Below are 57,671 nucleotides of genomic sequence, written 5' to 3'. Positions count from 1 at the left end.
TGGCCTGCCGCATAGAAATGCACACCCCACTCCCTGGCAGAATGCACTGTCTGCTCTGATACCTCACCGGTAATAAATGCATCGACACCGGCAGCGATCGCCTGCTCGATATAGGATTGGCCACCACCAGTACACCAGCCAACACGCTTGATCGGTCGTGGAGCAGAGATATGTAACGGCTTGCGACCAAGCTTCGTCTCTATGCTGGCGGCCAGTTCTTCGCCAGTACAAACCTGTGCCAGAGAACCCTGCAATGCAATTGCTGGGCTGCCCGTACCAGCCACCCCCCCCTCAACAGCCAAACCCAATAACTGCGCCAGTTGTGCGTTATTGCCCAATACCGGGTGAGAATCCAGGGGCAAATGATAACCAAGTAGGCTGATATCATTGGCCAATAACACCTTTAAGCGATTTTTCTTCAATCCTGTGATGCAGGGGTTTTCACCCTTCCAGAAATACCCATGATGGACCACGATAGCTTGAGCACCGAGTTCGACAGCACGATTAATCAGCGCCTGACTGGCGGTCACACCAAACACAATCCGATTAATGCTATTGGCACCCTCAACCTGCAAACCGTTAGGGGCATAATCACTAAACTGTTGCGGCTGTAGCACCTCGTCGCAAAATGCCAACAACTCACTCAACTCAATAGCCATACTTTTCTCACTCTTTTTAGACTGCCCCAATGGTAAATTAAAAGCGGACTATTTCAACCGCCAACGAAGACAGCAGATACTGAAAACTATATGATAATCAGTATATTTTGCCCTTTAAGCCCCAGAGAAGCACATGAAATCTGTCCTCAAACTATTCGGCTGGCCAACAATCTGCGGCTTTTTACTGGCCGCCGTCATCATTCTGGCGTTCCCTCGGTACTTCTCTTCCTCGACCCAGCCTCAAGTTGATAGCAGCCGGCAGGACCAGCAACCACTCTCATACGCCGACGCTGTTTCTATCGCCGCTCCTTCCGTCGTCAGCATCTACACCGCCAAACAGAGCCCTCAGCAACAACACCCTCTGATGCAAGACCCTTTTTTCAAACACTATTTTGATAACAGCGACACACCTAGACAGCAACGTATTGAGCGCAGCCTCGGCTCGGGTGTCATTATTGACGCCAAGGGCTACATTCTGACCAATCACCACGTCGTCGACAGTGCCGATCAAATATTAGTGTCGCTGCTGGATGGACGCGAGTCCCTGGCCGTTGTCGTTGGCAGCGACCCAGAAACCGATCTTGCGGTACTCAAAATAGAACTCCCTGAACTCACACCCATTGTGTTTGGACAGCCTGAGCAAGCCCGTGTAGGCGATGTTGTATTGGCCCTCGGCAACCCCTTTGGTTTTGGACACACTGTGACCCAGGGTATTATCAGCGCTACTGGACGCTATGGCCTGGCACTCAACACCTATGAGAATTACATCCAAACTGATGCCGACATCAACCCAGGCAACTCAGGCGGCGCATTAATCGACGTCTATGGTCGACTGATTGGCATTAACTCGGCCATTTGGTCTAAAACCGGAGGCTCCCAGGGCATTGGCCTGGCTATTCCAGCGGATATTGCCAGCAATATTCTCAATCAAATCATTCAACATGGCCAAGTCGTCAGAGGCTGGCTAGGCATCGAAGTACAGGAAATTAGCAGCGCCAGCAACCGCAACCCCAGCGGGCTGGTCATCAGCGCGATTTACCGTAACAGCCCGGCGGCAAGAGCCGGCTTGATGGCCAATGACAATATACTCAAAATTGATAATAAACCGTTGATCAACGGCAGAATGGGAATGACGCAAGTTGCCTCGTTACAACCAGGCCAAGTTATTGAAATCGAAGTTTCAAGAGATAACCAGCCGCTTCAGCTTCGACTCACCGTGGGTAAACGGCCAGCCGAAGAGCAATAGCTACTGCAGCTTTATACGGTATTCAGCTGAGCGGGCATGAGCCGTCAGTGATTCGCCGCGGGCCAATACCGAAGCGGTCTTACCCAGCTCAGACGCGCCCTGCGCAGAGCACATAATCAACGAACTCCGCTTCTGAAAATCATATACACCCAGTGGCGATGAGAAGCGCGCGGTACCCGAGGTTGGCAGAACGTGGTTGGGGCCTGCACAGTAATCACCAAGCGCCTCGGCAGTATAGCGCCCCATAAAAATTGCACCGGCATGGCGTATCTCTGCCAGCATCGCCTCAGGGTCTTCCACCGATAACTCGAGGTGCTCTGGCGCAATAATATTGGTGATCTCAGTCGCCGCCTGCATCGATGGCACCAAAATCAGTGCGCTGCGGTCCTCGATTGCCGCTCGAATAATGTCACTGCGCTCCATAGTCGGGAGTAATTTATCCATACTCTGCTGGACCGCATCGAGGAACTCCACACTATCACTGAGCAATATTGCCTGGGCATCTTCATCATGCTCAGCCTGAGAGAACAGGTCCATTGCAATCCAATCTGGATCCGTTTTACCGTCGCAGACAACCAGAATCTCAGAGGGTCCAGCAATCATATCGAGTCCGACCTGACCAAACACTTGACGCTTAGCAGTCGCCACATAAATATTGCCAGGCCCTACAATCTTATCCACCTTGGGCACGGTTTCGGTACCATAAGCCAACGCTGCGATGGCCTGTGCACCACCGATGGTAAATACCGTATCGACACCTGCAATCGCCGCCGCAGCTAATACCATATCGTTTAGCTCACCGTCTGGCGAGGGCACGACCATGATAATTTCTTGCACGCCGGCGACCTTCGCCGGTATGGCATTCATCAACACTGACGAGGGGTAAGAAGCCTTGCCCCCAGGCACATAGAGACCAACACGATCCAGAGGCGATATTTTTTGGCCCAATACGGTGCCATCGGCCTCGGTATACTGCCAGGAATCCTGCTGTTGATGCTGGTGATAACTGCGCACTCGCTCTGCGGCCTTTTCTAATGCCTGACGCTTATCGGCATCGATATTCGCCAATGCCTGAGCGATACGTTCGGCAGAAACCGCCAGTTCGGAAAAGCTATCGACCGAGTAGCGATCGAAGGTCGCAGTAAGCTCAACCAACGCCTGATCACCTTGGCGGCGAACCCGTTCGATAATATCGACAACAGCGCCATGGACAGCATGGTCTGAGACCGACTCCCAAGCCAGCAACTGCTCTAGCTGCTGAGAGAAGTCTGTATCACTACTGTTTAAACGTTTTATATCGAGGTTATTCATTTTCATTACCAACAAGGGTGCCGACACTGGACAGTGCCGGCAACTAACAGATTCAAGCCATCGTTATGCTGTTATCGCTTTGCTACAACAGCGGCAGAGATTTTTTCAACCACTTGCTCAATGCGATGATGCTTCATTTTCAACGCAGCCTTGTTGACGACCAGGCGGCTGCTGACATCGGCAATAAGATCGAGCGGTTCCATACCGTTGGCGCGCAAAGTATTGCCAGTATCGACAATATCCACAATCAAATCGGCCAACCCCATGATAGGTGCCAGTTCCATTGCGCCATAAAGCTTAATAACTTCAGCCTGCAAGCCCTGTTCGGCGCAATACTGCTTGGCGATATTGGTAAATTTAGAGGCCACCTTAATGCGGCCCTTGGGTAATTCTGCACCGGTAATACCGGCCGTCATTAGCTGGCACTTAGAAATTTCCAAATCGAGCATCTCGTAGAGACCGGCACCACCGACCTCCAATAACATGTCCTTGCCCGACACCCCCATATCCGCAACACCATGTTTCACATAGGTCGGCACATCCGAACCGCGGATGACCAGTAACTGCACGGATGGGTCGGTGGTTTCAAAAATAAGCTTACGGCTTTTCGAGATATCTTCGATCGGCTCAATGCCTGCCGCGGCCAATAATGGCAGGGTCTCTTTCAGGATACGCCCTTTGGTTAAGGCGATAATTAAAGGCTGAGTCATACTTAATCCACCAAACGCTTTATCGTTGCACCGAGCAACTGAAGCTTTTCTTCAATACATTCATAACCACGATCGATGTGATAGATTCGATCGACAACCGTATCACCCTCGGCAATCAGGCCTGCAATCACTAAGCTGGCAGAGGCTCGCAAGTCAGAGGCCATGACCGGCGCCCCTTGTAAGCCTTCCACACCATGAATAATCGCAGTATTGCCTTCGAGATGTATGTTGGCGCCCATACGATTGAGCTCGTGGGCATGGATCAGACGGTTTTCAAAGACAGTTTCACTCACCGTTGCAGTGCCTTGGGCAATACTGTTCAGCACCGTGAACTGCGCCTGCATATCGGTAGGAAAACCTGGATATGGGACCGTTTTTAAGTTGACGGCCTTCGGTCGACGCCCTTCCATATCAAGCTCAAGATAGCCATCGCCGACAGTAACCTTGGCGCCAGCTTCTTCCAGTTTGGCCAACACCACTTCCATGGTATCGCTTCTCGCTTCCATCAACTTTACTCGACCACCCGTGGCGGCGGCGGCCACCAGGTAGGTGCCCGTCTCGATACGGTCGGCCATCACGCGATATTCACAGTGCTTGAGCTTCTCAACACCGTTTATCGTTATGGTGTTGGTACCGTGACCACTGATATCAGCACCCATGGCAATCAAAAAATCTGCCAGGTCGACAATTTCTGGTTCTTGCGCTGCATTTTCCAGAATGGTAGTACCATCAGCTAAGGCCGCGGCCATCAGCAGGTTTTCCGTGCCGCCGACAGTGACCACATCCATAAAGATATGGGCACCCTTCAAACGGCCATCTGAGACAGCATGAATATAGCCGCCCTCGACATTAATCTTCGCCCCCATTGCCTCAAGACCGCGCAGGTGAATATCCACCGGACGACTACCGATAGCGCAACCACCGGGGAACGAGACCTTGGCTTCACCATAATGAGCCAGCAGCGGCCCCAAGACCAAGATCGAGGCACGCATTGTTTTCACTAACTCGTAGGGCGCGGTGACACTGCTCAAGGTTGAGGTATTGACTTCAACACTGAGCTTTTCATCAATGGTCAACTCCACCCCTAGGCAGCGAAGTAATTCGTTCATCGTGGTGATGTCATGCAGGTGAGGTAGGTTGTGAATCACCACCGACTCATCACACAATAGTGTTGCCGCCAAAATAGGAAGCGCAGCGTTTTTTGCGCCAGAAATGCGGATCTGCCCATCTAAACGGGTGCCGCCAGTAATCATTAACTTATCCATTGAGCCTCTAACGTATTTTTGAGTTCAGGAATTGATATAAAGGTACAGCAATTAAGCTTTTGCAGCCCACTGCTCCGGCGTGAACGCCTTGATAAAGTCAACCGCATGAATAGCGCCTGAGGCAATATGCTCATTGATCGCGCCATAAACAAGCTGCTGCTTCTTAACGCGGCTGACACCTTCGAAAATATCACCAACAATTGTAATATCGATATGGCTGCCGTTGACATTGACTGTTGCCTGAGTGCCTGCGAGCTGCTGCTCTAATAGTTGCTGTATCTCTTGAGCCTGCATGGATATACCTAAAAAAGATTTAATACGGAATAATTGTGCCGCATTCTAGACAATTTACCCCCACATTGCGAGCTGAGGAAGCTGAAATCCTGCGCCACCAGTCAAACTTAAGCCCCCTGCACAACCAAGACCTACATGCTATGAGCCATCGACCTGCTGCGGCGTCACAGACCAATTATCAATGACGGCATCAATATCGCCATTGTAGGTTCTTACTGCGCTGGCAAACTGCTGTTGATAGACACTGCCTAGGTTAATAGATTCGATGACCACATTGCGTAATTTCCAATCGCCTTTCTTGCTCGGCCGCATCTTATACTGAACGCGGTAAGGCGTCGGTGTATCATTGTGGATAAGCTGAACTACATCGACAGACTGCCTATCCAGCACCTGTTGATGCTGTTCGGAAGTCAATGCTAAGACCTCTATTTTATTACCACCAAACCCCAGCAAACCCTTGGCATAGGTATGAATTAAGCCATCTTTAAACTTATGGTTAAAGCGTCTGACTCGGTCGACAAATTGCTTTTTCTCTGCTTTGGTAGCCAAACTTCGGTAGGCCGCTGAGCTGCCATACTTACCCATTACATTGCGAGAGAAACTGGTGAAATCGACCACAGGGTCCAATATTCTTTCGATTGAATTATAGAAACGCTCGGGGTCCTGCTCGAAATACTGCTGGGCCAGCGTAATCTCACCAATCACCTCTTCACTTACCTGCGCGATCACTTTTTCAGGCCCCGGCGTCTCAGCCCCTTGGGCAGCAACCGTCACAGAGCCCATAACCAGTAAAACAGCCAGCCAGCGATACAGGTTTAACAACATCGAACACCTTCCAACACAGTAATTTTATTCACCTCAGTATACCCCCTCTTTAAACAACCCACACCCCCCGTATTAACGGTTGATAAAGAACATGTTTAACCACAAAAAATAACCACTAAAAACTTGTTCTGTACTCAGCTATCGGCTTTGATTAACATGCTCAAACTATTCGCCCTACTCTAAGGTCTAACCTATGACGACCCAGCCTCTTTTTATTCAGTCTGCGCTACGCACTATCGACCTCGAGCAACAGGCGATCAACGACCTTAAAAGCAGCCTCGATGAAAATTTCGACAAAGCCTGCCACTTCATGCTGCAGGCCAAAGGCCGTATTGTAGTGACCGGCATGGGTAAATCGGGGCATATTGGCAATAAGATTGCAGCCACCCTAGCCAGCACAGGCAGCCCGGCCTTTTTCGTCCACCCAGGAGAGGCCAGCCATGGCGACTTGGGTATGATTACCAAGGATGACGTGGTACTAGCGCTGTCCAACTCCGGTAATACCGCCGAAATTGTCACCATCGTACCGCTGATCAAGCGTATGGGCGCACCACTGATTACCATTACCGGCAACCCGCAGTCACCGCTGTCGCAGGCCAGCGATGCCAACCTCAACGTCAGTATCGACAAAGAGGCCTGTCCACTGAATTTAGCTCCAACATCAAGCACTACCGCGGCACTGGTCATGGGAGACGCACTGGCTATTGCACTGCTCGAGGAGAAAGGCTTTACCGCCGACGACTTCGCTTTCTCTCACCCCGGTGGCACTCTGGGTAGACGCCTGCTGCTGAAAGTGTCTGACGCCATGGTCTATGGTGATGAAATCCCCCGCGTTTCAACCAATACCACGCTGAGTAAGGCGCTGGTTGAGATCAGCGAGAAACGCCTCGGCATGACCACTGTTGTCGACGAACAACAAAAAGTCGTTGGGGTCTTCACGGATGGTGATTTACGACGCAGCCTCGACAGCGAAATCGACATTCACCGAGCCACTATTGGCGAATTGATGAACCCAGGTTGCCAGACTGTCAGCCCCGACATGTTGGCGGCCAGTGCCTTGAAAATCATGGAGGACAACCAAATCACCTCTGTTGTTGTTGTCGACCAAGACGATAACCTAGCCGGTGTCGTCCATCTGCATGCACTATTACGAGCCGGTCTGGTATAATTTTGACACTATTAACACGTTACGGATGCTAGCCGGTGAGCAAACGATCGAGACAGGTACAACAATGGCTGGCCGCAGCCGCCACCGTCATTGGTGTCACTGCTGTTGCCTACTTCACCTCGCCGGATAACAATACCGGCGACCTGCTAGTGGCCGCCGTGATTAAAGCACCAGCATGGTATATCACCGAAGCCGATCACCGCAGTTTCGATGTCGACGGCAAGCTGGATACCCACTCGATTGCTGACAAAGCGATTCACTTCGATCACAGCGACACCTCTTTTGTGACTAACCCGGTCATCAAGAGTTACGAGGCCAGTGTGACAAAACAGATAGCCTCGGCAAAAAATGCTACGGTAAACCCTGATAAAACCGTACTATTAACCAACAATGTAGTGATTACCACCGGTAATACCGCTGCCGACAGTACCGTGCTGAACACTGAAATATTATTAATTAACACCGTACTCAATACCGCCGATACCAAAGAAGCGGTGACGATTACCCAGGCATCAGGCGTCACCAAGGCGACGGGGATGCACGCTGACTTCAACAAAGAATTTATTTCTCTACTCTCTGGAGTTCACTCTGTTTATGAGCCATAGCCCCCTAACAGCGATTGCGATTCTCTGCTCCTTGCTGACGGTCCAGCTGGCCCAGGCGCTGCCTACTGACCGCGAACAACCTATTCATATTCGCTCTGATCGCGCCGAGCGTGACGATAAGAATGCGATTACCACCTATATCGGTAATGTCGAACTCGACCAAGGCACGCTTCATATTGAAGCCGACAAAATTATCATCAACCAGGTCAACGGCGAATTATCCAAAATTCAGGCGCTGGGCAAACCGGCAAAATTGCAACAGCGCCCCGAAGAAAACAAGGCGATAGTCTATGCCCGCGGCGAAATCATCGACTATTATGCCGCCAAAGAGCTACTCGTTCTGACCCGCCAGGCCAGTATCGAACAGGATGGCACCCAGGTCGATAGCGAACAGATTGAATACCTCATGGCGGAAGAAATCGTCAAAGCCAAGGGCAACAAAGACCAACAAGAGGGCGATGGCCGCGTTCACGTAGTCCTCCCCCCCAGTAAAAAGAAGGCACCCGCCGCAGAGGTCACCCCGCCATCAGATAGAATACCGGACGAGGCCATACCCACCAGCGAGCCCGCGCCAGAGGCGCCAACTGACACTGACAGCACCGATAAAAGTGAGCAACCTTAGATGGCGACCCTGAAAGCCAACAATTTAGCCAAGGCCTATAAAAAACGTAAAATCATTCAAGATGTTTCATTGTCGATAGACAGCGGGCAAGTTGTCGGCCTACTCGGCCCCAACGGCGCCGGTAAGACCACTTGCTTTTACATGGTCGTCGGGATTGTGCCCCAGGATGCCGGCCAGGTGTGGATCAACGACACCAATATTTCCGCAGAACCTATGCACGGCCGGGCCAAACACGGGATTGGCTACCTGCCACAGGAAGCGTCAATTTTTCGCAAATTATCGGTGGAAAACAACCTGCTTGCGATACTCGAAACACGCCAGGATTTAAACAAGAAACAGCGTCATGCAAAAATGGAAGAGCTGCTACAAGAATTCCATATCACCCATATTCGTAAAAGCCTCGGCATGTCTCTCTCGGGAGGTGAAAGGCGCCGGGTAGAAATAGCGAGAGCGCTGGCCACAGAGCCTGAATTTATCCTGCTCGATGAGCCCTTTGCTGGCGTCGACCCCATCTCGGTTAACGAGATCAAAGGGATTGTTAATCACCTGAAGTCCAAAGGCATCGGGGTACTCATTACCGATCACAATGTCAGAGAGACCCTCGACATCTGTGACAAGGCCTATATCGTCAGCGAAGGCTATATTATTGCCGAGGGCACCGCAGAGACTATTTTGAGTAATCATCAGGTCCGCAAAGTCTATCTGGGTGAGCAATTCAAGCTCTAAACACAAAGGCTATTTTAAAGCTGGTCTAATGTTTGCTTGTCGTCGCGACTACCGATAAACTGACGCTGTATAAATTTGATAATAACTACTGCTTTTACAGAGTTACTGATGATTATAATGCCGGCCTTACTAGATTGCCGGCGGATATCCGGCTATTCAGAGAGCTCTTATTATTGCTATAACCGAAAATAGCAAACAGAGACTGATACGCGGTTCGCTTGGGAGAATCTGTCGCTGTGAAACAATCGCTGCAACTGAAAATGGGTCAGCAATTAACGATGACCCCGCAACTGCAACAGGCTATTCGCCTACTCCAGTTGTCAACGCTCGATTTACAACAAGAGATCCAGCAGGCTCTCGATTCCAACCCCATGCTCGAAGTCACCGAAGAGGAACATAACGCCTCACCGGAAAATAATTTAGAAGCCCTCAACCATACGACTGAGGGACCCGCCCAAATAGAAACAGCCAGCCCCGAAACGCCCGCCGATGCCGCTCAGTCTGATATCGATTGGTCAAACCCTGACAACATCCCCAAAGAGCTTCCCGTTGATACACAGTGGGATGATGTTTACCAGAACACCGGTGGTAGCGCAGGACCTGGCGGCGAAGACTTTGATATCGACAGCCGGAACAGTCAGGCCGAGGGCCTGCACGAGCATCTGTTATGGCAACTAAACCTCACTCCCATGTCCGACACCGATAGGGTGATTGGTCTCGCGGTTATCGATGCCATAGAGCCCTCTGGTTTTATGTCACTGAGTGCCGAGGAAATCCATCAAGGTTTTGAGGATGATCATCAGCTAGACATTGAACTCGACGAGGTAATGGCCGTACTGCATCGTATTCAGCAGTTTGACCCACCCGGTGTTGGCAGCCAAGATTTAAGAGAATGCCTGCTAATTCAGCTCAACCAATTACCCGAGTCCACCCCTTGGCTCAGTGACACCAAAAAAGTTGTCGAGCACTATTTACCGCTACTGGGCAACAAAGATTTTAATCAGCTAATGCGTAGAGCTCGCATCAAAGAGGCGCCACTGAAGGCCGTTATCAGCCTGATTCAAAGCCTTAACCCCCGTCCTGGTGATGACTTAGAGGCCAACAGCGCCGAATATATTGTCCCCGACGTCTACGTCCGCAAGGTCGATGAACACTGGCGAGTGGAGCTAAACCCCGATATCGCCCCCCGCATACGCATTAACAACGATTACGCCTCGCTAATCAAGCGGGCCGACAATAGCTCTGACAATACCTTTTTAAAAGACAATTTGCAGGAAGCACGCTGGTTCCTGAAAAGCTTGCAGAGTCGGAATGAAACACTGATGAAAGTTGCCAGCAAAATTGTCGAAATGCAGCAGGGTTTTCTCGACTACGGTGATGAGGCGATGAAGCCAATGGTCCTGCTCGACATCGCCGACGCCGTTGAAATGCATGAGTCTACGATCTCCAGGGTGACAACGCAGAAATACATGCACACCCCCCGGGGCATCTTCGAGCTGAAATACTTTTTTTCCAGCCACGTCAGCACCGAAAGTGGCGGCGAATGCTCATCGACGGCAATCCGCGCCATTATCAAAAAATTGGTGGCCGCCGAAAATCCTCGCAAGCCGCTCAGCGACAATGCAATGACCAAGCTGCTGGCAGAGCAAGGGATTAAGGTCGCCCGGCGGACAATCGCTAAGTACAGAGAATCCATGATGATTCCTCCCTCAAACGAACGCAAACAACTGGTCTAGACTATAGATAAGCCCGTCAAATATTGGGCGACAACCAAGATGCGGTATTCACACAGACAACAGGGCAATTACAGCCTGTAGCGACAGAGGATAAACATATGCAAATCCATATCAGCGGTCACCACGTCGATGTTACTGAAGCTTTACACGAATATGTCACCAATAAGTTTGGCCGTCTCAGTAGACACTCTGATAGTATTACCAACTCACATGTTACACTGACTGTTGAAAAAACCAGACACCGGGCCGATGCCACGATACACGTGACCGGCGCCGACATTGCCGCATCCTCGGAAGCGGCTGATATGTATGCCGCAATCGACTTGCTAACTGACAAGCTAGACCGTCAATTGCTGAAATACAAAGAAAAGCAAACCGCCAGTAATCATGGCTCCAGATAGCAAGACTTATTAAATTATCATGCAACTGCAAAATATTCTCACACTAGAACGCACCGTCTCAGGTGCGTCAGCCTCCTCCAAAAAACGCGTGCTAGAAATCATTGCAGAACATATCTGCAAGGATGTCAGCGCCTTTGATAACGAGGAGCTGTTTCAGCGTTTTAATGCAAGAGAAAAGCTCGGCAGCACCGGCATTGGCAAAGGCATTGCCATCCCCCACTGCAGAGTGCCCAACTGCCTGGGGATTACCGGCGCCTTATTCACCCTCGACAAACCCGTTGCGTTTGATGCCATCGATGATCAGCCTGTTGATATCTTGTTCGTGCTGATGGTTCCTGAGGAAGCCTGCGATGATCACCTTCAGGCCCTGTCAATGATGGCGGAATTGTTTAGCGCTGAAGATTATTGCCAAAGTCTGAGGGCAACCAACAGCAACCAAGAACTTTTTGATGCCGCCTTGCAGCCCATTGCAACAGGCTAACTGGATTACAAGATAGGGAAGCTATGAAACTAGTCGTCATCAGCGGACGCTCCGGCTCCGGCAAGAGTACAGCGCTTAATGTGTTAGAAGATGTCGGCTTTTACTGTATCGACAACCTACCCGCCTATCTATTGCCCGCCTTGATCAGTGAGGCGAGAGCCAACTCGTCCCCCGAACAAGAGATGCTTGCCGTCTGCATCGATGCCCGCAATAGCTCTCGTACGCTCTCTGAGTTTCCCACCCTTATTTCATCACTGCCGGAAGAAGTCGAGACCTCGGTTATCTATCTCGACGCCGACAACAACTCTCTAATTAAGCGTTTCAGTGAAACTCGTCGTAAGCACCCGTTGAGCAATCGCCACACCGCATTGCAGGAGGCAATTGAAGACGAGCGTGTGATTCTCGAGCCGATTGCTAATATCGCCGATTTAACCATCGACACCACCAAACTTAGCTATCACGAGTTACGTGATTTTATTCGCATTGAGGTCGCCGACCAAAACAGCGGCCAGATGACGCTGCAATTCCAGTCATTCGGCTTTAAAAAGGGCAGCCCCAACCATGCTGATATGGTGTTCGACCTGCGCTGCCTACCCAATCCACACTGGGTGCCATCACTTCGCAGCCAAACCGGCCTTGACGATGGGGTAAAGAACTTTTTATCAGAACAGGATGAGGTGAAAGAGATGTTTGACGATATCAAACAATACCTTGAACGCTGGGTGCCTCGATTCTCCGCCAATAATCGCTCTTATACTACTGTCGCCGTTGGCTGCACCGGCGGACAGCACCGCAGCGTCTTTATGGCGGAAAAACTTTATCAACATTTCAGCGCCCTTTATGACAATGTACAGGTACGCCACCGAGAACTCGATAATAAATAAAGCGACAGCATACTCATGGTTGAGCAACAGATAGAAATCATCAATAAACTCGGCGTCCATGCCAGGGCCGCAGCCAAGCTAGTAACAGTTGCCAGCGCCTTTGCCAGCCAAATCGCCATTATTCGCGATGAGAAAAGCGTCGACAGCAAAAGCATCATGTCGGTAATGATGCTGGCCGCCTCGAAGGGTAGCTGGATAACCATCCGCTGTGAGGGCAGCGATGAAACCGCCGCCATGGAAGCTGTCTGCCAACTGATCAATAACCGCTTTGACGAAGATGAATAGATGCAAATAAGTAACATTACACCACGTTGAATAATACCGATAATGCGTTGTTGTCTTATACTTTTTCTAGCATAATCGCCCCCATTCACCCCACACCATTATCAGAAGGTCACGCCTAGCGCTCAACCACTATCTTCAACAGAGTAATTTTTATGCCCCAAGCTACCGACCAAGCCCAAACTCAGCACCATCTTCGCGCTCTCAATGACGCCGTCGATAGCGGAGCCCTCCAAAGCATAAGGCATATGTTGAAGAGTCTGACCGATGCAGACATCGCTCACCTGATAGAGTCATCCCCACCTAAACAGCGCTCCGTGCTGTGGCGCTTACTCGACAACCGCCGAGAGGGCAGCGTATTACAAGAGCTGGGCGAGGAGCTTCAGGCCAATTTTTTAAAGAACAAAGACACCGATGAACTCATTGCCCTGACCGACGGGCTCGAACCCGATGATGCCGCTGACATATTGCAGCAATTGCCCGATCGCGTCATCCGTGAAGTGTTGCTGGCGATGGATGCCCAAGATCGTCAACGGGTAGAGAAGATTCTGCCCTACCACGAGGATACTGCGGGCGGCTTGATGAATACCGATAACATCACCACGCGGCCAGACCTCAGTCTGGATGTGGTGCTGCGCTATCTGCGTCGTCACGACGAATTACCCGATATTATCGACACTATTTTTGTCGTCAATCGCAAGGATAAATTTCTCGGTTTGCTACCTATCAGCAAACTACTGTCCAGCGATCCCAGTATGACCGTGCGGGAAGTCATGACCACTGACATCGAACCTATTCTGGCACACACCTCCGATACCGATGTTGCCAGCCTCTTCGAACGAAACGATTGGGTGTCATCGCCGGTGGTCAATGATGAAGGCCAGCTACTTGGCCGTATTACTATCGATGATGTGGTCGATGTCATCCGTGAGGATGCCGATCACTCACTACTGAGCATGGCCGGCCTCGATGAGGAAGCTGACACCTTCGCCACCGTCAGGGCCACGGCCCCTAGGCGAGCACTTTGGCTCGGGGTTAACCTCTTAGCCGCATTATTCTCGGCCAATGTCATCGGCCTGTTTGAAGCCACTATTGAAAAAGTTGTTGCCCTGGCAGTGCTTATGCCGATCGTCGCTAGCATGGGTGGCGTTGCCGGCAACCAGACCCTCACTATTATTATTCGCGGTATGGCTCTTGGCCAAATAGGTAATAGCAATACCTCATGGCTATTCACCCGAGAACTTGGCGTCGCGGTGATCAATGGTTTAATTTGGGCCTGCTGTGCGGCAATCATCGCTGTTTTATGGTTTAACGATACGACTATCGGTATGATAATCGCCGGAGCCATGGTGATTAACTTAATGATTGCCGCCGCTGCCGGTGTATTAATCCCGGTTGCCTTGAAAGCCATGAAGATAGATCCTGCACTCGCTGGCAGCATGGCGCTGACAACAATTACCGATGCCGTTGGCTTTTTTACCTTCCTCGGCCTGGCCACATTATTTTTATAGAAGCTATCACGGCGAATTAGCTGACTAAACTGCATTAACAATACTGTCGGTTATTAATCAGCCGGCGGCGAAAGTGAGAGACATCATGAGCAACGAACAAGAGTTTGAATACGACGGCCCGTCAAAAAGCCAAGTGAAGCGTGAAATGCACGAACTGCAGCAGATTGGCAAGACTTTGGTAGAGCTGTCCAAGGCCGATCGCGATCGTATTCCTCTCGGCGAAAAATTGATTGATGCTATTGATATTGCCCACCGCATCAAAAGTCGCGAGGCGCTTAGACGCCAGATTCAATATATCGGCAAGGTGATGCGTACCATCGATATGGAACCCATTGTGGATGCCCTAGCAAAAATCGAACGCGGCAACCTAGAGCTCAGCCACCGTTTCCATAAGCTCGAGGCGCTTCGCGATAGAATCGTCGCCGAAGGCAACCCTGTCATCGAAGAGGTGGTGAGCACCTACCCGACGGCAGACCGTCAGCAGCTGCGCCAACTGACACGTCAGATCAACAAAGAAAAAGAAAATAACAAGCCATCGGGCGCGTCAAAAAAGCTGTTTCAATATCTGCGCGAACTAGAAAGCGAGCGCTAGCCGATGGTTTGATTCATCGACAATGACGGCTGAGGGCTGCGCGGTTTACCGACAACCTTCGCCGGCACGCCGGCCACGGTGGTGTGTTCTGGCACATTCTCAAGAACCACACTGCCGGCGGCAATTTTCGCCCCGTTACCCACCTCAATACCGCCTAAGACCTTGGCCCCGGCACTGATCAACACCCCATCGCCAATCTTCGGGTGCCGACTACCGCCCGAGCAACCAGAGCCTCCCAGCGTCACAGAGTGCAGCATCGATACATCTTTACCAACAACCGCTGTCTCCCCGATGACCAAGCCCGTGGCATGATCGAGCATCAACCCGCCCCCTATCTTTGCGCCCGGGTGTATATCAACATCGAAGACAGTGGCAATGCAATTTTGGAAGTACAGCGCCAGAGACACCCGCCGCTGACGCCACAGCCAGTTAGCCACACGGTAGGCCTGTACCGCTTGGAAACCCTTAAAATACAACAGCGGCATCGAATACTCGGTACAGGCTGCATCACGCTCAGGGTATGAGGTTAAATCTGCGCTGACCGCCGCCATGATCTCGGGGTCTTCCCTGAAAGCCTGCAAACAGACATCGCGAATCAACATCGCCGATACCGTTTCGCTCTCGAGCCGAATCGCCAACTGATAGGATAGAGCGCAGGTTAAATCCCGATGATTTAACACCGCAGCGTGATAAAAACTGGCTAAAACAGGCTCATTTTTACTGTGAACCTCCACCTCATCAAATATTGTTTGCCAAAGATTATTCACTGTTGAACCAGCCCTGCTGTTGCTAATCGTTGCTGTAATTGTGCCATTGTTTGCACCACCTCACTAGCCTTAACACTCAACTCTCCAGTACCAACCTCATCGTAGCCAATGACCTGCATACCCGCTGCCAAAGCCGCTTCGACACCGGGAAGCGAGTCCTCGACAACCAGACAGCGCTCGGCATCAACCTGCATCTGTGCCGCCGCAAAAAGAAATAAATCTGGCGCAGGCTTGCCATTCGCAACCTGCTCAGCACTGTATACTCGCTGATCAAAATATCCTGCCAACGATGTTTTTTCCAGCGTCACCGCCAACTTGTCAAAGTAGCCACTGGAGGCGACGCAGCAGGGGATACGCAGTGATTGCAGTAATGCCTCCACGCCTGTAATTGCCGTTAACTCTTCACTAAAACAGGCAAAGGTTTGCCGCTGCAAATCAGAGAAAAAAGTATCGGGCAGTGTGATCGACAACTGTTTCTCAATCAACACCCCACAACGAGCCAAGCTCAACCCCTTAAAGGCTTGCTGGCATTGCAGCAACGTCATCGGCCAGCCCAGGGCCGTTACATGCTCGGCCATAACCCTGGCGGCTATTCCCTCGCTGTCGACAAGAACACCATCGCAGTCAAAAATGATTAATGCTACTCGATTAAAATCTACCATGGCGTGTTCAGTCTCTTGCTATCACAGTGAGATATAACGCTGATATAAAGCCTCAATATCACTCAGGCATAGCGCGGATAACGCGATATCATGTTTGCTCAAAAGCTCTGTCAACAACACCGGCGTCAACCGCTGCTGGCAAATCTCAGCCACTGGCCTATAGCTCAAGTGCCAGGGCTCTGGGGCAACCCCACCACGATCAATATCATAGGGACGATAAAAGTCGGTAAACTTACCCTCACGCCACTGTTTATCAAGCCAAACAGTCAATGCACTAAACACACCGGTTGACTGGTATTCCTCTGGCACCAGCTGCAGCTGATAGTCGTCATCGACCGCGGCAGCATCATAGACATCGAAGTCACTGCCCCAGTGGTGACGGGATGCACCGGGCAGGGCCGACCAGCGCATAATAACAGCCAACAACTCACGACTGCTCATCGCCTCAAAGGGAATAACATCACCCTCTATATTGCGCAGAACAGACTTGCCAGTCGCCTTATTATTCCAGATTTTCTGCTGGCGAAAGAAATCTCTATGACCGCTGGCAATCGTCAAAGCAATACCATCCGCCGCCGCCGCCTGGCGAAGGCGATAAAACGCAGCCAAGGTTTTACCTTCTAACCGCTGCAAAGAGTCATTGCCATCGACGGCCAGCACGTGAGCGTCATCGACACCTAAGATTTGAGCATTACTTAACACTTTGAATTCTCTTCGTTAATATATTTAAATATTATACTGCGAGACCACTATTAACACCTTATTTTCTCAGCAGGATAGACTATGCTATAGACATCACTAGCGATAGCTCAATGCGCTAACGCATAATCGAACGCGATCACCACCAGATACGGATATCTGGAATGAGCAGCCACAGGGATGAACATGGACAACAACCAGCCACTAGAAGACATGAAGAACCTCGGTAATACCACCATTAACTGGCTCAACGCTATTGGCATTCGAGATAGACAACAGCTTGAATCTATCGGCGCAGAACCCGCCTATATCAAAATCAAAGAGCGGGGCTTTGCCGTATCGAAGGTTGTCCTTTATGCCCTTTATGGTGCACTTAATGACATCAACTGGAAGCAGCTCGACAGCCAAACGAAAACAGATTTAATCGCCCGAGTGGAAGCGCTCATCACCGAACCGGTTAATTGACTACAGACTGACGAATAAGGATCATTGGCAATGGACAATAAAACTAATAAAAATCACTCATTGACTCAGCAAATCACCCAGCTGAGCCAGACGATAAGTGAAAAGCTAACCCCTATAACTCAGGCTGATAAACACAAACTCGGCGAGGGCAACACCTTGTCGCTCATCAGCAAGGGGCGAGTAGAGCAACTGACCGCCGACGGTAAAACCCGTGTTTACAGCACCGGCATGCTTATCCCCTCACGGACGCTCGCCTTGGGCAACAGTGATAGTTTTTATGCCGTCAATGCCGAATTCAGCCACTATTCATCTGAGCAATTGAGTGAAAACGTCGAGCTGAGTCAGCTGTGGACATCACTGCTTTTTCTCTACACCTATATGGCGGGTAACAACCCCAACAGTGGGAACAGGCCAGAGTTAGACTTTATCCACTTCGCCGCCGGGGACGTGATTATTCAGCAGGGGGACAGGGCGAAACATGTTTATTCATTGATTACCGGTCATGCTGAGGTTTGTCAAAACGACAAGAAGATTGGCGATGTTCATGAGGATGAAATTTTTGGTGCCATGGCCGCGTTTAACAACAGTATTCGCAACGCCACGGTGACAGCAAAAACCGCCTGTACCGTGGTCGCTACTCGGCAGGATCAGTTTATATCGCTGATGCAATCACACCCAAAGATTTGTCAAAACCTGATCGACACCATGAGTCGTCAAATCAACGACCTCAATCAACAGCTGTCGAGTGGGTCTGAAGACGCTTAAGGGCGTCGATACCATATTTCACCACGTGTTTGAGCGCTGCCTCGCTTTGCTTTCTACCGTTCATACCACAGTCCGAGGCTGTTTGTGACCAACTATTTTGCTTCAACACCTTACTAACTAATAATGTCATCTGCCTGTCATCGAGTGGTATTGCGTTAGTAAACAAAGCAACCGCAAACCGTTTAAAATCCTGCACAAAAAAATCGTAACTCAGCCCGCCATTGAGGTAGAGTGATAGACGATCGAGACACTGCGCGTCTATCACCAATGGAGTCTGTTCTCTAAAGGCCAGAGACACCAAATCCCCCGCCAATGTTCGCAACTGCTCCACCAACCAAACCGGCAATGCGTGAATAAATTGTTGTCGGCAACTGTTGGCCAGAGCATCGCCCTCTGCCGTTAAGGGCTTGATGACGATAGCCGCATGCTCACCACTGGCGGCATCACGGCTGAAGCCAAACTTGATCGGTTGATAACCCTGCCCTTGCCAAAATCTTAACAGTAGTGCATCGGCACCAAAGCTGGACGATAAATAATCTACCCCTGTCGCACGATAGCGCTGTTCAATTTGAGATAATAAATGACCGCCAATCCCTCGGCCTTGAGCATTGTGGTGTACCGCTATTCTCATCACTCTGCGCCCGTGTAACAGCCCTGCCTCTCGACGCCCATAGGTGGTAATTAATTGCTGAGCAACCAGCTGCCCCTTCGGCCGGCGAGTACCCACTGCGATCAAGTCGACCAGCGGCTGAGGGATGCCCCCCTCTCTGACAATAATGGCAGCGGCAAGCAAGACATCATCTTTTGCCAATGCAACACACTCAATAGCAGTACTATCCAGCAGCATTCTTAAGTCATCGGGCGTAGTCTGATAGTGAGCGCTTACAAGCAAGCCAAAAAACTGGCCGAGTAATGCCTCATCAGAGGCTAAATCGGCAGCCGAAGGAGTGACCAGTTTCAGGCTGAGAACATCAAGCTCATCCGGCTTCACAATATCCGCAGGCTCAGCATCGAGCAACAATAAGCGATTCGTCAACGCCTCCAGCGGGTCGCCATCAAGCCAGCGCACCGGCAGGGTTAGCTGCAAATGCCGCCACTGCTTGAATGACGCAGCCAGTAGTTTGAAAAAACGAATACCAAAACCTCGGCCACTGCCCTCATAACCATGGACTGTTGAGGCCAAAATGACCCGTTTGAATTTCTTTACTAACACCATGAGCTGAGGCACAGGTATCGCTGCCGCCTCGTCGACCAACAAGATATCGACACCCTCCGGCACCTCATCACTGATCAACTTATCAACAGGCAAAAATCGAACATTGGGTAAAAACTCATCTAACAGCACCCTATACACTTCAACAAGAGACGACTTTGATGCAGCACAGAGTACCGCTTGGGCACCTGGCTTGGCGCTTAAATAACAATTCAGTGACTCACCCAGGCAATGACTCTTACCCCGCCCTCGATCTGCGGTTAAGACTAATGGCCGATGGGCACGACCATTGAGTTGAGACACCATCGCATCAATAACCGCTCGCTGATCCTCACGATAGTCATCTCTGGCCAACAATGGTTCATCACTATTTTGACTGGCAGCTAGCTGCGCCAAAACTCGACGATCGAAAAGGCTTTGATACTGCCCCTCTTCTGTATGTATGGCGAAACGCTGTTGCTCTCCCAATGAATTCGGTTTGGATAGTTCGTTGGCAAGTATAATAAGAAAGATACCGGACTGGTTTATCAAGCCGCTGGCAATACCAAAGGCCGAAGCCGAGAAGCCTTGCACGCGGGTGTCAAAGATAACACTGTCAAAATCTCGGCCGAGTAAAGAAGTTATCTTGCTATAGCCACAGCACTGAGACGTAGCCATGTCGTGCTCATCATGGCATATCAGCACGTAAGGGGCGGGAAGCTCTGCCACAATAGCGTCACCATGACGCAACCACTGCTCTTCGGTGACAAGAAATAACTGCCGCCGACCTGTGGTTCGAGCGACTCTAACAGCGTCCGCTAGAGTCGCTAACAACAATTGGGGGTCCCGCTGAACACTGCTCATTGAATTGCCTCTAGGTATCAGGCATAAAAAAGCCCACTAAGTAGCAGGCATTTATAACAAAAAAACGACGCTTTATAAATCGGCCAACGCCTGTTTAGCCTCCTGTTTGCCTGTAAAATCCTGTTCCTCTACCGCAAGTGCAGACTGTAGAAGCTGCTTGGCCTCCTCATTCATGCCAGAGGCCTTGTATGCCATACCTAAATGATAGTCGAACTCCGCACCCTCGCCGCCACGCTTAATAGCAAGCTTTAGAAAGGATACTGCCTGAGTATAGTTACCCAAACGATATTGTAACCAACCGAATGTGTCCAAAAAAGCAGGGACATTACTGTCCTCAAAGCCGACCAGCAGTTCACGGGCCTCTCTTAAGTCCTCATCTGCGCCAAAGTAATCCAACAGTAGAACGGCATAGTTATTTTTGGCAACGGCACTGTTGGGAGCACTCTGCAATAAAGACTTATACATGATGCGCGATTCATCATAGCGCTGCTGAAAACGGAAGAGCTCAGCCAGCGCCAACTCACCTTTTTCAGGCTCATTTGTCTCAGAGATGACATCTCGGTAAATTTCCTCAGCTTGCTGGTAGTTTTTGTTAGACATATAAAGTGCAGCGAGCTTGATATATGAGGATGACGCAACAGAGTTAAGCTCAATCGACTTTTGATAATCAGCAATAGCGCCCTCCCGGTCACCTTGAACTTGTTTAACAAACCCAAGTGATTCATATCCGTGAAAGGCTGTCGGGTTATCCTTGATAAACATCATCACAAATTGTTTAGCATCTTCACTCCTTTCCTGAGAGACAAGTAACTGGACATAGGTGGTCAGAGGTTCAATGATATTTGGATTGGCTGTAATGGAGTCGACCAAAAGAGGCTCGGCCTCAGCCAACTTATTCTCACGAAGCAGTATCCTGGCCTTAACGTAACGGGTGAAGGCACGCAGCTGCTCCTGTCCTTCGAGGGGTTCTAACAGCTCTTTGGCCTCATCCCAGCGCTGTTGTGCGGAGTAGATATCTGCTAAAGATCTAATGGTATTAACGTTACCCGGTTGCAGCTCCAGCGCTCGTTTGAACTGCTGTTCAGCCAGTTCTTGCTCTCCTGATGCAGCCAGGGAAACACCCAGTTTATTCAGTGCGTCGATGTTATTAGGCTGCAATGATAACACCTTTCTAAAGCTATCAATTGACAACAAACTATCTCCACGAACCTCGTATATATTACCGATAAGGAGAAGCGCAGAGACAGAGTCAGGCTTGCTATTTAACAAAATTCGAAGTGCCGATATAGCGCCATCATAGTCTTGCTTACCCACGAGAATCTTAGCCCTAAGGTATAAGGCATCAACGTGGTTTGGATCAATATCGAGCGTTTCATCAAGGTACTTATCAGTTGAGACAATATCTCCCTTGCCGTAATAAATGCCTGCTATTTGAACTCGAGCAGATAGTGCCGAGGCACCGACGGGGTTGTAATCAATAGCCTCATTTAAACTGCTCATACCCAAGTCATATTGGTCACTGCCAAAATATAGCTTGGCCAAACTACCCCGGTACAAAAAACTCTCTGGAGAAGCTGCAATCAACTCTTTGAGATATTGTATAGCCGGTTCAACCCCCTGACTAATCGATATCGCATCAGTTTTCCAAACCTTGAACTTCTCATTATCTGGGTTGGCAGCAATACCAGAATCAAGAATTTCAATCACCTTTTGATAATCTTTATCATCGACAGAAAGGTAGGTTTTAAACAGCTGCTCATAGTATGAAACATTCTGTGGTGCTAAGGCTATTAGCTTACTATAACCCGACCTAACACCTTCAACATCTCCGGCCTCGGAGTGAAGCGCAATAAGCAAACGGTACAAGATCTGGTTATCCGGAGAGGCATCGAGCCCCTGTCTTACGATGGCTAAACCCTTTTCAGTATCACCCTTATGATATTGGACAAAAATATTAACGCCGAATATATCAGAAGGATCCCGCTTTAAAGCCTTCTCAGCCAACGCTTTGGCCGCATCGATATCACCTTCGAACATCTTAATCATGCCTAAAGATGAGTATGACGCTGCTCTATCAGGGTCGTTAAGTATCATTTTGTCGACATAGAGCTGGGCATCTTCCACATTTTTCATCGACAAATATATCTGTGCAAGCTTCTCATTCGCAGCGTAATTATTGGGCTCTTTTTCAATAATAAACAACAGTGTCGAGAATACCGTCCTCCATTCTTTTTCATTCTCAGCAACTTCAACCAACAATAAACGGCCTTCAATATTATTCGCATTAATTTGTAGTACATTTTTAATATCTACTTCAGCCTTTTGATAGTTTCCGGCCTCGATATGCTCTCTAGCCTTTTCTAGGTAAGACTCTTCTCGATTTTCACTGCCACACCCAGAGAGAAGAAAAACACTGGCCATGCATATTGCAAAGGCAGCCTCTTTCAATATATTTTTATTATTCATTACTCGGACACCTTTTAATAAACATAAGAAAACGTCGCCAGAAAAAACAATCCTAGCGGCACAAAATATGGAAGAAATCGCTTATTGAAATCAACTCTCGCTACCAGGAACTCACTGGCATAAAAGAGCACAACAATTCTCAGGGTAAAATGACCTAATGTAGTCGAATCGATTGAATCAAATGGGAACTGAGGTATGACAATAACAGCAAGAAAAACAAGCAGATCCTGATTATCTAATCGAAAAAACTCTTTACGCGTCATCCTAATCGCCAGAGCCAAAACAACAACCAATAACAACAAGAAACTGTCGAAGAATACCACCAAGGCAGTCGAATCGATGACCGACAACAATAGCGTGGCGACAACACCGCCACTATAGAAGATCAACCGTAGAACGACTGGATTCTGCCCTGTAGATAACAAATGCACCAAAAACAAAACAACACTGACAACGATCATATATTCAGCAAGCTCAGCAGATATATCACCATAAGAAAAAACAAATACAAATGTGTAAAAAATCAACAAAAGGCATTGAATAACCGAGGTGGAATGTAGATAAAACCACTCAAACCTTCTAATCAAGCTATTTCTTTTGTCATTGTTTATCCGCTCCGACAAACCTACATCAGCGCCTTTCGATATATAAACATTGGAAGACAATAGATAGAGCATCAGAAGCAAAATACTACAAAAGAACAGGTAGAATACTGCAATGATAAGGTCACTTTCATAACGCAGAAAATACGATGAGGCTAAAAGCGAAAACTGCATGATATAAATGGCGGCTACAGCTTGGTAATGGTGAAAACCAAGACCCATCAATCGATGATGCAAATGATTTTTGTCAGGTGAAAATGGTGATCGACCAGCTCTTAAGCGGATAACCATAACCATCAAAGTGTCGAAAATTGGCAAGCCTAACATCAAAACAGGAAGCATAGGGCTGAGCGGAGAATTGTCAACCTGAGTCACAATCAGGGCCAAGGAGCACAGAACAAGGCCGGTTAACTGACTGCCTGTATCGCCTAAAAATACGCGTGCAGGGTAGGTATTGAACCGAAGAAAGCCAAGCAATCCACCTATAACAATAATTGCAACCATAGCTGCACCGAAATCTTCTGCAATTGAAGCATACACAATCACCAAGCCAAGAGACAGTAAGCTAACACCAGCAGCGAGACCATCAAGTCCATCAGAAAGATTGACCGCATTAATACAGCCTAACAAAAAGAAAAACGAAACCAGTAAGCATAACGGTTGATAGTACGTCGTTGTTGGCGAGAAGAATGGTAGTATTGATATTTCTATGCCAAAGAAAATCAAACATATGACGGCCAGTATCTGCCCAATAAATTTCCACTTATAATCAAGCTCTTTAACATCATCGACAACGCCGAAAGTAACAATAATGGAACTGGCTATAATTAATCCTAGCAATTCATCATTAAGCGGCAACCACAGATATAGGGGCAAGACAGAAGCAAGCGCAATAGCCAATCCACCACAACGCGGAATAACCGCAGTATGTATTTTTCGTTCATCGCCAGGCTCATCGGTCAAACCAAAGTTGGCGGCATAACGAATCATTGGAGGCATCAATACAATGGTACCAAACAACGATAAGGCAAAGCTTAAGACCAGATCCAAAGAAAAACCTCTCTTATTATTTTTATAGGTCTAACCAATTATTTTACGAGCTTGGAATGTGGGATTCTAATTTGGGATAAAAATCAAGCAAAAACTCACCCAATCTTTCATCAGCAGTACTGATTTCCTCATTTTCACCAAGCATTGTTATAACTCGCACCAACGCTCCATCGGTACGATTTATACGAATAGCATCGATCATCAGGTAGATTTTTAGCGAGTATTCATTGGTAAGTTTTCTCCCTCTCTGTTCGAACCAATAATATACCAACTGCTTTTTCCCACCCTGTGAAATAACACTACGGTTAACCATCATTCCATTCATGGATGGAACACCCACAACCTCGTGTTGACCAAACTCCTGCATAACCCAGCCGCCTCCAGGCAAACATGACTTCGGAGAATGTATAGACGCCCCCTTTCTCTGTGAATTGTAATAGGCAACATACAAGGCTACAGGCGACTCGTTACTAACACCGCGGCTATAAGTTGCGGTAATATAATCCGTCAATTTCAAAACATCTAACACATCGTCCTGTAATGACGTTGTTCGCCCATACCAATCACCTTTAAACACAGGGAAAGAAACAAACGATTCACGCTGGGGCTGGATATCCTCGCGCCCAGTAACGACATTCTCTGCAGACAAAGAAGCCAATAATAGTACGGTAACAATTACCAATGGAGCCTGATTTTTAAAGGAAAAGAAGGTATCTCTAAACTTGATATTCGGCCAATCGGGAAGATCTAAATCAAAGCGATCAATAACAGGGCTCTTATAGCCAGATATAACCCCAAGGATTATAATTTCGATAAACAAAATAAACAAACAAGCTATAAAAATAACCCAGCCTTCGAAGTCATGGAGAAAACCCTCGGCCATCTCTATCCCCCAATACTCCACTGTGACACCAATTATGCCAATCCTAAAACTGTTCATAATTACGGTGATAGGTATAGTCGTTAGGAAAATTATAAACTTATGCCACAGCGGCCCCCTATATATTGCTGCAATAAGAAAGCCAAAGCTCATCAGAGGGAATAAATAACGCAACCCACTACAGGCCTCAACCACTTGTAATTTATAGACACCTAAATCAATAACATTCCCTTCCAAGAAAACACTGATATTGAAAATTCTTATAAAAAAAACACCGATTTCAGATGAAATTAACTGCAGAGATTGACTGAGACTGTTATATAAAAAATTCGGAAGGGGGATCATAAAGACAAGATAGGCAATAGGTATAATTAACACCCACATACCACGCCAACCAAAAATAGTAATCACCAGCCCAGCTATAGAGAGTAAAAAAGCATACTGAGTTATGATATAAAGAGAGCTAAGTTCCCCCATAGCCCAGAAAACCACACCAAAAAGTGTAACAACAACTCCTAACCAACTTCCCTTTCTTGATCTTTTCGACAGTGTAGGCAGTGTCTGCAACGCTAAGAAAATTGCGATCATAGGGATCATATAGCCATGACTATACTCGTCGCGCTCCCAGTACTGAACCATGAGGAATAGTGAATCGCGGCATATATAGATAATCGAAAATAAAGATAATGCTGAAAGAGCTGAAAACAACCAAAAATCAGAAGATGGTTTCTCTAATACTCTATCTGTTATCTCAACATCTATATCAGCCATGTAGCAATCTCATCAAGTTTATAATTATATTTGATTCAATAGCACCATACTCATTCACACTGCTCAAGCAATGTCGGAAATTATTACATTGGCGACATATTAAAATTAGGCCTCAACATAACCTTCACATCGAATTAACTCAGCTAACATCACTGCTATGTTATCTGCTAATACGAGCCTATCAAAATCACGCTCTACACAGACGCGGCCATTATTAGAGCATTCACGATATAAATTATGATCATCGGCCAACCGTATGATTGCTTGAGCCAAAGCAGAAGCATCCTCAGGGGGGATGGAGATACCGCTTCCAGCACTGTCGATAATCTTTTCAACCTCTCCTTCCACACCGAGAATAATCGGCTTCTCCATTGCCATAGATTCAAATATTTTAGAGGGTATAACAGACTTAAAAAGGTCCAGTCTTCGTAGCACAACAAGACTGACATCAGATACAGACCAAATTTTAGGCATCATCTCCTTGGGTTGCTGTCCTAGCATGACAATATTACTAATTCTCTCGTTTTTAATCTTATCATCAAGCCTGGAGCGTTCTGAGCCATCACCGACCATTAGAATAGCAATATCTTTACGTTCAGACAGCAGTTTAGCGGCATCAAGAATGGTATCAAGCCCGTGCGCCATCCCATGTGTCCCTACATAGGAAACGACGAATTTATCGAGCAGGCCATATTTTTTAGAAAACGCTTCATTCTTGGGTATCGGAGTAAACATATTTAAGTCAACACCATTGCGTATGACATGAATACCATCATCGCGGCCTGAGACATTCTTAATATGACTGACAAAAGAATCTGTCACTGAGATAATTCGGTCTGATTTTTTATAAACAAAGCGTTCTATCCACTCGAGTACGGCTATAACAAAATTGTTTTTTACTGCTCCAACTGCAACAATCGATTCAGGCCAAAGATCCCTTATTTCTAACACCCAAGGTGCTCTTTTTATTCGTGAGACGAAATAACCAGCCAAACCATTAAAGAATTGTGGTGTCGTAGAAACAACAACATCAGCCTTACCTGTAAAAAGGCTGCATATAATCGCAGCAAGCATATAGAGAACATAGTTCAAGGTTCTTTTAAGAAACCCTTCATTAGCAGTAATATATGTTTTAACCCTTATTACTTTTATCCCTGCGATTGATTCCTTATAGAAAAGCTTATTGCTATACCCTTGGTAGGCCTTTCCCATTGGGTGGTGTGGCACACAGCTAACAACAGTTACATCGTGACCAAGCTCGACCCAACGCCGGCAGTGCTCAAAGGTGCGAGTAGCAGGTGCATTAACTTCGGGGGTGAAGTAATGTGATAGAAATAAAATCTTCATTTTAAAACCACCTCTATTGAGTAGCTAAAAGATTGAGGAAAATAACCAGACGAGGACAGAACTAAACACTTATTAGCTTCCCTAACACCAAAGTCAGGGTAGTATTCCGTATCCATTATACTGACACCATCAAAACCCTTAAAATTTAATTTGGCAATCAAATCTCCCTCCAAATAGAGATATACATTTGTGTCTTCATCGTTTAAAACAGGAATAATAGAGGGATGTAAATGGATTCGATTGACACAATTATCTGAGCCAGAAGCTGTGATGATGTCATTAATTTCTAAACATGAGATAGCATCGTTTTCAACAGTTACATCTACAGCTCTGGTATGCGACACGAGTCCCGCCGGTCTTGCAAAAAAGCCTTTGTAAGCCCCTGTAATTCTATGACTGTTATTAGAGCTATTAAGGTCACACTCCACCGAACTTACCCGTCTAGCAACGCGAAAATCGCCCCATACCTCAGTCTGCTCATAGCCAGCAACCTGAACAGTATTATGAGCCTGAGTTGAGCGGCAATGCGCTCTACATTCACCGGGCTGATACTCATAAACACCGGTATCAACAATAACCTTACTACCAGCCAACATAAGTTCGTAACTCAATATATCGCAATGTGTATGACCGGGCTGATAATCAGGGCCAACCGGCCCAGTTTTCATCACAAACATGTCATTCGTTAGCTTAATACCCGCATAACCAGAAGATTTGTAATTATATGCTTCAGCGATATGACCTTGAGAAAAGATGTTAACTGATTCTGCATACCTCATGTTCCACTCAGTCAAGCAAGGTACTGAAGAAGCATCATTAAAGTTAGGTAAATCTCCATTAGGAAAAACGATTTGCTGTGAGAAATCCAGCGCACGACATATATATTGCTCGAGAAAATCTAACGGTATAAGCCCATTAAGTTCTGGATTTTCGACTGACTCAGTAAACGAGAATAGTTCTAACAATCCTTTGGTGATCACTTGATGATAAAGCGAGCTTCTTTCATAGTGGCCTCCATCAGGTAAGAACTGCTCAACTATCTGTTCATTTAGTTTTATAGCATAACCAGAAGCCCATCGATCAGCCCTACGCGATTTAAAAAACAATCCAGCCAAGTATATGGCCTTTATATTTTCAAAATAGTGATTAGCGAGTATGTGCAATTCGAGATTGCTCTCCAACCATATACACTGCTGGTAGAGCGACTTCAAAGCCTCTGCCGGGACATCCATATCACGGCATGAAAAATATTTTATCCAACTTACAATTCGCAGGCTAACGCAGTATGGCTCCCACCCTGTGCCGGTATCAACAGGATTTTTATCGATCCACTGCTGGATCAAACTTATTTTTTCAATGTCACTTCTCGAACCATCTGAAAGAAACTCAAAATAATGCAAATTATATCGCCAAAGCCTACTAACAGTACACAATTCCCAATCAACAGTTTCATTTTCAAAACAATGAGAAACATTCAAAAATTTGAAATTAAATGGCTTAAATGAATTGAATGACTCGCTATTATCGAAAAAAGAAACCAATGATCTATCTCTGATACAAAAATCATTGTCAGATAAAAAATTATATTTAATTTTTATTACTCTTCTAATAAAATAATAATAAACCTGAGACAACTTTAAGTATCTTACAGTTCTACCCAACTTGAGAAAATATTGTATTCTGATATTCATTTACCTAGCCATAGATAAATCTAAACAAATACGAGAAACTTCGAGTATCTCATCAACAGGAGGCAGCATAGAGTTATCTAACGTCTTTATTGCAGAGACAAAAGCTTGAGCACATTGTCGCTGCCCCTTATCTTGGCGTAATGTACGCATCTTTTTGAAACCGGGCCAGTTATAACCGGTAAGCATCCTAAAGTTGTTCAATAGTAGAACACTGCCGGCACAAAATACTTCCAACTTCTCTTTTGGGTACGACTTACCACCTACAGAAATGTAGTTAATGAGACCAATCGAGCCATCCTCAAAAGACAGGCTGACTGAAAATGAATCAGAGCACTCTGCCTTCATATTATTAATTGAGTAACTGACCACCTTATGACCACACAAAAATCTCACAAGGTCGATAAAATGGCAGCACTCACCAACTAAGCGCCCACCTCCTACAGCTTCATTCTGAACCCAATGGTCAGAAGGAATATGACCAGCATTAATAGTGTATATAAATGTCTTAGGAGTATTTACTGACTGCAGCAAGGATTTCATCTTGATAGCATGCGGAGAATACCGTCGATTAAACCCAACAGTAAATATAGTGTTTTTCGTTGATAAAGCCTGCTCAATTAAATCAATATCTACATGGTTTAGTGCCAGTGGCTTCTCGAGGAATACATGCTTTTTATGCTCAATAGAGCTAAGTGCGATTGCAGCATGGCTGTTATGCTGTGTTGAAATAACAACCGCTCCTACATCAGAGGCTAAGATTTTCTCATAGTCAGATGTAGCAAGTGATACATTAAATTTCTTGGCCAAACTAACTGCTGTGATCCCGCTATTGCTTGAAATAGCGCTTAGCTTCGCTTCCGTCTTTGAGAAGCAAGGCAACAAAACAGCTCTGGCATAGTTTCCTGCCCCAATAAACCCCAGACTGCTGCTGGTTGCGCAAACATCAGAGGCCTTATCACATTCAATAGCAATCTCTGTGACGGCATGCTCTTCAGCGTCAGAATTATATTGTAAAAGTATACCTAGCTGATTTCCTTGGGATACAAGTTCATAGGCTTGCTCGACCTCGTCAAGCTTAAATTGGTGAGTAACGAGTTTTTCAGTAGAGATATGTCCTGAAGCTAATAGATCAAGTATAGCTTCAAAATTTCTTTTTTCCGTCCAGCGAACATAACCAATAGGATAGTCATTGCCAAACTTTTCATAACTCTCGTCGTAACGACCAGGACCATATGAGCAAGATACTTGAAAACTTAACTCTTTCTCGTAGAAATCATCCCTGGACACCTCCAAGCCAACTACCCCGACAAGAACAATCCGACCTCGTTTTCGTGAAATTCTTGCTGCCTGGGATAAAGGTTCATTGCTTTTAGTAGACGCAGTGATCAAAACCCCATCTACACCATTTTGACGGGAGAAAATCATCGCTGCGTTTAGCAATGATTCTCCTTTTGATAAGTTGACTATTTCGGCACCAAAACTCTTTGCTAAATCGAGCTTATTTTGATCAAAATCTACTGCTAGAACCCTGCAACCCTGTGCCTTGAGTAGCTGAACAGCTAGAAGACCAACAAGCCCTAAACCTGTGACAACGATACATTCACCCAGCGTTGGGTTGAGCAGACGTATACCCTGTAAAGCAATAGCTCCGATGACAGTAAAAGAAGCCGATTCATTCGATACATTGTCAGGGATTTTTGCGGTCAGGTTTTCTGTTGTTGTGACAAACTCAGCATGATTGCCATTGGAGACTACACGATCCCCCACCTTAAACCCATGAGCCTTTTCCCCCATCTCGACAATAGTTCCGACATTGCAATAGCCTAACGGTATAGGTGTGTCTAACTTGCTTCGAACAGCATCAACAGTACTAACGAGACCATCAGTAGAAACCTTTTCGAGAACCTGCTTCACTTTATCAGGCTGCTGTAATGCCTTCTGTAGTATATTCCCGCGACCAAAATCAAGAAGCATTTTTTCTGTTCCGACAGAGACCAATGTATTACTAGTTTGCACCAGGATAGACAAACTGGAAACCTTTGGGCAGGGGCTTAATTCTAAGTATGTTCTTCCGCCTGATAAATCTTGCATGACCTGTTTCATAGTACCCACCTATTATTATACTTTTCGCAATAAGCCAAACTTAATACAAAATCTATCCACCATTGGCGACTTTATACCGTCAGAGCGCAGTGGTCTGTGCCAGCGCAACAATTTAGGCTCTGAAACAGGTTGACTGACCGGCTTAGCGTCAACAGACTCAAACAAGGTTATGACATTGTCTACCGTGTTATTGATCGTATAGCATTGCAAATACTTATCACGAGCCAAATGCTTCATAGAATCCAGAGTTTTTGTTCGTGAAAAATGTGTCAGACAGCTATGGAATTGATCTGACCACTGTTTCAAATTCAAAACATAGCCTTCTCTGCCATGCTGGACCATCACGTCCATCGCTCCAACGCCATCACTTGTAATACAGGCATTGGCCATACTCATGGCCTCAATTAAAGCCATGGGACAGCCCTCACTACGAGAAGGAAGTAAGAATATATCTGAATTTTGAAGAGCCAGCTGCAGCCTATCTCTCGCCACACGCCCAAACATTGTCACATGCGGTAAGCCTTCAAGTTTATTTATATAGGCTTTAGATAAATCGCCGTACCAATGTAACTGATATTCGCTCCAGACCGAACCACCTGACAATACAGATTGCAAGACTAAATCACTTCCTTTTCGCTCAATACTGCCGCCACAATATATTATTGTTTTTTTAACGGAGGAACGAGAAGAGAAATTTTCTGGCTGGATATACGTATCATAGATTCCATTATAAACAATCGGCACTTTGCTTGTATCAATTTTTTTTGTATTAACAATAATCGACTGCATTTCAGAACAAATAGAAATTATATAATCGCAATATTGGTGGTTATAGCAAGCCAGTGACAAAATATTTGTTCTAGACAAATGAGCGACAGAGATAAAAACAGCATCTAATTTGCTAGCAACACTCTGCAGTATTGGATTATCATTATTAAGAATATATTCAATATTATTATCTGCGACAAAGTTAATAAGATTTATTGATCTTTCAGAAACATCAACAAACTGTGATGTTTCTATAAAACCATCGCAATACTGTTCGAGCCATGTAGCATCAACAGGTTTCGGCGAAGTATAAAAAACACTGAAGCCTCTGCGAAAAAACTCTTCAACCATTTCTTTGCAATAAGTCGTAATACCAGAGCCAGTATCTGGCGCGCTGGACGAGCCAATAAGAATAATCATGAAATCACCTCATTTTTACGTTGCTGAACAAGACTATAGTCATGTGAATCAGACTTCAATCTGGGAAGAACCGCCAACAGGCCGCCAACCCAAATCCACATATGTTCATGTAAGGGCATATTCAGCGACAGACTTGTTACAAAAGCAACCAGTGCACCAATGTATACCATGCCATACAGAGGGTTGATATTTAATCGTCGTAACACCAAATTTCTATGTTTGAAAAGTGGTACTACTACCAGTAAAAACCAAGCAACAAGCCCTATAAGTCCAGCCTCTAGATAAAATGCAGTAGGATTAAAATGCGGAACCTCGCCAAAGTGATTAGCCATAAAATGTTCGTTTCCACGGGGCAGCCACCACATAGGGTTTACTACTCGATCAAATAAATACGAAGCTGAATCAACACGTCCATAAAACGTATGGAAATCATCATTAACAAACCTATCTACGAATTTTTGTGAAAATGTTGTAATAGCGTCAAACTTATAAACCACCAGGGACAAGATAGAAATCGCTGACACTGCAAGGCTTAATATTATTTTTTTAGGATTCTCTTTAAGATAATACCAATAACTGATAATTAATGCTGCCAGCATAATCATAAAACCGCTACGAGTTTGCAGCGATACCATTGCATAAAGAGAGAGTATTATAGTGATAATAAAAACACATTTTATCCACAGACTGTTTCTAATCATTAATACAAAGGATGCAAAGAAAAGGTAAAATATTTGAAAATTTTGGTCTGTTGTAACTTCTGTCCTTACCACTATTACACCATCTTTGAAACCGATAGTATCTATAACAGGAAAATAATTACTATTGAATCCTGATAATGCAACGAAGCAAACAACAGAATATAAAAATGCAATATATAAAAGCATATTGAAAAAAGCACGGAAATCATTATTCGATCTTATTGCATTATATCCAATATAAAATGCTGAGACTGCTGTTATAAGCTTATTAAAACGTCGAAACTCTAAGTCGTCGCATATTACAATACCAACAGCGAATGATAAAAACATTATCGCAAGCAATAAAAACTTATTCGTTCTAACAATTGACTTAGAAAAGCCAAATCGAAAAGATAAAATCGTAACAATTATGGGTAGAGTCGCGTTAACTGGTATACCAAATCGCATACCGACGAAATATGTTAGCATTGAATCGAGCGTAACCAAACCAAAGGCAAGACGCCAATAGCGTGACTCTGATGACTCTTTAGTCTGCATTTATACCTCCCGATACCGAATCAATCTTGCCGGATTTCCACCCACAACTGCATTCCCTGATACATCTTTGGTAACAACAGATCCGGCAGCAACAACAGCCCCGCTTGAGATATAAACACCAGCCATAATGATTGCGCCATGACCTACCCAGACATTGTCTTCAATGGTAATAGTTTTAAACTCTCCCCGACCTGACGCCCTAATCGGCCCAGTTATACCATCAATTTTGTGATCCCCTCCGACAAGAGACACTCTAGAGGCAAAAAGGACATCTGAGCCTATAACAGCGTCTGACGCCAAGTGACAAGCTATACCCATGTAGAAATCTGAGCCTATAACAATGCTATTTTTAGGGCTCACAAAACAGCCAGTCCCACAGTAAAAATTATTCAAATCAATAATAAAATTTGGGGATCTGAATTTTAGTCTTAAATATCTCACCCTGGCGATTATTTTTCTTATTATTATTTTAATCATTTATTTATCTACCGACTCCAAACACTCAACAATAGAATCTATATAAGTATTCACATTATACTTATTTTCAATTACATTTTTTGCCTCGGAGGACATCAATCTCATCCTATCAGGTGATTGAAATAACTCGTCTAACACCTCAAACAACTTATCCGAAGTTATGTCATTAATTATTATTCCAGCACCTGTAGATAGTAAATCCTGCTCACAGCCATCACCTATGGACGCAATCACAGGCACGCCATGAACCAAAGAATCAGATACAACCAACCCCCCTAATCCTGGAAGAACAACAATATCTGATGACAGGAAATACTTACTTACTCCCTCGACGATATTGCCTCTGAAGGCAATATTTTCACAACAACTTCTGACCGCAATCTCTTTAAGACGGATGGCATCGTCGCCATTACCAACCACTACTAAGCTGACATCATGGCCATACTTAATCTCTAGCTTTTGGTACGCATTAATCAACAATTCAACGTTTTTCTGCCTCGTTAAAGCACCTACGAATAGGACGTTAAATTTTGACTTAGCATGTGATTTTTTATATACCTTTTCTATATTAAATTTTGATATTTCTTTCAATTTATCATCAGTATCAATCACATTAACGGCTACAAATATTTTGTCGCTGCTCACTCCTATATTTTTGTAATAGTCGGCACCAACATTGCTATACGCTAAACAGGCGTCTGATTTCCTTTCCGTGTACTCAATAATAAAATCCAAAGACTTTCTAATTCGTGACTTTTTCCTCCCGCTTATTTCACCCAGCCCCCACTGAATCATTTTCTTGTTAAAGAGCTTTACATACAATAGAACGAATAGGTTGTTAATAAAATTTGATGCCCCCTCACAAAGCACTACATCAGGCCTATATAAAATGAGTTCGAACAACAACGTTGGACTAAAAGGTGCCAGTGCATTCCCGTTAGAAGTCTTTAACCTAATGGGAATTGACGGTAATTTTTTTGAAAGAAAGGTATGCGACCTCTTTGAACTGACAACCTTAGTACCTTTGAAATCACAACCATAAAATAGCTTAAGGTCAATATTATTTTTATCTGACAAGCGCTCAAACATCGGTAGACGCCAACCTTGGAGTACTCTATATGTGACGGCAACTTTCATTATATTACGTTTTCACCTTTCTAATAAGAAAAATTGGGGAAATACCAGTGCGAACAACAACAAAGTAACTCATCATAAGAACCCAGCACATCGACGCAGCAAGGTTCACATATACCGCCCCTTCAATACCAAATTCAGGAATTAACAGAGAAGAAAAACTAATACTTACCAGCGACGCAACAACAAGTACTTTAATAGCATCCTTGTGGTTTCCGGTCATCGTCATGATATAGCCAGATATGCCTCCTATTGCATTGATTAATCGTGCAGATATAACAATAACGAGGTCACTATTATTAATGCTATATTCACCACCAAACAATTGAAATATTTCTTCAGAGAAGAAAATAATCGCAAGAGCAATTAGCACACACAAGGCAAAGGCTGGAGCAACAATTGTTGAAATTAATTGCTCAAGTTTTTTCCTCTCACCCTTATCCCATGCCAGGGCAATCTTTGGTGCTAAGACAAGTCCTGCAGCCACTGTTGGGAACTGAACAAAAGTCGACACTCGTAACATTACATTGTATTTTGCCACATCAATTGCACTGCCGGATATACCGAGATACAACAAGTCAAATTGATTAACTATAAGATTAAGAAATACAACAAGAGACAATGATGCAGATGTTTTCAACCATGTCGAAAAATCCACCCTCTTATCAACATTCAGCAAACTACCCGCACCTTGTGGCAGGTTTTTATAAATGATGACCGACGCAATGATTATACATACTCCAGATGAGATGCCATACATTGTCATTACTGATGAAATATCACTGTCGCTATATATATTTACTGAAATTAAAACCATCCCTAGAAATATAATTGGCCTACACACATTAAGGATTGATTGAGAATATATTGATAATCCAATCGCCTGAATTACAGCGCAAAAATATTGACTCACAGAGAAGAGTATAATTATCAGAAAAAACACCAGAAAGCTTATCTCTACAAGGCTACTTGAACCAATATACTGGAGAAGAGCATACAACAATGATATTAACAGGGACATAAGGGCAACAAGAATTACTGCCCTCAGATTAAAGTGATTAAAAAGCTTTAAATTATCCGACTCAATAATACTTGGCAAATATCTGTTTGCAGACAAATCAGACCCAAACTTCGCAACCACAACAGAAAATCCTGTTAAGCTTACATAAAATGCATAGGTCCCGTAGACATCGATTGGCAACGAATTAGTAAGAAACAGCTGTAAGAGGAAGCCAACGGCTACGCCGGCCAAATTGACTAACATTACAGAGGCTGAGCGCCTTAAGGTTACAGTTATCAACTTATATCCCCACGGCAAAACTCAACAAGCGCCTTTCGATATAACCCAAACCTATACAGCTTATTGCTAAGCAAGGTCACCTTTGCTATATCACCTACTTTACAGCCTTTATTGATATGATGCCTGATCAGCTTGTAATCCTGCAGACCACGCTTGAATGCTTTCATTCTAACGCTGTCAAGAATACCACTGTCAGATCCATAAGATAAATTCCAGTCAGCTTTATAACCGTCATAATCTAACCATTCAGACTTGCCACCAATTGCACTATACGACCACACCCCAACCCCTTTCGCCCCAAACAGTCCTGCTTTAATACCTAGCTGTTGATACTCAATTGGACTTGAGCTTTTAGCAGGATAACGAGGCACCCCATAAGTCCAGAGGTCATAATCATTTCTTTTTGATAGCGTACTGAAAACTGAAGCGTATTTATCAAGCGGCTGTATAATGTCAAATACATCTTCGTATAATTCAACATATTTTATTTGCTGATAACTATTTAATCGGGAAAAATCTGGATTTGTATATAATTGAATATCTGGATCAACCTGCTTAAATAGCCGTGCAACATCATAGTTAAACTTTATCCGCTCAAGATTATTTGGTTCATCATGGATATAGACTACTACATTACTAATATTGGTTATTTCTTTTAAGTCATCGATCCAATCTTTAACTATCCTAATTTGTTCATGTTTATCTTTTCTTATAAGCGGGTTTCTATTTGGGAGCCAGGCTAAAAATAGATAATATCTATCCCCCTCAACATTGTTATACTTCTCAATAGTGGATTTTATATTGCTGCTTCTCCCATCAAATTTTGGAATATCGCTGGGATGTATTAAAAAGTTATTCACGCCTATGCCACGTAAATAATCAATAGCTTCCTGTGGTTTAGACCACAATACACCATCTTGCGGATAACCCCATAGCATGACTTCTGCAGGTATAGTCTCCGTTATATATTGCTGCGACTTAATCACAACCTGATAATTTTTTTCCTCCATCGATACACTCACCAGGTACTCATCACACAGCAGACGATCTAATCCTTTGACAGTCAGCATGTATTTTCCGGACTTAAGCCCTATGCGCTGATCCATTTTCAGCGGCATAACTACGTCATAGACGTATTGCCCATCATTTGCCTGCACCACCTGTAATTCACTAAGGCTATGGCCAATATTATTACCGCTGCAATCATTAACAAATACAGAATACCTTTGTTCGTCGAGGGTATTCAATTCTAAGCCAATATTTACATCACTGTTATCAACGCCATAATGAAGTATCTTTAAGGTCTTGTTAGCCTCAACCTCTATACTTTCACCACTGACTAAATCCACCACCGGATCAAATACTCTTAATCTAGCATTCGTAGTGTTTTCTTTTTTTTCGAAGCGTGAATAACTATCCGAAACAACATCATCTACATAGTCAGCATGATTTGGTTGGTCACTATTGCCATTATATCTTTCTGCACTTACTTTAATCTCATCAAGAAACAAAAGCTTACCATCGACATGCATTACTATCTTATATTTTTTCGCATAACCTACAACCTCAATATCAACCCATGCTCCACCATCGACTGACATACCTGGGGATAACACTTTATCCGCTAAGAACCGGTAGCCTCCATGATGCTCCTCATACAGAGATAGCTTCTGGAGCCCATACACTGAGGATTTTTTCTTAATTTGAACATGAACTGACAGGCCAGTTAATTTCATATCTTCGCCAACATCTATGCTAACGACTACTGGGTTAACGTAGCTATAACGAATTGTTCCCAAAGAGTTAACTTGTAATGTCGACGACACAGCCCCATCAAGCAACTGGCTATAACCATCCTGTCTGTTATATACAGGCTCTATTGACAGAATATCAATTGCATTCGTATTGATAGAAATCACAATACTCAGCAGTGATAACAGGCGCATAAGTTTCATCAAATTACTTAAAAACCCCTCTAGTATCTATCACAATTTTTTCATGAAGCTCATTACTCTTAAGCTTTTTGAAGGGTTTGTGGTCGACTAAAATCAATACAACATCTGAATTATTCAACGCTTCATCTAGGGTGACTAATTCAAACTCATCACTTTTATTTATGTTTGGTTCACATACGACAATTTTACCAATATTTTTTTCGATTAACTTCCTTGTTATATCAACGGCAGGACTCTCCCTCATATCGTCTACATCAGCCTTAAACGCCAGACCTAAGCATGCTATTACTGGGCTTTTCAGCTTTCCTGCACAGCGCTCCACGCGATCAATAACCCAGCTCGGCTTTGAGTCATTTACTTCTCTCGCTGTCCTTATCAAATGTGAATATTTAGGTGAACGGTCAACAATAAACCATGGATCGACGGCGATACAGTGTCCTCCAACGCCTGGTCCGGGGCTCAATATATCAACCCTGGGATGCCTATTCGCCAGTTCGATAACTTCCCAAGTATTTATCGATTCACTTTCTGCTATCATCGAAAGCTCATTAGCAAATGCTATATTGACATCCCTATAAGAGTTTTCAGTCAACTTAATCAATTCAGCCGTCTTAGCGTTTGTAGTTAGTACCTCACCCCTGACAAATGTTTCGTAAAATTCTGCTGCAACCCTTGTAGACTCATCATCTACGCCGCCAACAACCCTATCATTCTCCACTAACTCTATTAATATTCTTCCTGGCAATACTCGCTCAGGACAATGCGCAACAAATACATCGCTGCCGATATTATGTCCATTCTCAGCCAGTGTTGCAGATACAACTTCATCAGTCGTCCCAACTGGTGATGTCGACTCCAGTATCACTAGGTTTCCTGGCTTTATAAAGTCGGATATCGCATCAGTCGCTGATTTCACATATGACAAATCAGGCTTTTTCCCGTTACCTTCCTCCATAAACGGCGTTGGCACTGCGATTACAAATATATCCGCTTCACAAGGCTCCATTGATGCACTTAGATTACCGGAGTGTACTGCCGACTTTACTAAAATATCTAAGTCGGGCTCTACAATGTGAATTTTCCCATCATTAATCGTATCAACAACCGGCTCACTTACATCTACACCAACGACTTTATAGCCCTTTGTTGCAAGTAATGAGGCTGTAGGTAGACCTATATATCCAAGACCAATCACACAAATATTTTTTTTCATTATATACTCCCAGTTGAATTAAACGACCATCTCTTCATCGGCGCTTTGATAATCATCAACCAATTCATTTTGCAAGATTTCCAGTATTCTTTTGCACGCCTTACCATCACCATATGGGTTTGATGCTTCACTCATTTTTTTGTAGTAATCTGCATCTGTTAATAGAGTTGATATTTCGCTGATTATTTTATATTTATTTGTTCCAACAAGCTTCACCGTTCCCTGCTCTACCGCCTCTGGTCGCTCAGTAACATCTCTCATCACAAGTACAGGCTTACCCAATGATGGCGCCTCCTCTTGAATACCACCCGAGTCAGTCAAAACTATACTCGATCTATCCATTAGCCATACAAAACATGGATAACTCAATGGCGAAACTAAGTGTACATTTTCCCTTTCGCTCAGCAATTCATTTACAGGAGATTGTACATTCGGGTTCAAGTGTACGGGGTAAATAAAATCAACATCTGGGAATTTAATTGAAAGACTCTTAATTGCCTCACAAATATTGATGAAACCATCACCAAAATTCTCTCTACGATGACCGGTTATTAGAACTTTTCTTGAATCACCTATGATTCGAGAAAGTACATCTTTTTCAAAGTATTTACACCAGTAATCTTCGTCATAGTTATTCACTTTGTTCCTCACCCAAAACAAGGAGTCTATAACTGTGTTACCCGTAACATGTATTGCTTTCGAAGAATAACCTTCGGACAAAAGATTACTTCTCGACGACAGCGTTGGAGAGAAATGAAAATCTGTTATATTAGCAACCAGCTTTCGATTAGCCTCTTCAGGAAACGGGGCTGTTAGATCGCCAGTTCTTAGTCCAGCCTCAACGTGAGCCACTTTAATCCCTGCATAGAATGCTGATATTGAAGCCGCCATACAGGTAGTCGTATCACCATGAACCATGACCAGATCTGGTTTTGACTGTTCAAATACTGGCTTCAAACCTGCTATAACATCCGCTGTTACCGAAAACAAATCCTGGCCTGGCTTCATTATATTAAGATCATAATCTGCTTTTATCTCAAAAAGCGTAGTGACTTGATCCAGCATTTCCCGATGCTGTCCAGTCACACAAACCTGACACTCAAATGCACTATTTTCTTGAAGGGCCAATACCAATGGCGCCATTTTAATTGCTTCTGGTCTAGTGCCAAATATGACTAATATTTTTTTATATTTATTTTTCATAGTCTCAATTTCCCTTTCTAACTTACTTGTTCACTAATACTCACACCAGTTGTTAACTCTACAAAATCATGCACTTTATTCAAGCCACCATCTTCCAAAGAGGCATGATTCAATCCTCCTATTTTTCTTCCTTTTGCAATGGCAATGACTGTATCCACATCGATTTCCTGCGACTCTGCCGAATACGCATATACTAAGGCGTAATCAGCCAGTGTATTGATCAATCGCGGGACACCACGTGAAAGATAGTGGATAGCGTACAGCGCTGAATCTTCAAAAACAGATGGGTCCCCACCGACAACATTCATCCTGTGCCTTATATAATCTACAGTTTCACTTACATCCAGCGCCTCAAGGTGATACTCCACCGACACTCTTTGCGCCAACTGAATCAGGCCCGGCTTGCGCAACCTATCTAACAACTCTGGCTGCCCTATCAATATTATTTTCAGCAAATCATCAGAGTTCGAGTTAATATTATTAAGTAGTCGCAACTCTTCTAACGAACTATCTGATAAGTTTTGCGCCTCATCAACAACTACTACAGTTGTTTTACCATTTGAATAATTATCAATGACAAATCTTTGAAATTTTTGCAACAACGCTACTTTATTTTCTTCACCGAAATCAATATTAAAGGCCATCAAAACCCACTGCATTAAATGACCATAGCCTTCGAACATATTATTAACTATGCCCATGCATAGATTTTTATCCTGATTATTATCAGTTAAATAACGAAGTAACGTCGTTTTTCCGGCACCTATATCACCGGTAATCACAGTAATTCCGCTTTGCTCCATCAGCCCATACTCTAACATCGAGTAAGCCACACGATGCTTGGGCGAAAAATATAAAAACTCTGGGTTCGGCGTAAGCGAGAACGGTTTTTTAGTTAATCCAAAGAAATCTCTATACATATCATGCCTTATATGTGGGCCTTATTTAGAATCGTTCCTATCAAGCTTGTTTTATCCAGAAGCAATAACGAACGTTCTAAATTTTCAGGTGTTGTTCTTCCTTCCTCTATGACTAGCAATGTACTACCAACTCTTTCAGCAATAACCAATGCATCATCATCATTTAATAATGGGGGCAAATCATAGATAACAATGCGCTCTGGATAGCGCTGCTCTATTTCTTGCATTAACGAACGCATCCTGGGGGAAGACAATATTTCCGAAGTATTACCCTCAACTTTCTTAGCCGGAAGAATGACTAATCTCTCCAGGCCTGGGTTGATCAGCACCTTATCCACTGACACCTCATTATTCAGCAAGTCTGAGATACCATATTCAATTTCCAGACCTAGTGTTGAAGCCACACTTGGCGACTGCAAATCTAGATCTACCAGTAATACTGTTTGATTCACTTCTTTTGATAGCGCTATTGCCAAATTGATTGCCGTCAGGGTCTTTCCCGCACTATTATCAGCTGAAACTATCGCTAAATTATTTACTTTTCTTTCCCGAAATTCCTTAAGTAGAATTGTTCTTAGCTGCCTATAAGGTTCAGCTCTAACATCATTGCTGAATGCAGTAACGACTCTATTTTTCTCCAGATGAAGAAGGCTAAGATTATGCACTGGTGTTTTTGTATACTTTATTTCTGTCAGGTCAGATATAGCATCAGCCTTGTTCTTTGCCTCAGCCGACCCATCAATCTCATGCCTCTTTTTTCTTGCCTTTGCTATCGCTTCTTGCACGTATTCCATTTTATTCCCCTTATTAAATACCCAGCTTTCGCAAAGCTACAAACCACAAAACATCTACTGGCTTGTAAAGAAAATTAATCATCGTTAGCCCAACAATGATCATCATTACAGACGAAATAATCACAACAATCCTTCTTCTATTAGGTTCGCTGGCTTTAATCTCATCAGGCGTTTGTATATATCCAACCGTCACCAGCGGCATTGCTCCTGCGATCTTCAGTACGCGCTCATTGCCGCGTATACTTTTATCCAGCATGTCTAATACCAATGCGACAGCCACACCCGCTCCGATTGACAGTACTAAACCAACGATTAGGATTGCTATTCTATTTGGGCTGACAGGCATCTGAGGCCTTGCAGGAGGTTCAATTAAAGTAAATCTTTCTGCACGCAGGTTTGACTCCAGCTCTACAGCGATATCTGCCTCACGCTGCTTCGTACTTATTTCGCCATACTTCATTGAAGTTAGCTGGTAGTTTCTGATTAACTCCTGGTATCTTGTTTCAATCTCTGGTGACTTTGCAATATACCGTCTTAGTTTTTCGGCTCTTTCATTCAATAGTCTAATTTTTACAGTAGTGTTCGCCTCTGATAATTCGACTGCCGATATTTCCGATTGCAGCTGAACATACAAAGGATTATCTGCATCTAAAACATAGTCTTCTGTACTTTTATAATTGGCTGCCGTATTTCTTATCTCTTCAAGCTGCTCTCTTTTACTTATTACCTCTGGATGCTGACTGGTATACTTTTTTTCCAAAGAAATTAACTGCGAACTTATCTGTTTAATTCTCTTTGCTAACTCAGGTTTGGTAAGTTTGCTACCTGTCTCATCTTCTAATCTTTTTATTTCATTTTTTATTCTAATAACATCTGGATGATTCTCAGTATATCTAGATACCATTTGGCCATATTGAGAACGCAAGGCTTTCAAGCGGTCTGTATCACTTAATGCCGCATTCCCATCTGCCAATATTGCTGGCGCATAAGCTGACGTATTCTTCAACTGCCCTTTTAGCTTTAGTAATTGACGCTGATACTGAGTTTTTTGCTCATCAAGGTCTAACACCTCACGCTCTGTTCTCTCCAAAGACTGCATATTGTAATTAAACAGTTCTGGCATCGACCATTTATGCTCTTGCTTAAAATCTGCAATCCTTTCTTCGTATTCACTCATTTCCTTATCAAGCGAATCGGCATTCTCTCCTAAAAACTCACTCGCATTTCTTGCCTGAGCCTCACGCTGTTTGATATTTTCACGCAGGTATATGCTGACGAGATCGTTGGCAACCTTCTGTGCTTTTACTGGATTTTTATGCTCAAAAGATAACGTAAATGCTATTGTCGCCTCTGTTGGCCTCCCTGAACGAGGATCAACAACTTTTGCTGATATCACCTCTAACTTCGAATCCTCTCTGAAATCCTCAGCAATCTCAGAACGAGGTATTCTATCCAATTCCTTTTTACTATATAGCTCATACTTTTTCACTAAATCCATTATATTGTTAAGCGTCATTGCACGCTGTTTTATCTCTTGGATTTGTTTATTCGCATATGTTGTTACTGTCGACCGAACCATATCTGAGGGTATATCCTGGTCTTCTATCAATATCGTTGCTGTCGAGCGATATGTCGGCGGCCAGAACAATGCGGACAAAACACATATGGTAAATATTATTGCTGACGCCATCATTGATTTTTTCTTGTGGCGTCTTATTGCTTTTACATAGTCTGATAATGTTTTTTCTTCTTCAAATTCTATATAACTACTCATTTATTATTTCCGCTTCTTTATAGTAGAAATTCGCTGGGGGTATATACCAATCCCAACCCCCAAAGCTGACCAGACGCCCTGCTTGATCGACCTAAATTATATTTTTCGTTACCTCTATAAGTGTAAGTAACAGATGTTTTCCAATCCTTGCTAAAGCGGTAGTAGTAGCTTATCGACCCTATCCAATATTGATAATCATCCTTAACAAGCTCTTTCGATGGATCGTTACTTTCCCCCCAGTTAGCAGCCATAGTTAGATCGTGTCTCTGCGCCAGCTTTCCCTTGTATTTGATATCGATTGAATCTACCTGTCTTAATTCACCCTCTGAACTAGGCTGATATTGTCGAGTGGCATTAACTATGAACTCTGAACGCTCACTTAGTTGGTATGTGCTACTAAAGTTGAAAACACTCGATTCATTTTCATACTCATCAACTGACACCTTTTTTTCTGGTGCCGTTACGTTGCATGAATAAGGTTGATAGAAGATTGATTCGATACATTTTTTATCTAAATAGGAAAGTTGCTGACGGCTCAATCCTGCATAGGCAGAGAACGCTAGCTTCTCTGAATATTGATAGGATATTTGCAATGGCAAAGAAGCTGTTTGTGAGCTGTCGATAACATTACCGAAGCCAGTTGATGCATAAATATAGTTTGCCCAACCTATTAACTGGCTTGGGTTGTATGCTTGGGTATCAAAATCCACGTAACTGTATGACGGAATTAATGCGAATGAGAATTTCTCGCTCCACTGATATCGCCACATCGCCGAAAGCTCTGCGGTGTATCGGCTGGTATAGTACTCATTACTATATTTTACGCTGGCGCTACTAACCGATACTGATAACATTTGCTTCTGTGTCAGCAAATGCTGCATGCTACCAACCCAATTATAAGTCTCTACATCACCGGATCTAATTGAACCGCTATCCGAGACCTCTTCAATTCTTGTTGGGGACCGATCAAAGCTCATGGAAGTTGAAACACTGCTTTTATCGCTAAGCCTATAAAGCAGGTCTAAGGAAATATCAACATTATTGGCATTGAAATCGTCATTATCAAAGCGCTCAAACTCAACATCGGCCATAACACCGAATTTAGCTCGCTCTGTATTAGCGCTATAATTTATCCGTGGCGAGAGGCTGTAGCCTTGCAGCTTAATCACCTTATCTTCATCAGAAACCATTCTGGCATTTGAATCATTATCTGTAGCCAGCTCGATTTCAGACTCTAATCGCTGCTCTATCGCAGCCACATAATGGCTAGCAGAAGCCAGCGATAAACATAAAGTTATTAAGCAAAACTTTCCCACAGCACGCCGCTTGTAGCTCGCGTACATTTTATCATTCACTTTTATATTTATTATTTATGGAACAACAACAACATCACCCGACCTTAGAATGACATTACTACTGAGGTCTTTTCCTTTGCGTATAGCCTTATAATTAAAATCAATTGAAGTTTGCACACCGGTTTTATCACGCCTAAGAACTTTAATATCGTTCTCATCGGCAAAAGTATTCAAACCACCCGCCAACGCCAAAGCCTGGGACACATCGGTCTCTGCAAACATATTAAACACACCAGGCTTGTTTACCTTTCCGATCACGTAAATATTATTACCCGACATTTGCGTCATCGATACTGTCACTTGGGCACCGCTCTTCATATAAGTAGCTAATGCGCGCTCCAATGAAGCTGTTACTTGCGTTATTGTCTGTCCTCCCACTTCGATCTCCCCTGCAAGCGGGTAACTGACAAAACCATCGGGTCTAACCACCACCTCTTTCGAGAGCCCCTCTTCACCCCAAATAAATACTGATAGAATATCGCCAGGATTTACCTCGTAGTCACCATAGATGCCAGAACTCTCATCTTGCGCGTAAGCACTGAGAACAATTGCAAGACTGCCAATGAATACCGCGAGTAGCTTTGTCATTTTATTATTTTCCTTAAAAGCTTTTGCCATATTTAGCAATTACGTTAGAGCCTCTCACACTCATTATTGGCTTTACAAACTCTGTTGAAAATCTTTACAGAACAACGATAAATAACCTTTTGGCCAGCATCCTTTAAACATATTTTTTCCAATTAAAATAGAGGGTTGCGCTCAGTTACCTTGTGTTGACACTTTACCGACACGCGCCTCTGAGTCGGATTTTTATACAACTGACAGACAATGCATATGTGGCCACTTTTGCCCTATATATAACCTTAAGCTTCCAGCCTTTTGTCGCTAGCCACGCCGCCGGCAAAATGCGATAATTGAACGAATTTGACTCCTATTTCGGATATGCAACATGCAAACTTTCTCGGCTTCATTAAGAGACGCTGGTATTTCAGCTGAACTCGCCAACACCCTGAACGCCCTGGCAATCGCAGGTAAAGACATTAACTTCAGGCTGCAACAGGGCTCTATAGGTGGTGTTTTAGGCAGTGCCGGTAATGAAAATGTGCAGGGTGAGACTCAGAAAAAGCTGGATGTCATCTCTAATGATCTACTGAAAGAGATTCTATTAGGCTGCGGATCAGTTCGTGCCATCGCCTCTGAAGAAGAGGACAGCTATGTTGCCGGGCCTGACAGCGGACAGTATCTCGTCAATTTTGACCCCCTCGATGGCTCCTCGAATATTGACATCAACGCCATGGTCGGCACCATTTTCTCTATCTATCCGTTTAACGGCGGTGAGTTATCAGAGCAGTCATTCTTACAAAAGGGTCGTGACCAGGTGGCGGCGGGCTACATTTTATATGGCCCATCTACTATGTTGGTGCTCAGCACAGGCAATGGCGTTCAGATGTACACACTCGACCCTGCCATTGGTGAATTTGTACTTACCGTTGAGCAGGTCTCTATCGATGCTGATACCAAAGAGTTTGCCATCAACATGTCCAACCAGCGTTTTTGGGCTGAGCCAATGCAGCAGTACATCACTGATCTTCTGCAGGGTAGCGAAGGTCCTCGCGGCAAGAACTTTAATATGCGCTGGGTAGCCGCCATGGTTGGCGATGTGCATCGCGTGCTTTGCCGTGGTGGTCTGTTCACCTACCCATGGGACAATCGTGAACCGGGTAAAGCAGGCAAACTTCGCCTGATGTATGAGGCCAACCCGATGTCACTATTGATTGAGCAGGCTGGTGGTGAAAGCTGGACGGACAAAGAACGTATACTCGACATTCAACCTACTGCCATCCACCAGCGTGTGCCCGTCATTCTGGGTTCGGCAAGCGAAGTAAAAAACTGCCTGAAATATCACGGCATTGATGGCTAACCAGCAACACGCTGCAGCCTGGGTAGTGCCGACAGTATGTTGGCGTCACTCTGCGCTGCAATTGCTGTGGCCGACGTCCCTCTGATTTCCGCAACCACTGCAGCAATCAAGGGCAGCAAAGTTGGCATATTGGGGCTGTCATGGTGGACAAATGCGGGCCTCATATCTGGGCTATCTGTTTCCAAGGCAATACAGTCCGGAGCCAATGCGGCTACCGTCTGTCTCAATTTTCTTGCCCGCGGGTGTGTGACTGCACCACCAATACCCAATTTAAAGCCCAGCTCTGCCAACTTAACCCCCTGCTGCAAACTACCGGTAAATGCGTGAACAATCCCGCCCTGGTTAAAATGACTCCTTCTTATTGTCGCTGCCACTTGATCGAAACAACCACGGGCATGAATAATCACAGGAAGATTATGACGCTTGGCCAGGACTAACTGCTGCTCAAAATAGTACTGCTGTTCGCTGGCAAAACCCGCCATTAATGTCGCGTCCAGCCCAATCTCCCCGACGGCCACAATATTCTCGTGCTCGCCTAACAACTGATCCAACCGCTGTAAGTCTTGCTCTCGATGATCTGCGATAAAATATGGATGCAAGCCAAGCGCTGAGGAGCATTGCTTAAAATCATTAACCACGCAAAGCAGATCCTCCCATGCTGCTGCGGCCACACCTGGAACAACACAATGATCAACGCCCGCTCGGACCATCGCCTCAATCAGTAATGGTCGACTAGTATCAAAGATGTCAAAATCTAGATGACAATGGCTATCAATCATTATTTACTCGCAATATTACCGGTTAACCTAGGAGATTCACCGCCTTGACCAATCTCCACTGCCCCCTTTGTCAAAGCCCTGCCAACTCGCCATACTTCGAAGATCAACGCAGGCGTTTTAGGCAATGTCACGATTGCGACCTGGTTTTCGTCGAGCCCCGCTTCTACCTCAGCGCAGTAAACGAAAAACTAGAGTACGACAAACACCAAAACAGCCCTGACGACATGGCATATCGAGGGTTTCTCAACCGCCTTGTTGAGCCACTACAACAACGCTTAAAACCAGCCAGCGTCGGACTCGACTTTGGCTGCGGCCCTGGCCCCACCTTATCACAGATGCTTCAGGAACTCGGTCACCAGGTACAATTGTACGATGTCTATTATCAACCCAATAGCAGCTTACTGAACCAGCACTATGATTTCATCACCGCAACAGAGGTTGTTGAGCACCTTAGCGCACCCAACCAGGTGCTTAATCAGCTGTGGTCAATACTGAGGCCAGGGGGAATACTGGGTATTATGACGAAACAAGTCATCGATCGGTCGCATTTTGCCCGCTGGCACTACAAGAACGACTTAACCCACATCATCTTCTTCAGCCCTTACTCCTTCACACACTTTTTTCGCGATAAGAACGCCTCTATTGAGGCCATCAACAGCGACACGCTAATCATTACAAAAAATTAATAATAAGCAGTGTTACCCTCTGAATCCCACTACACTGCGGACCTGTAAAAAAAGCTGTCACTTATATTCTCAATATGCCCAGTTTGCGTATTTTTTACTGCGAAAATGTAAGCGATTTCCCCTATACACACTGTCAAAAAATTGGCATATTGGCCTCAGTCGATTAGATAAGTAGATCTAACCAGCACTCAGGAAGAGCACTGGCCTTGCTATCTCTCGCTGAGATAGTGAAAAACTACTGTCATAATCGCCCATTAAAATAACAACAATATTAAACATTATGGACTATGTTTGGAGGCTTTATCATGACATCAGTACCGCGCTGTAATTCATTGCCATCACGCGAAGCAATTCGTAACCAAATCGCCAACGAGGTTGCCGAGTTTTTATCGAAAGGGGGAACAATCGATAAAATTCAACGCCCTAATGATCCTGCTCAACCAGTAACCCGCAGTCGTCCGTGGATGGGTGACATCCTCTAACATAGATTAATCCTACCGAGATAAGGCTGGGGTTAGCTAACACCGGCCTATACTTCCTCAACACTTCTTTGCCTATACCTGCAGTGCTATATTAACGGCTCACCCTCTGCCGCTGATAATGCCATGTCTTTTTTCGATCCACGCTCAAGCTCTATTCCACCCGCTACCCTCTTGCAGACACCCAGCTTTTAACATGACGGTGACAGCGCAGCAGGCATGCTTAAGCCTCAGTAAAATCAAGCAACTTCGCGTCATCGATCGTCAATTATTCGTCAACATGGTCGATGCCGACAACCACCATCAGTTATTCTGCCTCACAGCTGAAGAACAGCTTATAACTGTCGCCGATCACCTCAACAACCGCTCTATACTCAACGGTTATGGAGGTGGTTGCTTTGAGGGTAATCAAACTCAACTTTGGCTTACCACAGCAGGCCAACTGCATCTAAAAATGGATAATCACTGGCACTCACATTCGGTTGTTGCCGGTGACCTCACCTTTGACAAGGCACATCAGCGCTGCCTTGCCGTTATTGATGATACCGAGAGAGATAGGCAATTCGTCGCCGACTGCCGCGAGCCGACTCAACCACTGCTCCAGCAGAGCGACTTTTTTAACAGCCCTATGACTTCACCTAATGGCCAGTACATCGCCTATGTCTGTCGCAAATTTCCAAACATGCCCTGGGACAATACCGAACTGCGCATCGCCCCCGTGGCAAGCAACGGCGCTATTAATGAGTCAACCAGCCAGGCCGTTGTTGAATCAAAGACTAATGATTTAGTACACGGTGAGGCTGTCTGCCAGCTCAGCTGGCTTGATAATCAACAACTGCTTTACCTCTCTGACCGCCAGGGTTTCTGGGGGCTTTACTGCTACAACACTGCCACCCAAACCAGTCGCGCTATTTATACACCGAACGCTGATATCTGTGCCGCCCCCTGGGAGGCCGGCCACTGCAACTATATTGCCCTGCAAGTTGACGATATAATCTGCACACAAATTCACCGAGGCCGATGGCAGCTGATTCGACACTGTAATCAGCATACTGAAATACTTGAGCTGCCGGACGATATTTGCTTTATCCACCAACTCTGCCATATCGACCAGAAAATTTATTTCGCCGCCGCCGGTGTTAACAGCCATCAGCATATCTATAGCTACCATTTAAGCAGCAGGCAAACCCACTGTTTCACCGCCAACGACAAGGTTGAAACCACCTTATTCCCCCCCCCTGTATCAATCGACGTTGGCGCCAAAGAGGCAAGCCAAGGCTTTTTCTATGCAGCGAAGAACACCAGCGAACCGGCCCCTCTGATTATTCGTTTTCATGGTGGACCGACGTCTTATACCCATCCTGGCCTGGATCTCACCACCCGGTATTTCACCGATCACGGTTTCTCCGTTTTAGATCTAAATTACCGCGGCAGTGCCGGTTTTGGCCGCAGTTCTCGCCACCAGATTTATGGCCATTGGGGCAGGTCAGAGGTCGAAGATTGTCGGACAGCAATAGCACATCTCACTGAAAGAAAACTAGTCAACCCCGACGCCATCTTTGCTCGAGGCAACAGCTCTGGCGGCTACGCAGCCCTTTGTATCGCCACATTTAGCTCACTGCTTAACGGCGCCATGGTCAGCTCTGGTATCTCGGACCTGAACCTGTTATTCAAACACACCCATCGATTCGAGCGATGCTATATTCAGCAACTGCTGAAACAGGAATACTCAGAACAAGGGCACAGCCGCTGGTTTCAACACAGCCCGATTCATTTCGCCAAGCAACTCACCACTCCGATACTATTTATCCAAGGTGGCCGAGACACCATCTGCCCGCCTGAGCAAACACAACAATTTATCGAACGCTTAGAGTCCAATAATATTTTTCATCAGTTGCTGTTTTTTCCCGACGAGGGGCATGGCGTGAAACAGACAAAAAATCAACAGCTGGCACTCAAGAAAGAGCTCGATTTCTATCAAATGATTGTAGCGAAATTATAACGGGGCGTTTCAAAAAGTCACTCTGTAGGCACTATTGCATATAGGATTAGGTCTAACTGCGAATAAACTCAAACCAATATTCCCACTATAATAGCGGCACCAAAAACTTCTCTAGGAGCCTACCATGGTTACCGCTACAGTCACCGCTATTGCTATTACTCTTGTGTCGATTATTATCGCGCAAAAGTGTTAAAAAAAAGCCTCGTTTAACGAGGCTTTTTTTTAACTTAACATTTAGAACACCCGCGAGAAGACATCATCGAAGGTTGCCGCATAGGTGACCGACACCCCCTCTCTTAAAAATGACGGCAGCTCATCAAAGTCTCTTTGATTAGCCTTCGGCAGAATCAGCTGATTTATCCCTATTCGTCTTGCCGCAATAACCTTCTCTCGAATACCACCAACAGCAAGCACCTTCCCAGTCAGCGTTAATTCTCCAGTCATCGCAATCTTCGCCGCAATTGCCTTATCACGAGCAAGGGAAACCAACGAGGTAGCCATTGTCACGCCGGCACTTGGGCCATCTTTAGGCGTCGCGCCTTCCGGCACATGCAAGTGAATCGCCGCCTTATCAAAATAATCGGCTGCAATGCCAAAGCGACTGGCATTTGCCATAACGTAGCTATAGGCAATATCCACCGACTCCTTCATCACATCACCCAGCTGCCCCGTTGGCTTCAGCGAGCGAGCCAAGTTATGTATCTTATTAGACTCTACAGGCAGCGTTGCCCCACCCATAGATGTCCATGCCAAGCCAGTGACAACGCCGACACCTTTTTGAATACTTTCAGTTTCGAAGACCGGCTGACCCAGCCATTGCAGCACTTCCTTTTTGCCGATACGAATACTCTTTGTCTTACCCTCCAGCAACACAACAACCGACTTACGAACGAGTTTTTGCAATAGCTTTTCTAGGCTTCGCACACCTGATTCTCGGGCATAACCCTCAATCAAGTTTTTCAATGCCGCATCGCTAATCTTCAGTGTCGACTTTTTAATTCTTGCCTGTGTCAGCAGTTTTGGCCATAGGTGCTGTTTGGCAATGGCCAACTTTTCTTCGGCAATGTAACCGGCTAAACGAATAACCTCCATCCGATCATAAAGTGGCGCAGGGATGGAATCGATTTGGTTGGCGGTACAGATAAAGAGCACCTTGGATAAATCGACTCTTAAATCCAAGTAATGATCTAAGAATTCGCTGTTTTGCTCGCTATCCAGCGCCTCTAGCAACGCCGACGCGGGGTCACCATGATAACTGGCACCGATTTTGTCTATTTCATCTAGCATAATCACTGGGTTTTCGACATCGACTTCACTCAACGCCTGTACAAACTTGCCCGGCATAGCACCGATATAGGTGCGACGATGCCCTTTGATCTCCGCCTCATCACGCATACCACCAACACTGAAGCGATAGAACTTTCTCCCCAGTGCGTCGGCCACCGAGCGACCGATAGAGGTCTTACCGACACCTGGCGGGCCGACCAGCAAAATAATTGAACCAGAGATTTCACCGCGGTAGGCGCCGAGGGCAATAAACTCTAAGATACGATCCTTAACATCACCCAAACCATTGTGATGCTTCTCCAGCACCTCTCTGGCGACAGAGAGTTCAAGCTGATCGGTTGAATGGACCCCCCAAGGTAATGCTGTTAAGCAATCGAGATAATTACGGGTGACACCATACTCAGGCGATCCCATCTCTAAGATCGATAATTTCTGCATCTCGTCATCGATACGACTTTGCACATGCTCGGGCAGCTGTTTGTCTTTCAACCGAGCCTGAAACATTTCGGCATCGGCCGTCTTATCGTCCTTGGTAATGCCCAATTCTTTTTGGATTAGCTTCAACTGCTCTCGCAGGAAGAATTCACGCTGCTGCTCGCTGATCTTATCATTAACCTGATCAGACAATTCGCTCTGTAACTTTGCTACCTCAAGCTCTTTACGCAGAAGCAACAACACGCGATCCATCCGCTTTGTTAAATCAACGGTATCGAGTATATTTTGCAGCTCCGTATTGCTGGCAGTGGTGATCGAGGCTGAAAAATCAGACAACGGTGATGGGTCGTTAGGACCAAAACGATTCAGATACTGACGTAACTCCTCCGAATACAACGGATTCAACGGCAGCAACTCTTTTATTACCGCTAAAATGGCAATGGCCCGAGCTCTTAATTCCTCGTCTTCTTCATATTTTGGCTCTGGGTATTCTACCTGTACACGATAGGGCGGTTTATCTGTCAACCAACGAACAATCCGAAAGCGTTTACGACCAACCGCGATGACATGTAAATATTCACCGTCACTCTCGACACTCTGAACCCTTGCTACACAGCCGGTTTCGGCCAGTTCTTCACGGCGAATCTCTCCATCTGTCTGGGTGGTATAGATAATACCGACATAGGGTTGATCTGCCTCCGAAACAAGGTGAATAGTATCTTCCCAGGGTTCGCTCTTAATAATAAGCGGCTGAATTTGAGCCGGAAAGAAGGGCCTGCTCGATATCGGTAATAGCTCTATAACATTTGGCAGCACCTGATCAGGCAAGGCTATTTCTTTTTCTGGCGACACCGAATCCACAACCAGTTCATCGGCAATACTCGCATCAAGATTATCGGCCATTAAGCTTCCTTCAAATGTGTTGTTGCCAGAAAATCGGCAATGATCAGTCAAATATGGGGGCTGTGTAGTTATTTTTCAATCTATAACTCCTCTGCAAAAACTAAAAAACCTGCCACAGTAGAATTGCTACACTTTAGACAGTGAATCTGTCAGGGTGACACTATGGTGCGTAAATACAGTGCGCTACTCACATTCTTAACTATTCTCGTTGTCAGTATCCTCTGTCTTGCCCAGTTACATCAGGTTAACAGTAACATTCGGTCACAGGCCAGCCATATGCTGGACGTACAACTACCGCGGCTTGAGTCTATAAGCAAAGCACAGCAGGCACTCAACGCACTGCATAGTCTCTATCTACAACGGCTGATTCACGACACGCCACAGCGCCGATATAACACACTTGCCCAGAGCAGCACCATTGAGGCGCTGACCGCCGCAACCATCAGCAATTTTTCCAACAACCCCTTATCAATCAGCCTGTTCGAACATTACAACGAGCTGCATGCGCTACAACGCTCGATGGATAAAGAACCCGTCATCAACCGCCAAAGCGTCTATCATGCCGTCGACCTGATCACTACACTACAAGACAACCTCACCAAACTCGCCAACCAAACAAGTACCGAACTCGAACAACAAAATAGCCTAGCGATCAATTCTACGCTGCTATTTATTAGCACCGCTGAGGCAGCCAGCCTCTGCTTATTTATTGCCGCCTTCTTCCTTGCCTTTACCCTATCTCGCCCCTCCAAGTAATACCTCATTAACCCTCTCCAATCGAAAGCCGTCTGCCTAAAGACCAGTAATCGAACAACAGTTAAACGCTAAGCCACTGATTTATTGTCATAAAAAACAGACAAATCTGTCATGCAGCCGTCATATTCCCTCGACATAATAGCGCCACAAACTAAAAACAAAACCTTTTATAGCTATTGGAAATACCATGAACTTGAATAAACTTACTTTAGCCATCACCGCAGTTGCCGGCATGACTGCGACCACCGCTTTTGCTGATACCGACGTCACGGTCTATGGCAAGCTCAATGTGTCCGTACAAAATGTTGATGATGGCAGCGACTCAACCACTGAATTACAATCAAACGCCTCACGCCTCGGCTTCAAAGGCAAGACAGATCTGACAGAAAATACTGCTGTTATTTATAAGATGGAATACGAAGTTGATGTCGACGGCGAAGGCAGTGACGTATTCAAACAGCGAAACATCTATGTTGGCTTGACTGGCGGCTTAGGTACGGTCTTTGTTGGTAAACATGACACCGCGCTAAAGATGGCCCAAGGTAAAGTTGATGTCCTCAATGACTTGGACGCCGGTGATATCAAGAATATATTACTGGGTGAAACTCGTGCCGCCAATATTATCAGCTATACCACACCAAAGTTTGCTGGCTTTAGCGCCACTATCCAACCTATCTTAAACGAAGGTGAGGACATCACCGGCGATGGCAAGGCGGAAGATAGCGTAGCAGATTCATTCTCTTCATCTATTAACTGGAAGAACGACAACTTTTATGTTGCCCTTGCGCATGATAACAATGTCGCCACCAAATCTAAGCTGGCACTGATTGACGGTGACACCTCAGCCTTTGATAACACCCGCTTAGTTGGCCAAGCCAAAGTAGCAGGCTTTACCTTCGGCGCCATGGCACAGCAGTCCGTATATCAAGGCGACCAAGCGGTTAAGGAAGATACATTCAGCGGCTACACCGGTAGCGTCTCGTATACAATTAACAAAATTTGGAAAGTTTACGGACAGATTGCACAGTCAGACATGCCTGTTAGTTTTGCCGATACCGACAACAATGAATCCTACGGCGTTGGCATTGATTACAACTTCAGCAAGGCCACAAAGGTGTTTGGTTTCTACAACAGCTTAGAAGCCACTGAAAATGTAACAAAAGATAGCAAAGAAGAAACTGTTGCAGGTATTGGTATATCGCACAAATTCTAAACGACATCCGCCATCGACCGACATATCGGTCAAACTAAGGGATGCACGCAGCATCCCTTTTGTCGTTACCAAATATTGAGAACCTTTTTATGAAGAACACCCTCACGATATTAACACTGACAACTGCCATCACCACATTCGCCAGCGACGCCGAAGACATGGCAGTGGATCAAGCAGACAGCCTGGATTTCAGTGAATTCCACCAAAATGACAGTATGAAACTGATCGGTAGTAATGCACCGCAACCTGTGCACATTGGTGGTGATAACAAAAACATAAGCAACAACTTTGACGATGAACTAGTCACCGCCAGCTATACTGACAGCCAAGACAAGAATGCAGCACTGCTTGCAGTAGAAAATTTAGCTGCACAAAAGTGCAGTAGCGGTTGGCGTGAAGCTGACAAATGGGTGACCAAAGAAAACAGTAAATTCATTGTTAACTATCAATTTAAGTGCCGTCAATGATAGTGATCACTTACAGCGCTCCTATTAACTTCTTTTCATGACACTAGATATTCCATGCCAAATGAGCGAGACTGAATCATATTGCTCCGAGATAATAATAACAGGGGATCATCTTTGAACGAAAATAACCGCAAACAACAACGCGTACAACTTAGGCAATCTGTCACTGCAATAAACGCACTTACCAAAGACATGATCGGCGAAGTTGTCAATATTACTACCGACGGGCTTATGCTGCTGTGTAACAAACCTGTTAAGAGTAACTCCCTTTACCAACTAAGGCTTAACCTCAGTCGCCCCGTCGATGACAATGAACTGATAGATATTGGTGTTGATTGCCTGTGGTGTCGAGAAGCTGAGAACATGCAAAGCTGCTGGGCCGGCTTTCAAATTATCGACATCCCCGAAAAAAGCCTGGCCATTCTTCAAGACCTGATATCCAGCTACAGCCAAGCCCCCAGTCCTGCCTAATATTTGTCCGTCTGCATTGACCAATGCTTTAGTCCTGCTCCTAACGAAACCCCAGCCATAAAAAAACCCCGTAAGCGGT

At 45.2% G+C, this 57,671-nt stretch carries 54 protein-coding genes (1 of these 54 running past the window's edge); 22 read left to right on the top strand and 32 right to left on the bottom strand.

Features of this window, described 5'->3' with window-relative positions:
* Positions 1 to 659, bottom strand: partial view of a Nif3-like dinuclear metal center hexameric protein gene (locus tag L9P87_RS17335; RefSeq protein WP_237446025.1) — the 5' portion only. Its footprint begins 100 nt before the window's first position; only the first 659 of its 759 coding nucleotides appear in the window; the start codon lies at positions 657 to 659; the stop codon falls past the left edge of the window.
* A gap of 133 nt (positions 660 to 792) precedes the next feature.
* On the opposite strand from L9P87_RS17335, the gene L9P87_RS17330 reads away from it, so the two are divergent.
* Positions 793 to 1,905 carry a S1C family serine protease gene (locus tag L9P87_RS17330; protein WP_237446024.1) on the top strand — a complete coding sequence of 371 codons (1,113 nt, stop codon included), beginning with the start codon at positions 793 to 795 and terminating at the stop codon, positions 1,903 to 1,905.
* On the opposite strand, the gene hisD is transcribed toward L9P87_RS17330, so the two are convergent.
* The 5 genes from hisD to L9P87_RS17305 form a co-directional block, all read right to left on the bottom strand.
* Positions 1,906 to 3,216: a histidinol dehydrogenase gene (gene hisD, locus L9P87_RS17325; protein WP_237446023.1), complete on the bottom strand. Its 1,311-nt coding sequence runs from the start codon at positions 3,214 to 3,216 to the stop codon at positions 1,906 to 1,908.
* A gap of 71 nt (positions 3,217 to 3,287) precedes the next feature.
* Positions 3,288 to 3,926: an ATP phosphoribosyltransferase gene (gene hisG / locus L9P87_RS17320; RefSeq protein WP_237446022.1), complete on the bottom strand. Its 639-nt coding sequence runs from the start codon at positions 3,924 to 3,926 to the stop codon at positions 3,288 to 3,290.
* Between the two features lie 2 nt (positions 3,927 to 3,928).
* A complete protein-coding gene (gene murA, locus L9P87_RS17315) occupies positions 3,929 to 5,191 on the bottom strand; it encodes a UDP-N-acetylglucosamine 1-carboxyvinyltransferase (RefSeq protein ID WP_237446021.1) in 1,263 nt (420 codons plus the stop codon).
* A gap of 51 nt (positions 5,192 to 5,242) precedes the next feature.
* Positions 5,243 to 5,485 carry a BolA family protein gene (locus tag L9P87_RS17310; RefSeq protein WP_237446020.1) on the bottom strand — a complete coding sequence of 81 codons (243 nt, stop codon included), beginning with the start codon at positions 5,483 to 5,485 and terminating at the stop codon, positions 5,243 to 5,245.
* A 138-nt stretch (positions 5,486 to 5,623) separates the two neighbouring features.
* Complete coding sequence (locus tag L9P87_RS17305; RefSeq protein WP_237446019.1) at positions 5,624 to 6,310, bottom strand: MlaC/ttg2D family ABC transporter substrate-binding protein; 687 nt, start codon at positions 6,308 to 6,310, stop codon at positions 5,624 to 5,626.
* A gap of 193 nt (positions 6,311 to 6,503) precedes the next feature.
* On the opposite strand from L9P87_RS17305, the gene L9P87_RS17300 reads away from it, so the two are divergent.
* The 9 genes from L9P87_RS17300 (at position 6,504) to L9P87_RS17260 (ending at position 13,218) form a co-directional block, all read left to right on the top strand.
* Positions 6,504 to 7,478 (top strand): KpsF/GutQ family sugar-phosphate isomerase, encoded by a 975-nt coding sequence (locus tag L9P87_RS17300; RefSeq protein WP_237446018.1) that lies wholly within the window; start codon positions 6,504 to 6,506, stop codon positions 7,476 to 7,478.
* Between the two features lie 35 nt (positions 7,479 to 7,513).
* Positions 7,514 to 8,083, top strand: a complete 570-nt coding sequence (gene lptC, locus L9P87_RS17295) for an LPS export ABC transporter periplasmic protein LptC (RefSeq protein ID WP_237446017.1) — start codon at positions 7,514 to 7,516, stop codon at positions 8,081 to 8,083.
* Complete coding sequence (lptA, locus tag L9P87_RS17290) at positions 8,073 to 8,705, top strand: lipopolysaccharide transport periplasmic protein LptA (protein WP_237446016.1); 633 nt, start codon at positions 8,073 to 8,075, stop codon at positions 8,703 to 8,705. The genes lptC and lptA overlap by 11 nt, the downstream gene beginning before the upstream one ends.
* Entirely contained in the window at positions 8,706 to 9,431 is a 726-nt protein-coding gene (lptB, locus tag L9P87_RS17285; RefSeq protein ID WP_237446015.1) for an LPS export ABC transporter ATP-binding protein, read from the top strand. It begins immediately after the preceding gene.
* Between the two features lie 236 nt (positions 9,432 to 9,667).
* On the top strand, positions 9,668 to 11,167 hold the full coding sequence (locus L9P87_RS17280) for an RNA polymerase factor sigma-54 (RefSeq protein ID WP_237446014.1): 1,500 nt from the start codon (positions 9,668 to 9,670) through the stop codon (positions 11,165 to 11,167).
* Positions 11,168 to 11,265: 98 nt separating this feature from the next.
* The gene (gene hpf, locus L9P87_RS17275; protein ID WP_237446013.1) at positions 11,266 to 11,568 is read left to right on the top strand and encodes a ribosome hibernation-promoting factor, HPF/YfiA family; all 303 of its coding nucleotides are present in this window, start codon (positions 11,266 to 11,268) and stop codon (positions 11,566 to 11,568) included.
* A gap of 19 nt (positions 11,569 to 11,587) precedes the next feature.
* Positions 11,588 to 12,049, top strand: coding sequence for a PTS IIA-like nitrogen regulatory protein PtsN (gene ptsN, locus L9P87_RS17270; RefSeq protein WP_237446012.1), 462 nt, complete (start codon positions 11,588 to 11,590; stop codon positions 12,047 to 12,049).
* A 23-nt stretch (positions 12,050 to 12,072) separates the two neighbouring features.
* Complete coding sequence (gene rapZ / locus L9P87_RS17265) at positions 12,073 to 12,933, top strand: RNase adapter RapZ (protein ID WP_237446011.1); 861 nt, start codon at positions 12,073 to 12,075, stop codon at positions 12,931 to 12,933.
* 15 nt (positions 12,934 to 12,948) lie between these two features.
* Positions 12,949 to 13,218 (top strand): HPr family phosphocarrier protein, encoded by a 270-nt coding sequence (locus tag L9P87_RS17260; RefSeq protein WP_237446010.1) that lies wholly within the window; start codon positions 12,949 to 12,951, stop codon positions 13,216 to 13,218.
* 122 nt (positions 13,219 to 13,340) lie between these two features.
* On the opposite strand, the gene L9P87_RS17940 is transcribed toward L9P87_RS17260, so the two are convergent.
* Positions 13,341 to 13,463, bottom strand: coding sequence for a hypothetical protein (locus tag L9P87_RS17940; protein WP_435531801.1), 123 nt, complete (start codon positions 13,461 to 13,463; stop codon positions 13,341 to 13,343).
* Here L9P87_RS17940 and mgtE point away from each other — a divergent pair, their 5' ends adjacent.
* Positions 13,464 to 14,726: a magnesium transporter gene (gene mgtE, locus L9P87_RS17255; protein ID WP_435531800.1), complete on the top strand. Its 1,263-nt coding sequence runs from the start codon at positions 13,464 to 13,466 to the stop codon at positions 14,724 to 14,726. It begins immediately after the preceding gene.
* Between the two features lie 85 nt (positions 14,727 to 14,811).
* A complete protein-coding gene (yjgA, locus tag L9P87_RS17250) occupies positions 14,812 to 15,318 on the top strand; it encodes a ribosome biogenesis factor YjgA (RefSeq protein WP_237446008.1) in 507 nt (168 codons plus the stop codon).
* Here the strand turns inward: yjgA and cysE are convergent.
* Genes cysE through L9P87_RS17235 form a run of 3 tightly spaced genes read right to left on the bottom strand, consistent with a single transcriptional unit; the run spans position 15,315 to position 17,449 of the window.
* Positions 15,315 to 16,085, bottom strand: a complete 771-nt coding sequence (gene cysE, locus L9P87_RS17245; protein WP_237446007.1) for a serine O-acetyltransferase — start codon at positions 16,083 to 16,085, stop codon at positions 15,315 to 15,317. The genes yjgA and cysE overlap by 4 nt on opposite strands.
* Entirely contained in the window at positions 16,082 to 16,747 is a 666-nt protein-coding gene (locus L9P87_RS17240; RefSeq protein WP_237446006.1) for an HAD family hydrolase, read from the bottom strand. Before L9P87_RS17240 ends, cysE begins: the two co-directional genes overlap by 4 nt.
* A gap of 21 nt (positions 16,748 to 16,768) precedes the next feature.
* Positions 16,769 to 17,449, bottom strand: a complete 681-nt coding sequence (locus L9P87_RS17235; protein WP_237446005.1) for a M15 family metallopeptidase — start codon at positions 17,447 to 17,449, stop codon at positions 16,769 to 16,771.
* A 183-nt stretch (positions 17,450 to 17,632) separates the two neighbouring features.
* Between L9P87_RS17235 and L9P87_RS17230 the strand changes: the two genes are divergently transcribed.
* Together L9P87_RS17230 and L9P87_RS17225 are read left to right on the top strand one after the other, a co-directional pair.
* Positions 17,633 to 17,911 carry a TfoX/Sxy family protein gene (locus L9P87_RS17230; protein WP_237446004.1) on the top strand — a complete coding sequence of 93 codons (279 nt, stop codon included), beginning with the start codon at positions 17,633 to 17,635 and terminating at the stop codon, positions 17,909 to 17,911.
* A gap of 30 nt (positions 17,912 to 17,941) precedes the next feature.
* Positions 17,942 to 18,676, top strand: a complete 735-nt coding sequence (locus L9P87_RS17225; protein ID WP_237446003.1) for a Crp/Fnr family transcriptional regulator — start codon at positions 17,942 to 17,944, stop codon at positions 18,674 to 18,676.
* Here the strand turns inward: L9P87_RS17225 and L9P87_RS17220 are convergent.
* From L9P87_RS17220 to L9P87_RS17125, 20 genes are all read right to left on the bottom strand, one after another.
* Complete coding sequence (locus L9P87_RS17220; RefSeq protein ID WP_237446002.1) at positions 18,639 to 20,732, bottom strand: tRNA(Met) cytidine acetyltransferase TmcA domain-containing protein; 2,094 nt, start codon at positions 20,730 to 20,732, stop codon at positions 18,639 to 18,641. The two genes, L9P87_RS17225 and L9P87_RS17220, sit on opposite strands and share 38 nt — an antisense overlap.
* Before the next feature lie 72 nt (positions 20,733 to 20,804).
* Positions 20,805 to 23,198, bottom strand: coding sequence for a tetratricopeptide repeat protein (locus L9P87_RS17215; protein ID WP_237446001.1), 2,394 nt, complete (start codon positions 23,196 to 23,198; stop codon positions 20,805 to 20,807).
* A 14-nt stretch (positions 23,199 to 23,212) separates the two neighbouring features.
* Complete coding sequence (locus L9P87_RS17210) at positions 23,213 to 24,850, bottom strand: glycosyltransferase family 4 protein (protein WP_237446000.1); 1,638 nt, start codon at positions 24,848 to 24,850, stop codon at positions 23,213 to 23,215.
* A 43-nt stretch (positions 24,851 to 24,893) separates the two neighbouring features.
* Positions 24,894 to 26,501: a VPLPA-CTERM-specific exosortase XrtD gene (xrtD, locus tag L9P87_RS17205; RefSeq protein ID WP_237445999.1), complete on the bottom strand. Its 1,608-nt coding sequence runs from the start codon at positions 26,499 to 26,501 to the stop codon at positions 24,894 to 24,896.
* 105 nt (positions 26,502 to 26,606) lie between these two features.
* The gene (locus tag L9P87_RS17200) at positions 26,607 to 27,848 is read right to left on the bottom strand and encodes a glycosyltransferase family 4 protein (RefSeq protein ID WP_237445998.1); all 1,242 of its coding nucleotides are present in this window, start codon (positions 27,846 to 27,848) and stop codon (positions 26,607 to 26,609) included.
* The gene (locus tag L9P87_RS17195) at positions 27,845 to 29,539 is read right to left on the bottom strand and encodes an alginate lyase family protein (protein ID WP_237445997.1); all 1,695 of its coding nucleotides are present in this window, start codon (positions 29,537 to 29,539) and stop codon (positions 27,845 to 27,847) included. The genes L9P87_RS17200 and L9P87_RS17195 overlap by 4 nt, the downstream gene beginning before the upstream one ends.
* Positions 29,540 to 31,642, bottom strand: coding sequence for a bi-domain-containing oxidoreductase (locus tag L9P87_RS17190; RefSeq protein WP_237445996.1), 2,103 nt, complete (start codon positions 31,640 to 31,642; stop codon positions 29,540 to 29,542).
* A gap of 15 nt (positions 31,643 to 31,657) precedes the next feature.
* The gene (locus tag L9P87_RS17185) at positions 31,658 to 32,830 is read right to left on the bottom strand and encodes a glycosyltransferase family 4 protein (RefSeq protein ID WP_237445995.1); all 1,173 of its coding nucleotides are present in this window, start codon (positions 32,828 to 32,830) and stop codon (positions 31,658 to 31,660) included.
* Complete coding sequence (locus L9P87_RS17180; RefSeq protein ID WP_237445994.1) at positions 32,827 to 34,068, bottom strand: O-antigen ligase family protein; 1,242 nt, start codon at positions 34,066 to 34,068, stop codon at positions 32,827 to 32,829. Before L9P87_RS17180 ends, L9P87_RS17185 begins: the two co-directional genes overlap by 4 nt.
* A complete protein-coding gene (locus L9P87_RS17885) occupies positions 34,069 to 34,545 on the bottom strand; it encodes an acyltransferase (RefSeq protein WP_290368539.1) in 477 nt (158 codons plus the stop codon).
* Entirely contained in the window at positions 34,546 to 35,682 is a 1,137-nt protein-coding gene (locus L9P87_RS17170) for a glycosyltransferase family 4 protein (RefSeq protein ID WP_237445993.1), read from the bottom strand.
* A gap of 4 nt (positions 35,683 to 35,686) precedes the next feature.
* Complete coding sequence (locus L9P87_RS17165; RefSeq protein ID WP_290368538.1) at positions 35,687 to 36,979, bottom strand: oligosaccharide flippase family protein; 1,293 nt, start codon at positions 36,977 to 36,979, stop codon at positions 35,687 to 35,689.
* A complete protein-coding gene (locus L9P87_RS17160; protein ID WP_237445991.1) occupies positions 36,976 to 38,934 on the bottom strand; it encodes a DUF4091 domain-containing protein in 1,959 nt (652 codons plus the stop codon). The genes L9P87_RS17165 and L9P87_RS17160 overlap by 4 nt, the downstream gene beginning before the upstream one ends.
* 4 nt (positions 38,935 to 38,938) lie before the next feature.
* Positions 38,939 to 40,147 (bottom strand): UDP-N-acetyl-D-mannosamine dehydrogenase, encoded by a 1,209-nt coding sequence (gene wecC, locus L9P87_RS17155; protein WP_237445990.1) that lies wholly within the window; start codon positions 40,145 to 40,147, stop codon positions 38,939 to 38,941.
* A gap of 18 nt (positions 40,148 to 40,165) precedes the next feature.
* Positions 40,166 to 41,350 carry a non-hydrolyzing UDP-N-acetylglucosamine 2-epimerase gene (gene wecB / locus L9P87_RS17150; RefSeq protein ID WP_237445989.1) on the bottom strand — a complete coding sequence of 395 codons (1,185 nt, stop codon included), beginning with the start codon at positions 41,348 to 41,350 and terminating at the stop codon, positions 40,166 to 40,168.
* 17 nt (positions 41,351 to 41,367) lie between these two features.
* The gene (locus L9P87_RS17145) at positions 41,368 to 42,270 is read right to left on the bottom strand and encodes an ExeA family protein (protein ID WP_237445988.1); all 903 of its coding nucleotides are present in this window, start codon (positions 42,268 to 42,270) and stop codon (positions 41,368 to 41,370) included.
* Positions 42,271 to 42,278: 8 nt separating this feature from the next.
* Positions 42,279 to 43,064, bottom strand: coding sequence for a CpsD/CapB family tyrosine-protein kinase (locus tag L9P87_RS17140; protein ID WP_237445987.1), 786 nt, complete (start codon positions 43,062 to 43,064; stop codon positions 42,279 to 42,281).
* A 13-nt stretch (positions 43,065 to 43,077) separates the two neighbouring features.
* Positions 43,078 to 44,838: a GumC family protein gene (locus L9P87_RS17135; protein WP_237445986.1), complete on the bottom strand. Its 1,761-nt coding sequence runs from the start codon at positions 44,836 to 44,838 to the stop codon at positions 43,078 to 43,080.
* A 17-nt stretch (positions 44,839 to 44,855) separates the two neighbouring features.
* Positions 44,856 to 46,154 carry a hypothetical protein gene (locus L9P87_RS17130; RefSeq protein WP_237445985.1) on the bottom strand — a complete coding sequence of 433 codons (1,299 nt, stop codon included), beginning with the start codon at positions 46,152 to 46,154 and terminating at the stop codon, positions 44,856 to 44,858.
* 54 nt (positions 46,155 to 46,208) lie between these two features.
* Complete coding sequence (locus L9P87_RS17125; RefSeq protein ID WP_237445984.1) at positions 46,209 to 46,781, bottom strand: polysaccharide biosynthesis/export family protein; 573 nt, start codon at positions 46,779 to 46,781, stop codon at positions 46,209 to 46,211.
* Positions 46,782 to 47,142: 361 nt separating this feature from the next.
* Between L9P87_RS17125 and L9P87_RS17120 the strand changes: the two genes are divergently transcribed.
* On the top strand, positions 47,143 to 48,114 hold the full coding sequence (locus tag L9P87_RS17120) for a class 1 fructose-bisphosphatase (protein WP_237445983.1): 972 nt from the start codon (positions 47,143 to 47,145) through the stop codon (positions 48,112 to 48,114).
* Here L9P87_RS17120 and L9P87_RS17115 read toward each other — a convergent pair.
* Positions 48,111 to 48,893, bottom strand: coding sequence for a TatD family hydrolase (locus tag L9P87_RS17115; RefSeq protein ID WP_237445982.1), 783 nt, complete (start codon positions 48,891 to 48,893; stop codon positions 48,111 to 48,113). The genes L9P87_RS17120 and L9P87_RS17115 overlap by 4 nt on opposite strands.
* Positions 48,894 to 48,937: 44 nt before the next feature.
* Here L9P87_RS17115 and L9P87_RS17110 point away from each other — a divergent pair, with 44 nt between their 5' ends.
* The 3 genes from L9P87_RS17110 (at position 48,938) to L9P87_RS17100 (ending at position 52,060) form a co-directional block, all read left to right on the top strand.
* Positions 48,938 to 49,579 (top strand): class I SAM-dependent methyltransferase, encoded by a 642-nt coding sequence (locus tag L9P87_RS17110; protein WP_237445981.1) that lies wholly within the window; start codon positions 48,938 to 48,940, stop codon positions 49,577 to 49,579.
* Positions 49,580 to 49,884: 305 nt separating this feature from the next.
* Positions 49,885 to 50,061 (top strand): hypothetical protein, encoded by a 177-nt coding sequence (locus L9P87_RS17105; RefSeq protein ID WP_237445980.1) that lies wholly within the window; start codon positions 49,885 to 49,887, stop codon positions 50,059 to 50,061.
* Between the two features lie 193 nt (positions 50,062 to 50,254).
* Positions 50,255 to 52,060: an alpha/beta hydrolase family protein gene (locus L9P87_RS17100; protein ID WP_237445979.1), complete on the top strand. Its 1,806-nt coding sequence runs from the start codon at positions 50,255 to 50,257 to the stop codon at positions 52,058 to 52,060.
* Between the two features lie 234 nt (positions 52,061 to 52,294).
* Here the strand turns inward: L9P87_RS17100 and lon are convergent, their stop codons facing one another.
* Positions 52,295 to 54,685 (bottom strand): endopeptidase La, encoded by a 2,391-nt coding sequence (gene lon, locus L9P87_RS17095; RefSeq protein WP_237445978.1) that lies wholly within the window; start codon positions 54,683 to 54,685, stop codon positions 52,295 to 52,297.
* A gap of 162 nt (positions 54,686 to 54,847) precedes the next feature.
* Here lon and L9P87_RS17090 point away from each other — a divergent pair, with 162 nt between their 5' ends.
* The 4 genes from L9P87_RS17090 to L9P87_RS17075 all read left to right on the top strand — a co-directional run bounded on the left by L9P87_RS17090 (position 54,848) and on the right by L9P87_RS17075 (position 57,592).
* Entirely contained in the window at positions 54,848 to 55,441 is a 594-nt protein-coding gene (locus L9P87_RS17090; protein ID WP_237445977.1) for a hypothetical protein, read from the top strand.
* Between the two features lie 187 nt (positions 55,442 to 55,628).
* Entirely contained in the window at positions 55,629 to 56,654 is a 1,026-nt protein-coding gene (locus tag L9P87_RS17085) for a porin (protein WP_237445976.1), read from the top strand.
* 89 nt (positions 56,655 to 56,743) lie between these two features.
* The gene (locus L9P87_RS17080) at positions 56,744 to 57,121 is read left to right on the top strand and encodes a hypothetical protein (protein ID WP_237445975.1); all 378 of its coding nucleotides are present in this window, start codon (positions 56,744 to 56,746) and stop codon (positions 57,119 to 57,121) included.
* 114 nt (positions 57,122 to 57,235) lie between these two features.
* Positions 57,236 to 57,592, top strand: coding sequence for a PilZ domain-containing protein (locus L9P87_RS17075; RefSeq protein ID WP_237445974.1), 357 nt, complete (start codon positions 57,236 to 57,238; stop codon positions 57,590 to 57,592).
* Positions 57,593 to 57,671 lie beyond the last annotated feature (79 nt).

The organism is Sinobacterium norvegicum, from assembly GCF_923077115.1.
GTDB classification, from domain to species: Bacteria; Pseudomonadota; Gammaproteobacteria; order Pseudomonadales; family Sinobacteriaceae; genus Sinobacterium; species Sinobacterium norvegicum.
Note: the sequence above shows the minus strand (reverse complement) of the source record. Positions and strands in the feature narration are given on the sequence as shown.

Excerpts from the sequence above, each read along its gene's own strand:
- murA (WP_237446021.1), bottom strand. The coding sequence starts at position 5,191 with ATGGATAAGTTAATGATTACTGGCGGCACCCGTTTAGATGGGCAGATC.
- L9P87_RS17160 (WP_237445991.1), bottom strand. The coding sequence starts at position 38,934 with ATGAAACTTATGCGCCTGTTATCACTGCTGAGTATTGTGATTTCTATC.
- hisD (WP_237446023.1), bottom strand. The coding sequence starts at position 3,216 with ATGAATAACCTCGATATAAAACGTTTAAACAGTAGTGATACAGACTTC.
- hpf (WP_237446013.1), top strand. The coding sequence starts at position 11,266 with ATGCAAATCCATATCAGCGGTCACCACGTCGATGTTACTGAAGCTTTA.
- xrtD (WP_237445999.1), bottom strand. The coding sequence starts at position 26,501 with ATGGCTGATATAGATGTTGAGATAACAGATAGAGTATTAGAGAAACCA.
- L9P87_RS17940 (WP_435531801.1), bottom strand. The coding sequence starts at position 13,463 with ATGCCTTATGCTTTGGAGGGCTCCGCTATCGACGGCGTCATTGAGAGC.
- mgtE (WP_435531800.1), top strand. The coding sequence starts at position 13,464 with ATGTTGAAGAGTCTGACCGATGCAGACATCGCTCACCTGATAGAGTCA.
- L9P87_RS17080 (WP_237445975.1), top strand. The coding sequence starts at position 56,744 with ATGAAGAACACCCTCACGATATTAACACTGACAACTGCCATCACCACA.
- L9P87_RS17180 (WP_237445994.1), bottom strand. The coding sequence starts at position 34,068 with ATGCAGACTAAAGAGTCATCAGAGTCACGCTATTGGCGTCTTGCCTTT.
- hisG (WP_237446022.1), bottom strand. The coding sequence starts at position 3,926 with ATGACTCAGCCTTTAATTATCGCCTTAACCAAAGGGCGTATCCTGAAA.
- L9P87_RS17185 (WP_237445995.1), bottom strand. The coding sequence starts at position 32,830 with ATGATTATTCTTATTGGCTCGTCCAGCGCGCCAGATACTGGCTCTGGT.
- L9P87_RS17230 (WP_237446004.1), top strand. The coding sequence starts at position 17,633 with ATGGACAACAACCAGCCACTAGAAGACATGAAGAACCTCGGTAATACC.
- L9P87_RS17190 (WP_237445996.1), bottom strand. The coding sequence starts at position 31,642 with ATGAAACAGGTCATGCAAGATTTATCAGGCGGAAGAACATACTTAGAA.
- lon (WP_237445978.1), bottom strand. The coding sequence starts at position 54,685 with ATGGCCGATAATCTTGATGCGAGTATTGCCGATGAACTGGTTGTGGAT.
- L9P87_RS17225 (WP_237446003.1), top strand. The coding sequence starts at position 17,942 with ATGGACAATAAAACTAATAAAAATCACTCATTGACTCAGCAAATCACC.
- L9P87_RS17090 (WP_237445977.1), top strand. The coding sequence starts at position 54,848 with ATGGTGCGTAAATACAGTGCGCTACTCACATTCTTAACTATTCTCGTT.
- L9P87_RS17115 (WP_237445982.1), bottom strand. The coding sequence starts at position 48,893 with ATGATTGATAGCCATTGTCATCTAGATTTTGACATCTTTGATACTAGT.
- L9P87_RS17125 (WP_237445984.1), bottom strand. The coding sequence starts at position 46,781 with ATGACAAAGCTACTCGCGGTATTCATTGGCAGTCTTGCAATTGTTCTC.
- L9P87_RS17260 (WP_237446010.1), top strand. The coding sequence starts at position 12,949 with ATGGTTGAGCAACAGATAGAAATCATCAATAAACTCGGCGTCCATGCC.
- L9P87_RS17330 (WP_237446024.1), top strand. The coding sequence starts at position 793 with ATGAAATCTGTCCTCAAACTATTCGGCTGGCCAACAATCTGCGGCTTT.
- L9P87_RS17100 (WP_237445979.1), top strand. The coding sequence starts at position 50,255 with ATGACGGTGACAGCGCAGCAGGCATGCTTAAGCCTCAGTAAAATCAAG.
- L9P87_RS17120 (WP_237445983.1), top strand. The coding sequence starts at position 47,143 with ATGCAAACTTTCTCGGCTTCATTAAGAGACGCTGGTATTTCAGCTGAA.
- wecC (WP_237445990.1), bottom strand. The coding sequence starts at position 40,147 with ATGAAAAAAAATATTTGTGTGATTGGTCTTGGATATATAGGTCTACCT.
- wecB (WP_237445989.1), bottom strand. The coding sequence starts at position 41,350 with ATGAAAAATAAATATAAAAAAATATTAGTCATATTTGGCACTAGACCA.
- L9P87_RS17215 (WP_237446001.1), bottom strand. The coding sequence starts at position 23,198 with ATGAATAATAAAAATATATTGAAAGAGGCTGCCTTTGCAATATGCATG.
- L9P87_RS17195 (WP_237445997.1), bottom strand. The coding sequence starts at position 29,539 with ATGAATATCAGAATACAATATTTTCTCAAGTTGGGTAGAACTGTAAGA.
- L9P87_RS17105 (WP_237445980.1), top strand. The coding sequence starts at position 49,885 with ATGACATCAGTACCGCGCTGTAATTCATTGCCATCACGCGAAGCAATT.
- L9P87_RS17200 (WP_237445998.1), bottom strand. The coding sequence starts at position 27,848 with ATGAAGATTTTATTTCTATCACATTACTTCACCCCCGAAGTTAATGCA.
- ptsN (WP_237446012.1), top strand. The coding sequence starts at position 11,588 with ATGCAACTGCAAAATATTCTCACACTAGAACGCACCGTCTCAGGTGCG.
- rapZ (WP_237446011.1), top strand. The coding sequence starts at position 12,073 with ATGAAACTAGTCGTCATCAGCGGACGCTCCGGCTCCGGCAAGAGTACA.
- lptA (WP_237446016.1), top strand. The coding sequence starts at position 8,073 with ATGAGCCATAGCCCCCTAACAGCGATTGCGATTCTCTGCTCCTTGCTG.
- L9P87_RS17240 (WP_237446006.1), bottom strand. The coding sequence starts at position 16,747 with ATGGTAGATTTTAATCGAGTAGCATTAATCATTTTTGACTGCGATGGT.
- L9P87_RS17300 (WP_237446018.1), top strand. The coding sequence starts at position 6,504 with ATGACGACCCAGCCTCTTTTTATTCAGTCTGCGCTACGCACTATCGAC.
- L9P87_RS17140 (WP_237445987.1), bottom strand. The coding sequence starts at position 43,064 with ATGGAATACGTGCAAGAAGCGATAGCAAAGGCAAGAAAAAAGAGGCAT.
- L9P87_RS17305 (WP_237446019.1), bottom strand. The coding sequence starts at position 6,310 with ATGTTGTTAAACCTGTATCGCTGGCTGGCTGTTTTACTGGTTATGGGC.
- L9P87_RS17220 (WP_237446002.1), bottom strand. The coding sequence starts at position 20,732 with ATGAGCAGTGTTCAGCGGGACCCCCAATTGTTGTTAGCGACTCTAGCG.
- L9P87_RS17170 (WP_237445993.1), bottom strand. The coding sequence starts at position 35,682 with ATGAAAGTTGCCGTCACATATAGAGTACTCCAAGGTTGGCGTCTACCG.
- yjgA (WP_237446008.1), top strand. The coding sequence starts at position 14,812 with ATGAGCAACGAACAAGAGTTTGAATACGACGGCCCGTCAAAAAGCCAA.
- L9P87_RS17885 (WP_290368539.1), bottom strand. The coding sequence starts at position 34,545 with ATGATTAAAATAATAATAAGAAAAATAATCGCCAGGGTGAGATATTTA.
- L9P87_RS17085 (WP_237445976.1), top strand. The coding sequence starts at position 55,629 with ATGAACTTGAATAAACTTACTTTAGCCATCACCGCAGTTGCCGGCATG.
- L9P87_RS17145 (WP_237445988.1), bottom strand. The coding sequence starts at position 42,270 with ATGTATAGAGATTTCTTTGGATTAACTAAAAAACCGTTCTCGCTTACG.
- L9P87_RS17310 (WP_237446020.1), bottom strand. The coding sequence starts at position 5,485 with ATGCAGGCTCAAGAGATACAGCAACTATTAGAGCAGCAGCTCGCAGGC.
- lptB (WP_237446015.1), top strand. The coding sequence starts at position 8,706 with ATGGCGACCCTGAAAGCCAACAATTTAGCCAAGGCCTATAAAAAACGT.
- L9P87_RS17135 (WP_237445986.1), bottom strand. The coding sequence starts at position 44,838 with ATGAGTAGTTATATAGAATTTGAAGAAGAAAAAACATTATCAGACTAT.